Source organism: Micromonospora sp. CNZ285 (assembly GCF_004637285.1).
On record NZ_SPQD01000001.1, the window covers coordinates 621,731 to 679,173 of the forward strand.

The window sequence follows — 57,443 nt, forward strand, 5'->3', positions numbered from 1 at the left end:
CCAGCGCGCACGGCTTCAACCTGGGCATGAACCAGGGCGGCGTGGCCGGCGCGGGCATCGCCGCGCACCTGCACCAGCACGTGGTGCCGCGCTGGGGCGGCGACGCCAACTTCATGCCGGTGATCGGCCGGACCAAGGTGCTGCCGCAACTGCTCGCCGACACCCGGGAACTGCTCGCCAAGGCGTGGGCGGCGGCCTGACGGGGGCCCGCCCGACAGTACGATCTTGCGCATGGCTCTCCTGCACCGCGCGGAACTGCGCCCCTCGAAACTGGAGCTGCTCGCCGGCTGGCTGCCCGGCCGGCAGTGGTTCGCCGGCGAGGCCGGCGCGCCGGTCACCCGCGTCGCGGCGTACCGGTTCGACGACCCGGCCGGCGAGGTCGGCATCGAGACGCTGCTCGTGCGCGCCGGTGACGGCCCGGTGCTCCAGGTGCCGCTGACCTACCGGGGCGCGCCGCTGGCCGGGGCGGACGAGCACCTGGTGGGCGTCATCGAGCACTCGGTGCTCGGCCGCCGCTGGGCGTACGACGCCTGCGGCGACCCGGTGTACGCGCCGCTGCTGGCCGCCGCCGTGCTCGCCGACGCCGGGCAGGCCGAGGAGTACTTCGAGGTCGACGGGAAGCGGGAGGTGCGCCCGGCGAGCATGACGCTGACCGGCAGCCGTACCGGCCGCCCGGTGCCGGCCGGTCCGGCGTCGGCCGGTTCGGTGTCGACTGGTCCGGTGTCGGCTGGTTCGGTGGCGGCCGCTCCGGCTTCGGCCGGCGCCGGTGACGGCGGTGTGACGGTGGTCCGGGTCGGGGACGTCGAGCTGGCGGTGGTCCGGCGGCCCGTGCCGGCCGAGGTGCCTGATTCCGGCGGGCTCACCGGCACCTGGCCCGGCCAGGACGAGCCGGTACTGCTGGCCTACGCCCGCTGACGGGATCGCGACCCGGCGCGCTGCTGATCTGACGGCCCACGACGGCTTCGCGGTCGGCGCGGAGCGCGGCGACGGCCTTCATCGCGGGCGAGTCGTCCGGGCCGGTCGTTCTTCAGGCCCCGGGAACCTCCGTTCCATCCACGAATGGCTCCGGTCGCCGTCACGTGGCGTGATCATGACGGGACTCCCGGCTGACGAATCGGCCCGCGGGCGCGGGGAAGGTGACAGGATGCGGCGGTGGCAGTCGACACACGACAGTTGGGGCGCAGCGGCATCGAGGTGAGCGCCCTCGGCATGGGGTGCTGGGCGATCGGCGGCCCGTGGGCCGAGGGCGCCCGCCCGCTGGGCTGGGGCCGGGTGGACGACGACGAGTCGGTACGCGCGATCCGCCGCGCGCTCGACCTGGGCGTCACCCTGTTCGACACCGCCGACACGTACGGCGCCGGGCACGGCGAGCGGGTGCTGGGGCGGGCGCTGGCCGGCCGGCGCGACGAGGCGGTGATCGCCACGAAGTTCGGCTACACGTTCGACGAGCGCACCCGGCAGGCCACCGGCGAGAACTCATCGCCGCACTACCTGCGCCGGGCGGTGACCGAGTCGCTGCGCCGGCTGGGCACCGACCGCATCGACCTCTACCAACTGCACCTGGGCGACCTGCCGCTGCCCCGGGCCGAGGCGCTCATCGGCACGCTCGACGAGCTGGTCGACTCCGGCCTGATCCGGGCGTACGGGTGGAGCACCGACCGGGCCGACCGGGCCGCCGCGTTCGCGCAGGTCGCCCGCGGCGCCGCCGCCGTGCAGCACGCGCTGTCGGTGCTGCGGGACGCCCCGGCCATGCTCGACGCCTGCGACAAGCACGACCTCGCCAGCCTGGCCCGGGGGCCGCTCGGGATGGGTCTGCTCACCGGCAAGTACACGCCGGAGTCCACGCTGCCCCGCGACGACGTACGCGGACTCGGGCCGACCTGGCTGGAGTGGTTCCGCAGCGGCCGGCCCGCCCCGGAGTGGCTGCGCCGGGTCGCCGCCGTCCGCGACGCGCTGACCGCCGACGGGCGCACCCTGGCGCAGGGGGCGATCGGGTGGATCTGGGCGCGCAGCGACCGGGCCGTGCCGATCCCCGGTGCCCGTACCGTCGCCCAGGTCGAGGAGAACGCCGCCGCGCTGGCCCGGGGCCCGCTCGCGCCGGACCAGTTCGCCGAGGTGGAGCGGCAACTGGCGGCGGTACGCTCGGCCGCCCTGCGGGACGCCGACCGCCCTCACTGGCCGATGCCCCCGGTCCCCGCCGTCCGCCCCTGACGCACCACCTCGCGCCACCCACCCCCGCCGAGCGGACCGCACCCGCCGGACGATCGCTTCCACGCGGCGAGATCCGCCTCTCAGCCCTCGAGACCACAGCAGATCTTGGTACGAAAGCGCCTCTATAGGGGCCACTTCATACCAAGATCCGCGCAGTCCTGACCCAACCCCGCCCTCGTCGGCGTCGATCTTGCACTTACCGCCCTTCCGTTGCCGGGAATGCCCCATTTGCGAGGGCCGCAAGTGCAAGATCGCGGGGCCGAGGCGGGGCGGGGCGGGGGCAGGGGAGACGGGAGAGGGGAGAGGGGAGAGGGGACAGCGGTCAGTGGGTGGTGGACTCCTTGCGGGCCTGGTCGGCCAAGTGGGCGGGCATCGGCTCGTGGCGGGCGAACTCGCGCCGGAACGTCCCCGTGCCGGCCGTCATCGAGCGCAGCTCGACCGCGTACCGCAGCAGTTCGGTGGCGGGCACCTCGGCGCGGACCAGCGTCCGCCCCTCGGCATCCGGGTCCGGCTCGGTGCCGAGTACCCGGCCGCGCCGCCCGGACAGGTCGCCCATCACCGCGCCGACCGACGAGTCGGGCACCCGTACGGTGATCTCGTCGACCGGCTCCAGCAGCGCCGGCTGGCCCTTCTCGGCGGCGTCGCGCAGCGCCAGCGCGCCGGCGGTCTGGAACGCCGCGTCGGAGGAATCGACGCTGTGCGCCTTGCCGTCGACCAGCGTGACCCGCAGGTCCACCACCGGGTAGCCGGCGACCAGGCCGCGCTCCATCTGCGCCTTGACGCCCTTCTCCACCGACGGGATGTAGTTGTGCGGGACCGCGCCGCCGACCACCCGGTCGACGAACTCGAAGCCGGAGCCCCGGGGCAGCGGTTCCACCTCGATGTCGCAGACCGCGTACTGGCCGTGGCCGCCGGACTGCTTGACGTGCCGGCCGTGCCCGCGCGCGGCGGCGGTGAACGTCTCGCGCAGCGGCACCCGGACCGGCTCGGTGTCCAGCTCGACGCCGCCGCCGCGCAGCCGGTCGAGCACCACGTCGGCGTGCGCCTCGCCCATGCACCAGAGCACCAGCTGGTGGGTCTCCGCGTTGCGTTCCAGCCGCAGCGTCGGGTCGCCGGCGACCAGCCGGGACAGGTTGCGGGCCAGCGCGTCCTCGTCGGCCCGGCTGCGCGCCACGATCGCCACCGGCAGCAGCGGCTCGGGCATCTCCCACGGCGCGATCAGCAGCGGGTCGTCCTTGGCGGAGATGGTGTCGCCGGTCTCCGCGCTGCCCGACTTGGTGATCGCGCACAGGTCACCGGCGACGCAGGCGGCCACCTCGCGCAGCGTCGCGCCGAGCGGGCTGTAGACGTGACCGACCCGCTCGTCGGCGTCGTGGTCGGGGTGCCCGCGCTCGGCCATGCCGTGACCCGACACGTGGATCACCTGGTCGGGGCGGAGCGTGCCGGAGAAGACGCGTACCAGCGAGACCCGCCCGACGTGCCTGTCGACTGTCGTCTTGACCACCTCGGCGACGAGTGGGCCGTCCGGGTCGCAGGTCAGCGGCGGGCGGGGCGAGCCGTCCACGCCGGTGACCGCGGGCAGGTCGGGCTCCAGCGGCGACGGGAACGCCGCGACCAGGCCGTCGAGCAGCGCGTCCAGGCCGACGCCGGTCTCCGCGCACACCGGCACCACGGGGTAGAAGTGGCCGCGGGCGACGGCGGTCTCCAGGTCGGTGATGAGCACCTCGGGGTCGATCTCCTCGCCGCCGAGGTAGCGGTCCATCAGGGTCTCGTCCTCGCTCTCCGCGATGATCCCCTCGATCAGCTCGTCGCGGGACTCCTGGATGGCCGGCAGGTGCTGCGGGTCCGGCTCGCGTACCGCCGCGGGCAGCCCGTCGGAGTAGTCGAACACCCGGCGGGTGATCAGCCCCATCAGCCCGGCCACCGACTCGCCGTCGTCGCCGAGCATGGGCAGGTAGAGCGGCAGCACGTTGTCGCCGAAGACGCGCTGGCACAGCGCCACCGCCTCGTCGAAGTCGGCGCGCGGGTGGTCCAGCCGGGAGACGGCCACGGCCCGGGGCATGTCGACGGCGGCGCACTCCTCCCACAGGGCGGCGGTGGCGGCGTCCATGCCGTCGACGGCGGAGACCACGAACAGCGCCGCGTCGGCGGCGCGCAGCCCGGCGCGCAGCTCACCGACGAAGTCGCCGTACCCTGGGGTGTCCAGCAGGTTGACCTTGACGTCGCGGTGCGTCAGCGGGGCGCAGGCCAGGCTCACCGAGCGCTGCTGGCGCACGGCGGCGGGATCGTGGTCGCAGACGGTGGTGCCCTCGGTGACGGCGCCGGCCCGGCCGATCGTGCCGCTGGCGGCCAGCAGCGCCTCGACGAGCGTCGTCTTGCCGGCGCCGGAGTGCCCGACGAGCACCACGTTGCGAACCCTGCCGGGCTCGGTCACCACCGGCGCGCCGCCGGTGACACCCTTCTCGTTCTTCTGCGCCATCGCGGCGCACCTCCCTCAACCGGTGGTGGTGGCGACCGCCGCGGGCGACGGGGGAGCGGACCCGGGACGGGCGCCGCGGCGATATCTTCCGGTGATCTCCTGCTGGACGGGAACGCGGACCGGTGATCCGGTGAACTGGCTCACCTCCTGGCTCGATCTCACACCCGCGCGGGTGCCCGCACAAGGGCCGACGGGCGGGTCGTACGCCCGGCTGTGTCCCCGGCGGTTGCGGGCCGTTATCGTGGGACCGCCATGGCGAAGATCTTCCAAGTGACGGCCCGCGCGGGCATGACCCGCGTCGTGGAGCCGGTCGCCCGCGCGCTGCTGCGTGCGGGCGTGTCCCCCAATGCGGTCACCGTGACCGGCACCGTCGGCGTGCTCGTCGGCGCGCTCGGCTTCGGCGCGCGCGGCCATCTGGTCGCCGGCGCGCTGATCGTCACGGTCTTCGCCCTCACCGACCTGCTCGACGGCACGATGGCGCGGATGAGCGGCGGGTCCACCCGGTTCGGGGCGTTCCTCGACTCGAGCATGGACCGGGTCGCCGACAGCGCGGTGTTCGGCGCGGTCGCGTACTGGCTGGCCACCGAGCACGACTACTCGGGCGTGGCGGCGGCGCTGATCTGCCTGGCCGCCGGTGGTCTGGTCTCCTACGTCAAGGCCCGCGCCGAAGGGCTCGGGATGACCTGCAACGTGGGCATCGCCGAACGCACCGAGCGGCTGCTCATCGTCGGCGTCGGCGGCATCCTCACCGGCGTCGGCGTACCGCTCGCGCTGGAGATCGCGCTCTGGCTGCTCGCCGCCGTCTCGATCTTCACGGTGGGGCAGCGGATGGCCCACGTGTACCGCCAGGCCCAGCGGGTCGGCGTCGAGTGAACCTCACCGAGGCGGGCTTCGTCGCGGGCTGGCGCCTGATCCGCGCGCTGCCCCGGCCCGTCGCGGCCGCGGCCTTCCGGGCGGGCGCCGACCGCGCCCACCGCAAGGACGGCGGGGGTACGCGCCGGCTGCGCGCCAACCTGCGCCGGGTGGTCGGCCCTCGGATGCCGGACGCGGAACTGGACGCGCTGGTGCGCGACGGGCTGCGCTCGTACGCCCGGTACTGGATGGAGGCGTTCCGGCTGCCCGGCCTGAGCCGCACGGACATCCTCGCCGGGTTCCGCCTGGACGGGCAGGAACTGCTCGCCGCCGACGTGGCGGCCGGGCGGGGCGCCGTGGTGGCGCTGCCGCACGCCGGCAACTGGGACGCCGCGGGCGCCTGGGTGGCTGCCACCGGCTGGCCGATGACCACGGTGGCGGAGCGGCTCCCGGACGGCGTCTACGAGCGGTTCGTCGGGTTCCGGGAAGGGCTGGGGATGGAGATCCTGCCCAACCGGGGCGGCCCGCGCCCGGCGTTCGACGTGCTGGTGGACCGGCTGCGCGCCGGTTACGTGGTGCCCCTGCTCGCCGACCGGGACCTGTCGGCCCGGGGCGTGGAGGTGGACTTCTTCGGCGGCCGGACCCGGATGCCGGCCGGTCCCGCGCTGCTGGCGATCCGCACCGGCGCCCCGCTCTACGTGGCCTCGATGTGGTACGAACCGGACGCGGCGTGCGCCTCCATCGACGGCCCGTTGCCGCTGCCGGACCCGGACAGCGCCCCGCTCGACGAGCGGGTGCGCGCGGTGACGCAGCGGATTGCCGACGGTCTGGCGGCGGGCATCGCCCGGCATCCGCAAGACTGGCACATGTTGCAGCGGATGTGGCTGGACCAGGGCCGGGACGGTACGCCCACGTCGCCGCGGCCACCGGCCACCACCGGGACGGTCTAGGGGGGCGCAGTGCGTATCGGCATCGTGTGCCCGTACTCCTTCGACGTGCCGGGCGGCGTGCAGAACCACGTCATGGACCTGGCCGAGGCGCTGCTCGGGCTCGGCCACGAGGTGAGCGTCCTGGCGCCAGCGGACGAGGAATCGGCGCTGCCGCCGTACGTGGTGTCGGCCGGGCGGGCGGTGCCGCTGCCGTACAACGGGTCGGTGGCCCGGATCGCGTTCGGCCCGGTCTCCACCGCCCGGGTGCGCCGCTGGATCACCCGGGGCGACTTCGACGTGCTGCACGTGCACGAGCCGCTCACGCCGAGCCTGTCGATGCTGGCGGTGCTCTGCGCCCGCGGCCCGGTGGTGGCGACGTTCCACACCGCGATGACCCGCTCCCGGGTGATGTCGGCCGCGCAGGGCGTGCTCCAGATCGTGCTGGAGCGGATCACCGCCCGGATCGCGGTCAGCGCGCTGGCCCGCAAGGTGCAGGTCGAGCACATGGACGGCGGCGCGGTGGAGATCCCGAACGGGGTGGCGGTGGCGAAGTTCGCCGGGGTGCCGCCGCTGCCGGGCTGGCCGGGGGAGTGCGCCCCGGGCACCGGCGGCACGCTCGGGTTCCTGGGCCGCTTCACCGAGCCGCGCAAGGGCTTCCCGATCCTGCGGGACGCGTTCGTCGCGCTGGCTCCGCACCGCCCCGGCCTGCGCCTGCTGGTCGCCGGCCCGGGTGACGCCGACGAGCTGTACGGGCGGTTCCCGGCCGGGCTGCGCGACCGGGTCACTTTTCTCGGCCTGGTCTCCGAGGCGGACAAGGCACGCATGCTGCGCAGCGTGCACCTCTACGTCGCACCGAACACCGGAGGGGAGTCCTTCGGGATGATCCTCACCGAGGCGCTCGCCGCCGGCGCCACCGTGGTCGCCAGCGACCTGGACGCGTTCCGCCGGGTGCTCGACGGCGGACGGGCCGGGCGGCTGTTCCCGACCGGCGACGCGGTGGCACTGGGCGCCGCGCTGTCCGAGCTGCTCGACGACGACGGCCGCCGCGCCGGGCTCACCGCCTGCGGCGACCAGGTGGTGGCGAATTTCGACTGGCCCGTGGTTGCCCGCCGCGTTCTGGAGGTATACGCAGCCGCGATCGAGGCCACCGACGGCCGGGTCATGGACCAGGAGTGGGCGGGACTGGGCTGACCGCTGTGGCCGCTGCGGCCGCTGTGACTAGCGCGTCTGCCGGTGCGAGCGCCGGCCGGCCGGGATGAGGAGCAGCACTACGATGCCGGGCATGTGGTGGGTGGTGGGCGCGGTCGCGGTGCTCGGGCTGCTCTCGGCGTACCTGATCTGGACCTCCGGCCGCGTGCAGCGGCTGCAGGTCCGCGCGGACTCGGCGGCCCGCGCGCTGGACGCGCACCTGCTGCGCCGCGCGGCCGCCGCCGCGGTCCTGGCCGAGCAGCGGTACGGCGTGGAGCTGTACGCCGCCGCCCGGATCGCGCTGGACGCCGCTCCGGAGGAGCGCGAGGCGGCCGAGAACGACCTGACCCGGCAGTTGCGGGCGGTGCGGCTGGACCCGGACGACGCGGCCTGCGCGGCGGTGATCGCGGCGAGCCGGCGGCTGGCCCTGGCCCGGCAGGTGCACACCGACCTGGTCCGGGACGCCCGCTCGGCGCGGGGGCGTCCGGTGGTGCGGCTGTTCCGGATGGGGCGCGGGCGGGAGTGGCCGCGCTACTTCGACATCGACGACCCGACGCTGGCGTCGCACGCGGACGTGACCACCGGCTGATGCACCGGTCGTGACGGGGGCCACACGGCAGGCCACCGGGGGTTCGATTGGCGCTCGGACCGGCGTCGCGCCGGTCGTAGCATTCCTGCGCAGTCACCTCCCGAGCACGCCGAGGAGCGATGTCCCGTGTCTGAATCCGCAGCCCCGACCCCCGCCACCGCCGTCGGCACCGCCCGCGTCAAGCGCGGCATGGCCGAGATGCTCAAGGGCGGTGTGATCATGGACGTGGTCACCCCCGAGCAGGCGAAGATCGCCGAGGACGCCGGCGCGGTGGCCGTGATGGCCCTGGAGCGCGTACCGGCCGACATCCGCGCGCAGGGCGGCGTGTCCCGGATGAGCGACCCGGACATGATCGACGGCATCATCGCGGCCGTGTCGATCCCGGTGATGGCCAAGGCCCGCATCGGCCACTTCGTCGAGGCGCGGATCCTCCAGGCGCTCGGCGTCGACTACGTCGACGAGTCCGAGGTGCTGACCCCGGCCGACTACGCCAACCACATCGACAAGTGGGCGTTCACCGTCCCGTTCGTGTGCGGGGCGACGAACCTGGGCGAGGCGCTGCGGCGGATCACCGAGGGCGCTGCCATGATCCGCTCGAAGGGCGAGGCGGGCACCGGTGACGTCTCCAACGCCACCACCCACATGCGGAAGATCCGGCAGGAGATCCGCCGGCTCCAGTCGCTGCCCTCCGACGAGCTGTACGTCGCGGCCAAGGAGCTGCAGGCCCCGTACGAGCTGGTCAAGGAGGTCGCCGAGGCGGGCAAGCTGCCGGTCGTGCTGTTCACCGCCGGCGGCATCGCGACCCCCGCCGACGCGGCCATGATGATGCAGCTCGGCGCCGAGGGCGTCTTCGTCGGCTCCGGCATCTTCAAGTCCGGCAACCCGGCCCAGCGGGCCGCCGCGATCGTCAAGGCGACCACGTTCCACGACGACCCGGACGTGCTCGCCAAGGTCTCCCGCGGGCTGGGCGAGGCGATGGTCGGCATCAACGTCGACGAGATCCCGCAGCCGCACCGGCTCGCCGAGCGCGGCTGGTGAGCCGGGCGTGACCGTACCCGTGATCGGCGTGCTCGCGCTTCAGGGCGACGTACGCGAGCACGTCGCGGCGCTGGCCGGTGCGGGCGCGGACGCCCGGCCGGTGCGGCGGCCGGGTGAGCTGGACGCGGTAGACGGCCTGGTGGTGCCCGGCGGCGAGTCCACCACGATCAGCAAGCTGGTGGACATCTTCGAGATGCGCGAGCCGATCGACAAGCGGATCACCGCCGGCATGCCGGTCTACGGCTCCTGCGCCGGCATGATCATGCTGGCCGCCGAGGTGCTGGACGGCCGCCCCGACCAGCGCGGCTTCGCCGGCGTCGACATGACGGTGCGGCGCAACGCGTTCGGCCGTCAGGTCGACTCGTTCGAGGCGCCGGTGGCGCTCACCGGCGTCGGCGGCGGTCCGTTCCACGCGGTGTTCATCAGGGCGCCCTGGGTGGAGCGGGTCGGCCCGGACGTCGAGGTGCTCGGCCGGGTGACCGAGGGCCCGGCCGCGGGCCGGATCGTCGCGGTACGGCAGGGCAACCTGCTGGCCACCTCGTTCCACCCCGAGCTGACCGGCGACCTGCGGCTGCACCGGTCCTTCGTGGAGCTGGTCCGGGCCGCCTCCTGAGCGGACGGCGGCCCGCCCGCGCCGGTCAGCGGTGCCGGGGGTTGGGCGCGGCCCACCCCCGCAGCACCGGGTCGGTGAGATGGTTGAACCGCTGCATCCGGGTGGGCTGCTCGCTCTTGAAGGCGACCACCTGCTCGCCGGGGGACAACTGCAACAGCTCACCCACGTTGACGCCGAGGCGTCGGGACAGCTCGTGGGCGGCGCCGAAGTTGGCCGGGCTGAACACCTGGAGCACGCCGGAGTTGTTGATCATCGTTTCGCCGACGCCCTCGTAGATGCTCGTGAGCTGGGCCAGGTCCTGCCAGAAGGTCCAGGTGCGCAGCCCGTAGCCGCGCAGCAGCGTGATCGCGTCCTGGAGCAGGGAGAACCGGCCCAGCTGCGCCGCCTCGTCGATGAGGAACAGCAGGCGCGACTGGTTGATGGTCCGGCTGTTCATCACGTAGTAGAGCAGGCAGCCGACCCAGGCCCGCAGCAGCCGCTGGTGGGTGCGGAGCTTGTGCGGCGGAACGACCACGTAGATCGAGATCCGGCGTTCCGGGTCGACCAGGTGAGCGAGCGGGAAGCTGGTCCGGTCGGTGGCGTCGACGGTCCGCTGGGAACTGAACGGCGCGAGCTGCTGGGCCGCCGTGACCACGATGCTGGGGAACGTCTTCTGCTGGTCGACGCCGAGCAGCATCTGGAACTCCTGGCTGGTGCCAGCCGGCATCCGGCCGTCCCGGTCGTTGTCCAGCGCCTGGGCCATGTACATCACCAGGTCGCTCTGGAACAGCCGGCTGCGCAGCTTCTGCAGGGTGAGCGACGACGCACCCTCCGGGCCGGCCTCGGCCTCCGCGGTGATCAGGTGAGTGGTCAGCCCGGCGATCAGCAGCTGGGCCATCTCGTCCCAGAACGGTTCGACTGTCGACTTCTCGCCCCCCATGAGCAGGTCGGACAGGAGCCGCCCGAAGTCCTCCGGCTCCTCGGCGTCCTCGTTGCCCCGGCGGAGTTCGGCGAACACGTCGAAGGGGTTGAGCGCGCCGCGCTCGGACCGGCTGCCGCTGCTGGCGCCGAACGGATCGAGCAACACGATCTCATGGCCCAGCGCGTCGCGCCGGTGGGCGTGGGTGACGTCGTAGTTCTCGCCCTTCGGGTCGAGCACCACCACCGAACCCTCGTAGCTGAGCAGATTCGGGATGATCACGTCGCGGCCCTTGCCGGCGCCGGTGGGCGCGATGGTCATGAGATGGCTGTCGTCGTCCGAGGCGACCACCGGGCCCAGCGCGTCGTCCGAGATGATGTGCTCCTCGCGCAGCCCGAGCCGGATCCGGGCGTCGGTGACGCTGGGGCGGCGCAGCGCGAACTGGCTCCGGGACTTCGGCTCCGGGTCGAGGTGGCGGGCGAGGAACCGCCCGATGATCAGTTTGGACACGGCAACTCCCCTCACGCCCTGCGGCGGGTGATCCGGGCGGGCAGGAAACCGGTCATCGTGCCGCTGCCCGATCCGGCGGAGACGCGCAGGTTGAGCGGCTTGTCGTGGTCGTGGCCGAGCACGTCGTAGTAGCGGATGCGCAGCACCAGCGAGCCCACGTCGGGGATGCGCGGCGGTTCGGTGAAGCGCAGCCGCTGCTCGACGTCGGTCATCGGCTGCACCGCGTCCGCCTTCGGCTCGCCCAGCGGCACGAAGGCGAGCGCGGCCCGGTCCAGCGTGATCTCCTCGATGCGCAGGCCGAGCATGGGACCGGCGCCCACGTTGCGCAGCCGGACCGAGAGCACCACCAGTTCCTGTCCACGCCAGGTGAGCCGGGAGTCCTGGATCATGGCGACCGGCACGACCGACGCCTCCAGTTGCTCGCCGGCGATCCGCGCCTCCCGGGCCGTGGCGCGGTTGTTCTGCCAGGACAGGATGAGGGCGATGACGCTGAGGGTCAGGGTGACCGCCAGCCCAGCGACCTGGAGCGCGTTGAGCGTCTCCTGGCTCACGGCATCGTTCCGACGGCGCAGGAGAAGTTCCACTCCCGGAAGAAGTCGGCCATGAATCCGCTGACCACCCGGTCGCGGAAGAAGTCGCGATACGGGACCTCGTAGTTCTCCAGCAGGAAGTCCGGCCGGGGCGCGACGCGGGCGCCCAGCTCGGCGTCGTCCGAGCCGATCGTCTCGGCGATCGAGTGGAAGTCCAGCCAGATCCCCCGGTACCCCTGATTGGCCGGCGCCTGGATGTCGTAGACCTCCCGGAGATGGACTCCGGGGGCGGCCTCCCGGAAATTGGAGATCTTGAGGTCGAGCCGGCCGGTACGCAGCGAACTGGCCGCGTCCTGTCCGGTGGGCACCGGGCGGAACCGGCCGTCCTCGCCCGGCCGGCGGGACAGCAACGGCCCGATCAGCTCGTGACTGCTGACCGGCTTCTGCCGGTGCGCCGGAATGAAGTCGTAGACGATCAGCGAGAACCGATAGGCGGCGCGCAGGGGCTGCAGATCGAAGTCCGAGCGCAGCACCTCGGACAGGTCGATCGCGATTCGCGAGATGAGCCCTCTGATGTACGGCATCAGCAGGCGGTACCAGTTGTGGAACAGCCGCAGCGACGACCCCGAACGGCTGAGCGTGATCCGCAGGTCTCGCCGGATGTCGATGCGGAAACCGAATGAGGGGTCCTTGTAGACCACCCCGACGTCCCCGTCGCTCCAGTCCAGCCGCAGGGTGTCCACCTCGTGCAGCTCGCTGGCCTCCAGCACCTCCGCCACCGCCCGGTACAGACGCGCCCCGAGATCGTGCCGCAACGTGTCGAGCCCTTGCAGGTCGCGTGCGGCGGGCAGTTCGACGATGAGCGAGAAACCGTTCAGGGCGTCCACCCCGTGCGGTCCCAGCATGTCGATTCCGGCGGAGAATTCGTCGAATGTCTCGAGCACGCGTCCTCCGTTCACGACCTACGGGGAACTGGAGGCTAGCGGGATGTCTTTCGGTGTCGCAGGGGCGGACACGGCAGGAGCGGATGCCCCGTCGGCGGGGCCGGATGACTGTTCGGTTGATCGCGCGCCGTCCGCTGTCCCGGAAGCGCAGGTGGGACCGGAATACGCGAGCCGAAAGGCATCAGGCGTGGTTCGCAATTCCCGCGCCAGGGCGCCGCGAGGAATTGTCGGATCCCCGTCAGCCGGTCCGGGGGCAGCGGTCCGGTGACGGGCGGCCGGGCCGCCGGGTGTGACAGGCCGGGGTGCCCCCTCGGTAGGATTACTGGCGGTTCGGCAGGGCCATCACCCGCCGCAGCCCCTCCACGGGGAGCCGTCGGGCAGCGCCCACGGCTCGCGGCGCCCGTCCCCGGGGGTGGGGTGCCGGCGTGAGCAGTCGACGCAGGCGTGGGTCAACAGACGGAGGTAACAGATGTCCGGCCACTCAAAGTGGGCGACCACCAAGCACAAGAAGGCCGTGATCGACGCCAAGCGCGGCAAGATGTTCGCCAAGCTGATCAAGAACGTCGAGGTGGCGGCCCGTACCGGCGGCGGCGACCCGGCCGGCAACCCGACGCTCTACGACGCCATCCAGAAGGCGAAGAAGAACTCGGTCCCGAACGACAACATCGACCGCGCGGTCAAGCGCGGCTCCGGCCTGGAGGCCGGCGGCGCCGACTGGCAGACGATCATGTACGAGGGCTACGGCCCGAACGGCGTGGCGATGCTGATCGAGTGCCTCACCGACAACCGCAACCGCGCCGCCACCGAGGTGCGTACCGCGCTGACCCGTAACGGCGGCTCGCTGGCCGACGCGGGCTCGGTGTCGTACATGTTCTCCCGCAAGGGCGTGGTGATCGTCCCCAAGGCCGGCACCAGCGAGGACGACGTGATGATGGCCGTCCTCGACGCGGGCGCGGAGGAGGTCAACGACCTCGGTGAGGCGTACGAGGTCGTCTCCGAGCCGGGTGACCTGGTCGCGGTCCGCACCGCCCTGCAGGACGCCGGCATCGAGTACGAGTCGGCCGAGTCCTCCCTCATCCCCAGCGTGAACGTGCCGCTGGACGAGGAGGGCGCGCGCAAGATCTTCAAGCTGATCGACGTGCTGGAGGACTGCGACGACGTGCAGAACGTCTACGCCAACTTCGACGTCTCCGACGAGGTCATGGCCGCGGTCGGCTGACCCCGCCCGACGTGCCGAGCGCCGGCCCCCGGATCCCCGGGGTGGCCGGCGCTCGGCGTCTGGCACGGTCAGCCGATCGGCTCCCGCTGCCGCCACGCCGCCCGCACCGAGGTCCGCCCGTTGGTGCGCAGCAGCGAACCCTCGTAGATCCGCGCGCCGGCGAGCAGGAACCCGGCCGCGGCGAGCAGCAGCAGCGCCAGCGACACGATCGGCTCCCAGGGCGCGGCGTCGCCGGTGAACAGCCGTACCGGCATCGCGGTCGGCGCGGAGATCGGCAGGTACGACAGGATCCGCATCGCGGCGGCGTTGTCGTTGAGGAAGATCACCGCGAAGAACGGCGCCATCACCGCGAGCTGCACCGGGGTGGACGCCCCGGCGATGTCCTCCTGCCGGTTCACCAGCGCGCCGGCGGCCGCCCACATGGCCGCCAGCAGCAGGAAGCCGCACAGGAAGAACGGTACGAACCAGCCGATCGCGGGCGCGATCAGGCCCAGCAGGTCACCGCCGTCGGTCAGGCGCATGCCGATCAGCGCGACTGCCGCGATCAGGGTGATCTGCCCGAGCGCCAGCGCGCCCGCGGCGAGGATCTTGCCGGCCAGCAGCGCCCGGGCCGGTACGGCGGCGACCAGGATCTCCACGATCCGGGTCTGCTTCTCCTCGGTGACGCTCTGCGCGATCTGCAACCCGAACGTCTGGGACATGAAGAAGAAGACGAACGCGAAGGCGAACGGCACCAGGTACGCGACGAGCGGATCCACCGCGTCCGGGTCCAGCAGCTTCACCTGCGGGGCCGCGCTGAGCGCGGCGACCACGTCGTCCGGCGCCCGCTCGTCGGCGACCACGACCGGACCGGCCACCACCGCGGCGTCCGCGTCGCCGTCGCGTACCGCCTGCTCGGCGGCGCCGTCGTCGGCGACGAGCATGACGTCCAGCCCGGCCGCGCGCAGCGGTTCGGCGCCGGCCGCGGTCACCGCCACCGTGGACGGACCGCTGCTCATCAGCGCCGGCACGACGGTGGCGACGACGGCGAGCAGCAGGAAGATCAGCGTGCTGTAGAGGAACGTCTTGTCGCGGACCTTGACCTTGATCTCGCGGGCCGCGACCAGCCGGGTGGCCTGGAACGTGTTCACTGGTTGACCTCTCGGAAGATCTCGGCGAGGGACGGGGTGACCGGGCCGAACGCGCGCACCGGGCCGCGGTCCAGCGCCGCGCGCAGCACCGACTGGTCGTCGGCGGGCGGGTCCACCTCGAACACGGCGCGCGCGCCGTCGAGGTCGACCAGCCGCACGCCGGGCTGGTCGCGCAGCCAGCCGGCGTCGCCGTCCACCACGAGCGAGAACCGGGGCAACGTGTACGCGGCGCGCAGCTCCTCGCGGGCCCCGGCGGCCCGGATCGTGCCGCCCGCGATGAGCACCAGGTCGTCGCAGAGCCGCTCGACCACGTCGAGCTGGTGGCTGGAGAACAGCACCGGCGCTCCGGCGGCGGCGCGTTCCCGCAGCACGGCGACCACCATGTCGACGGCGAGCGGGTCGAGCCCGGAGAACGGCTCGTCCAGGATCAGCACCTCCGGGTCGTGCACCAGCGCGGCGGCGATCTGCGCGCGCTGCTGGTTACCCAGCGACAGCGTCTCCAGCAGGTCGTCGGCCCGCTCGCCGAGACCGACCCGCTCCAGCAGCGCGTCGGTACGCCGGCGCGCTCCGGCGGCGTCCAGGCCGTACAGGCGGCCGAGGTGGACCACCTGCTCGCGGGGCGTCATCTTCGGGTAGAGGCCGCGTTCCTCGGGCATGTAGCCGAACCGGGCGCGGGCCTCGCGGGTGAGCGGTCGCCCCCGCCATGTCACCTGCCCGGCGTCCGGGGCGAGCACACCGAGGACGATCCGCATGGTGGTGGTCTTGCCGGCGCCGTTGCCGCCGACGAATCCGGTCATGCGCCCGGCGGTCACGTCGAAGGAGACGTCTTTGAGCACCTGACGGCCGCCGAAGCTGCGGTCGACGCCGTCGAGGCGGAGCACGCTGGTCATGATCCCGACGCTACGGCCGGCCCTCGTTCCCGTCGTCCCACCACGGAGCGATCACCGGGTCCGTCGCGCGGCGGACGGCCTCATCCGCCGGGCCGGACCACCCCGTGCTCGTACGCGAACACCACCGCCTGCACCCGGTCGCGCAGCCCGAGCTTGGCCAGCACGCGGCTGACGTGGGTCTTCACCGTCGCCTCGCCGACGTGCAGCACGTCCGCGATCTCGGCGTTGCTGGCCCCGCGCGCCACCAGTTCCAGCACCTCCCGCTCGCGCGGCGTCAGGTCCGCGGTCGCCGCGTCGTGCCGCGGGTCCGGCGGCACCGCGCCGGGCCGGGCGAAGGTGGAGATCACCCGCCGGGTGAGCGCCGGCGCGATCAGTCCCTCGCCGCGCGCCACCACCCGCACCGCCTCGATCAGGTCCTCCGGGGTGCCGTTCTTGAGCAGGAAGCCGCTCGCCCCGGCCCGCAGCGCGGCGAACAGGTAGTCGTCCCTGTCGAACGTGGTGAGGATCAGCACCGCCGGGCCGCCCGGCGTCGCGTCGGCGGTGATCCTCCGGGTGGCCTCCAGCCCGTCGAGCACCGGCATCTCCACGTCCATCAGCACCACGTCCGGCCGCAGCGCGGTCGCCATCGACACGGCGCGCTGCCCGTCGGCGGCCTCGCCGACCACCTCGATGTCGTCCTCGACCTCCAGGATGACCCGGAACCCGGTCCGGACCAGGTGCTGGTCGTCGACGAGCAGCACCCGTACCGGGGCGGTCACGCCGCCCGCCCGGTGGCCTCGACCGGCAGCGGCATGCGCGCCCGGACCCGGAACCCGCCGCCGGGGCGCGGCCCGGCCTCCACCTCGCCGCCGTGCGCGGCGACCCGCTCCCGCATGCCGATCAGGCCGAGCCCGGCCTCGGCAGCCGGTACGCCGCCGTGTCCGTCGTCGCTCACGTCGATCTCCAGTTCCCTCGCCAGATAGCGGATCCGCACGTCCAGCGTGGTGGCGTGGGCGTGCTTGACCACGTTCGTCACCGCCTCCTGCACGATCCGGTACGCCGCCTGCGACACCGAGCGCGGCAGCGGCACGGGTTCCCCGTACACCCCGAGGTCGGCCCGCAGGCCGGTCTCCCCGGCCCGGTCGACGAGCGCGCGGACCTCGTCGATGCCGGCGGTGTCCTCCGGCGCGGCGGCGCCGGCCCCGGCGTCCGGGTCGCGCAGCACGCCGAGCATCCGGCGCAGCTCGTCGACCGAGGTGCGGGCCGTCTCCTCGATCGCGGCCAGTGCGGTACGCGCCTTGTCCCGGTCACGGTCCAACACGCGCCGGCACGCGGCGGCCTGCACGCCCATCACCGACACGTGGTGGGCGACCACGTCGTGCAGTTCGCGGGCGATACGGACCCGCTCGCCCATCACCGCGCGCTCGCGCGCCTCGACCTGCGAGCGGCGCAGCTGCTCGGCCTGCTCGTGCAGTTCGTGCCGGCGGCGCGCGGCCACCCAGGCGGTCTGCCCGGAGTAGTAGGCGAACCCGAAGAACAGCACGTTGTAGAGCACGCCGTTGACCACGGCGGCGAGCACCGGCGGCACCGGGCCGGCGGCGTCGGCGAAGGAGGCGGCGGTGATCTGGTCGGCCCGCAGCGCGAGGGACAGCGCGAGCCAGCCGAACATCGCCACGATGATGCCGGCCCGCAGCCGCCCGGCCAGCCGCCGGTCGGCGCCCCACGCGCCGAGCGTGAAGAGGGCGGCGAACAGCGCGCCCGACGGGAGCTGGGCGAGCGGGACCGCCCGTGCCTGCCCCGCGATGAAGGCGATCGAGACGATCACCGCGACGGTGGCGGGCCACCGCCGCCGCACGGCCAGCGGCGCGGTCACCGCCACGGTCCACCAGATCTGCTCGGCGACGCTCGGCGGCGGTCCGAGCAGGAAGGCCCCGGTGCTGTGCGCCAGCGTCAGCTCGAACAGGGCCAGCACGGTGACCGCGAGCCCGACCCAGAGGTCGGCGCGCAACTGCGCGGCCGTGGGAGCCGGCCGGCGCCAGGCGGTGGTGGGTGCGGTGCTCACCGTACGACCATGCCACCGCTGCCGCCGATGCGGTGCCCGGGGCGTAAACGGGTGGGCCGGACGACAGTGGCGGCATAGCCTGCCGGGGTGTTCGTGCCCGATCTGCCGTTACGCACCGAGCGCCTGCTGCTGCGCGCCTTCACTGCCGGCGACCTCGCCGTGGTCCGGGACTACCGGGGCCGTCCGGAGGTGACCCGCTACCTCTACCACCAGCCGTACGACGACGCCGCCGCCCGGGCCGCGATCGACCGGATGGTCCGGCGGACCGCCCTGCGCGCCCCCGGCGACGTGCTCAACCTGGCGGTGACGCTGGCGGGCACCGGGGAGTTCCTCGGCGACGTGCTGCTGAGCTGGACCAGCGGAGAGCACCGGCAGGGCGAGATCGGGTACGTGGCGCACCCCGCGCACACCGGCCGCGGGTACGTCACCGAGGCGGCCCGGGAGCTGCTGCGGATCGGCTTCGACGGGCTCGGGCTGCACCGGATCGTGGGCCGGCTGGACGCACGCAACACCGCGTCGGCCCGGGTGCTGGAACGGCTGGGCATGCGCCGGGAGGCGCACCTGCGGGAGAACGAGTTCGTCAAGGGGGAGTGGACCGACGAGGTGGTCTACGCGCTGCTGGCCCGGGAGTGGCGCGCGGCGGCCTGACTGCCCGCGTACCCGAAAGGCCCGGCACGCCCTCGACGGGGCGTGCCGGGCCGTGCGGGGCTCAGGCGGCGCGGCGGGCCTTGACCGCGCTGTCGACCACGTCCCAGATCGCGACCAGCACGACCACCGCGCCAGCCACCCGGGCGAACTCGACGGTCCCGCCGTCCCGCAGCCAGGTGAACCGCTCGACCAGCTCCGGGTTGAGCAGCCGGTCGGCGGCCAGCAGCCAGAGCACCGGGGCGGCGAACGCCACGTTGAGCACCGCGTTGACCGCCACCAGCGGCCAGGTCCACCGGCCGGAGCGGTACTTGGCGATCTCCAGGCCGACGGTGGCCAGCAGCACCACGATCAGGGCCGGCAGCCAGAAGCTCCAGAGCGCCGGGTCGAGCGCCGGCAGCCGGGTGCCGTCGTCGGTGGTCCAGCGCTGGAAGTGCTGGCCGACCAGGAGGCCGATGGTGGCGAGCAGGAACACGACGGAGGCGATGCTGTCGGAGTGGCTGATCTGCCGTTCCCGGGTCTCCTCGGGGAGCTGGTCGACGGTCCACTCGGGCAGCCCGAGCGGCGTGCGGGTGCGTTCCAGCACGGCGAACACCAGCGTCACCCAGAACGCGATCTGCACCGCGGTCTGCATCGCGGCCACGACCGCCGTGCCGATCGCCGCGCCCGGCTCGCCGTCGACGAGCGCCTTCGTGAGGCCGGAGAGCACGCCGACGATCGCCGGGATCCAGGTGAGCAACAGCCGCAGCAGCCGCCACCAGGTCAGGTAGTAGCGCGGGCCGATGAGTTGCAGGGTGCGGTCGCTGTAGCGGGCCGCGAGCTTCTCCGGGTGGCCCAGCTCGGTGAGCACCTCCCGCTCGGCGGAGGCGTGGTCCTGCCCGCCCGAGGTCCGGTCGTCGATCATGTCGGCGATGGAGCCGCGCAGTTCCTCGGCGAGTTCCAGGCGGCGCTGCGCGGGTACGGCCCGCATGGTGGCGGCGACGTAACGGTCGGTCAGGGAACTCATCGTTCCGCTCCTTCGATCAGGTCGGTGACGGACGCCCGCACCGCGGTCATGTCGTCGAGCAGGCGGTTCAGGACGGACTCGCCGTCGTCGCTGGTCCGGTAGAACTTGCGCGGCCGGCTCTCCTCGGTGTTCCACTCGCTGGTCAGCAGGCCCTGGTCCTCCAGCCGGCGCAGCAGCGGGTAGAGCGTGTTGGCGTCGACCGCGAAGCCGTGCGCGGCCAGCCGTTGCAGCAGGGCGTATCCGTAGTCGGGGCGGCGCAGGGCGACCAGGCTGGCCACCACGACCGTGCCGCGCCGTAGCTCCTGGAGGTGGGTCCGGAGGACCTCTTCGCTGACCATGTCCAACACGATAGTGTGTGCCACACACCATTGCAATAGAGAAGAACATCGCGTGCCGCACACCGGCCGGTCGGAGAGACCCGGGCCACCCTCGGTGTGGACGGTGGAGCCCGCACGATCACCTCGGTAGGGTGGGTCGGTCGACTCCGACGCAGCTTGATCCACAACCCGGGGGGCGCCACGCATGGGCGATTCGTTCGCGCATCTGCACGTACACACCGAGTACTCGATGCTCGACGGGGCGGCCCGGCTCAAGGACCTCTTCGCCGAGGCGGCGCGGCTCGGCATGCCGGCGGTGGCGATCACCGACCACGGCAACATGCACGGCGCGAACGACTTCTACAAGCAGGCCATGGACGCCGGGGTCAAGCCCATCCTCGGCGTCGAGGCGTACGTCGCGCCGGAGTCGCGCTTCCACAAGGCCCGGGTCAAGTGGGGGCGCCCCGAGCAGAAGAGCGACGACGTCTCCGGTAACGGCGCGATCACCCACATGACCATGTGGGCGGCCAACCGCGACGGCCTGCACAACCTGTTCAAGCTCAACTCCCGCGCCTCCATGGAGGGCCACTACGTGAAGTGGCCCCGAATGGACATGGAGCTGATCGCCGAGCACGCCCAGGGCATCATGGCCACCACCGGCTGCCCGTCGGGCGCGGTGCAGACCCGGCTGCGGCTGGGCCAGTTCGACGAGGCGCTCAAGGTCGCCGCCGCGTACCAGGACATCTTCGGCAAGGACAACTACTTCCTGGAGATCATGGACCACGGCCTCGACATCGAGCGCCGGGTCCGCGACGGGCTCACCGAGATCGCCCGCAAGCTCGACATCCCGCCGGTGGTCACGAACGACTCGCACTACACGCACGAGGCGCAGGCCGAGGCGCACGACGTGCTGCTCTGCGTCCAGACCGGCAGCAACGTGGCCGACCCGAACCGGTTCCGGTTCGAGGGCGGCGGCTACTTCGTCAAGTCCGCCGACCAGATGCGCGCCGTCGACTCCTCCGAGCTGTGGCAGCAGGGCTGCCGCAACACGCTGCTGGTGGCCGAGAAGGTCGACCCGGCCGGCATGTTCACGTTCCACAACCTGATGCCGCGCTTCCCGATCCCCGAGGGCGAGACCGAGGAGTCCTGGTTCCGCAAGGAGACCTTCGCCGGGCTCAAGCGTCGCTTCCCGAACGGCATCCCCGAGGGCCACGTCGTCCAGGCCGAGTACGAGCTGGGCGTCATCATCCAGATGGGCTTCCCGTCGTACTTCCTCGTGGTCGCCGACTTCATCCAGTGGGCCAAGAGCCAGGGCATCGCGGTCGGCCCGGGGCGTGGCTCGGCGGCCGGCTCGCTCGTGGCGTACGCGCTGGGCATCACCGACCTCGACCCGATCCCGCACGGCCTGATCTTCGAGCGGTTCCTCAACCCCGAGCGCGTCTCCATGCCGGATGTCGACATCGACTTCGACGAGCGCCGGCGCGGTGAGGTCATCAAGTACGTGACCGACAAGTGGGGCGAGGACAAGGTCGCGCAGATCGCCACGTTCGGCACGATCAAGGCGAAGGCCGCGATCAAGGACTCGGCCCGGGTGCTCGGCTTCCCGTACGCGGTCGGCGACCGGATCACCAAGGCCATGCCCCCGGCGGTGATGGGCAAGGACATCCCGCTGTCCGGCATCTTCGACCCGAAGCACCCCCGCTACGCCGAGGCGGGCGAGATCCGCGGTCTCTACGAGTCCGACCCGGACGTCAAGAAGGTCATCGAGACCGCCAAGGGCATCGAGGGCCTGATCCGGCAGACCGGTGTGCACGCCGCCGGCGTCATCATGTCCGCCGAGCCGATCATCGAGCACATCCCGTTGATGCGGCGCGACTCCGACGGCGTCATCATCACGCAGTTCGACTACCCGACCTGCGAGTCGCTCGGGCTGCTGAAGATGGACTTCCTCGGCCTGCGCAACCTGACGATCATCGACGACGCGGTGAAGAACATCCAGCTCAACCACGGCCGGGAGCTGGACCTGCTCGGCCTGCCGCTGGACGACAAGCCGGCGTACGAACTGCTGGCCCGCGGTGACACGCTCGGCGTGTTCCAGCTCGACGGCGGGCCGATGCGCTCGCTGCTGCGGCTGATGAAGCCGGACAACTTCGAGGACATCTCCGCCGTCCTGGCGCTCTACCGGCCCGGCCCGATGGGCGTGGACTCGCACACCAACTACGCGCTGCGCAAGAACGGCCTCCAGGAGATCACCCCGATCCACCCGGAGCTGGAGGAGCCGCTGCGCGAGATCCTCGCGCCCACCTACGGCCTGATCGTCTACCAGGAGCAGGTGCAGCGCGCCGCGCAGATCCTCGCCGGCTACACGCTCGGCCAGGCCGACCTGCTGCGCCGGGCGATGGGCAAGAAGAAGAAGGAGATCCTCGACAAGGAGTTCATCCCGTTCCGGGACGGCTGCCGCGAGCGCGGCTACTCCGACGAGGCCATCCAGGCCGTGTGGGACGTGCTGGTGCCGTTCGCCGGCTACGCGTTCAACAAGGCCCACTCCGCCGCGTACGGCCTGGTCTCCTACTGGACCGCGTACCTCAAGGCGCACTACCCGGCCGAGTACATGGCTGCCTTGCTCACCTCCGTCGGTGACGACAAGGACAAGATGGCCATGTACCTGTCCGAGTGCCGCCGGATGCGCATCCAGGTGCTCCCGCCGGACGTCAACACCTCCGCCGGGCCGTTCACGCCGGTCGGCAAGGAGATCCGCTTCGGCCTCGGCGCGGTGCGCAACGTCGGCGCGAACGTGGTCGCCTCGATCATGCGGTGTCGCGAGGAGAAGGGCGACTACGCCGACTTCTACGACTTCCTGTCCAAGGTCGACGCCGTGGTCTGCAACAAGAAGACCATCGAATCGCTGATCAAGGCCGGGGCGTTCGACGCGCTCGGCCACCCGCGCAAGGGCCTGCTGGCCGTGCACGCCGACGCCATCGACGCGTACGCCGACGTCAAGCGCAAGGAGGCGGTCGGCCAGTACGACCTGTTCGGCGCCGGCTTCGGCGAGGCGGAGACCGGCGGCACCACCACAGTCATGCCGGTCATCGGCGAGGGGGAGTGGGACAAGCGCGACAAGCTCGCGTTCGAGCGCGAGATGCTCGGCCTGTACGTCTCCGACCACCCGCTGTTCGGCCTGGAACACGTGCTCGGCGCCGCGGCGGACACCACGATCGCCGCGCTGTCCGAGGAGGGCACGGTGCCCGACGGCGCCGTGGTCACCCTGGCCGGCATCCTCTCCGGCGTGCAGCGCCGGGTCACCAAGCAGGGCCGGGCCTGGGCGTCGGCCACCCTCGAAGACCTCGCCGGCGGCGTGGAGACGCTGTTCTTCCCGAACACGTACGAGGTGATCGGGCAGTACATCGCCGAGGACGCCATCGTGGTGGTCAAGGGCCGGGTCGACCGGCGCGACGACACCCCGCGCATCATGGCGATGGACATGTCCATGCCGGACGTCACCAGCAACCCGGCGAACAAGCCGGTCACGCTGACCATCCCGGTGCACCGCTGCACGCCGCCGCTCGTGGAACGGCTCAAGGAGACGCTCGTGCTGCACCCCGGCGACACCGAGGTGCACGTCAAGCTGCTCAACGGCGGCAAGGTCACCACGCTGCGCCTCGGCCCGTTCCGGGTCGCGCCGACCACAGCGCTGATGGGTGACCTGAAGAGCGTCCTCGGCCCGGCCAACGTGAGCTGACCGGGCCGAGCGACTCCGGCGCGGCGCCGGGACGTACCGCTAGACGCGGGTGACGCGGATGGCGTCGGCGATCACGTACCCGGTGCTGCCGGACCACCTGCTGACACCCACCTTGTTGGCGTCCCCGGCGGCCAGGGTGAAGGTGCCCAGCGAACGCCACGTGCCGCCGTTGGCGCTCTGGTTCACCGAGACCGTCTGGTTGCCGCTGGTGGTCGCGACGATGTACGGCGTGCTGGTGTTGTAACCGGCGACGGCCGGATACCAGACCTCCACCCGGTAGGTGGCGGTCGCCGGGATGTTCACCTTGTACCAGGCGGTGTCGCTGGCCGCGACGGGGTTGGCGTACCGGTAGTCGGCGCCGTAGCGCTGCGCCGAGTACGTCGAGGTGCTCCAGTTGGCGCTCGCGGTGAACCGGCCGGCGGTGGTGTTGTCCACGACCGTCGACCAGGTGGTCGGCGGAGGCGTGGTGCCGCCGGTCACGAGCTGCATGTAGTAGGTCCAGTTCCAGTTCGGACCCGGGTCGGTGTGCGTGGCGCCCGGCACCTGGTTGTGCCCGATGATGTTGGTGCGGGTCTTCGGGATGCCGTACTTGTCGCACAGGTACCGGGTCAGCGCCGCCGACGACCGGTACATCGCGTCGGTGTACCAGGAGGCGTTGTCGACGTACCCCTCGTGCTCGATGCCGATCGACTGGGTGTTGTAGGTCCAGTTGCCGGCGTGCCAGGCGATGTCCTTGTCCCGCACCATCTGGGTCACCGCGCCGTCGGAGGAGCGGAGCAGGTAGTGCGCGCTGGTGCCGGCGGCGGCGTTCTGGAACCAGCTGATCGAGCCGGCGTAGCTGCCCTGCATGGTGTGGATGACGATGTAGTTGATCGGGTACGCCGACTCGCGGCTGGAGACCGTGTAGTTGGACGAGTTGGCCGGCACCCAGGCGGCCGGGCCGTAGTCGGTGCTCAGGGTGCCGAAGTCGCCGGTGCCCAGCGGCGCCACGGCGGCGTACCGCCCCCGCTGGGGTGCGACCGGACGGCCGTCCACGCTGACCTCGCCGCCGGCGGTGGTCGCGATGAAGCCCCGGGCGAGCAGGTCGTACACGGAGTCCGCGTACAGCCGGGCGGTGGCCGCGTCCGTCGAGCCGCCGTAGCGGGCGATCGGGCCGTACCACTGGTTGACGTCGTCGCGCTGCGCCGCGGTGAGCCCGGCCTCGTCGGCGTAGGAGCGCAGCACCGCCGCCGCGCCGGCCACGTTCGCCGCGTCCCGGGTACGCAGGTCGGCGCGGTCCAGCCGGGTCCGGCGCGCGGCCTCGTCGAGGGTCCGTACCTTCGGGTTGCTGGTCAGGTGCATCACGCCGTATCCGCCGGAGACGCTGGGCTCGCCGCCGTGGCCGTCCAGGCGGGTCTCGGCGTAGCCGAGCGCGGCGAGCACGTCACGCGGCACGTCGGAGCTGGCGGCGGCCCGGTCGAAGGCCGCGGCGAGCGGCTGCGCGCCGTGCGCGGGCGCGGCCTGGGCCGGCTGGCCGGTCAGGCCGATCATGAGGATCATGGCGCCGCCGAGCAGGTGGCTCACCCGACGCGGGGGTCTCCGAATCGTCACAGGCACTCCTCGTCCACTACAGGAGGCGACGGGGCTCACGTCGCCGGTTCGCCGCACCCTATAGCGTGACGTTCGTCTATGTCGATACCTTGCATCGACGGGCTCTTTGCTGAAGACTTCCTTCAGCGTTGCGGCATGTCCGGCAGTCGCGCCGCCGGCCCTCCGCTGCGCCTCGGCCCGTTCCAGAGTCAGGGGCGACTCCCCGGTCCGGCGGGCGCGAGCTGCCCCCGTACCGTCGCGGTGTTGCCCGAAGGGCCACGGCCGGGCAGCATCGGGCGGATGCCGCCCGCCGACCTGCTGCGCGTCCGTGACCTTGTGCCCGACTTCCTGGCCTGCGCCGAGCGGCCCGCGCCGCCGTGGACCTCCCGGTACCTGGCCGGGCATCCGGACGTGGTCCGGGCGCTGCGCCGCGACGGCGACTGGTCCGACGCCGCGGGCGTGGCCGCCACCCTGGACGGGCTCCGCGACCGGGCCGCCGACCTGGCGGCACGAGCCGAGACGGTACGCGCGCTGCTGCCCGGTGGCGTCGCGGCGGTGGCGGACGCGCTGGGCTGGTCCGGCGACGGCGGGCCGGTCGAGTGCGTGGTGCTGGTCGGGCTGAACCAGGCCAACGGCTGGGCCGGCGAGCTGAACGGCAGGTACGCGCTCTTCCTCGCCGCGGAACAGCTCGGGCCGCCGGAGGACCTCGACCTGCTGGTGCGGCACGAGGCCGCGCACGTGGTGCACGACCGCGGCGCCGCGATCCGCGACTGGCCCGAGTACGGGGTGGCGAACGCGCTGTTCACCGAAGGTCTCGTCACCCAGGTCACCGCGGAACTGGACCCCGGCCGGCCGGACGAGGAGTACCTCTGGTTCGGTCGCCCCGGCCACCGGCAGTGGCTCGACGAGTGCCGCCGCCGGTGGCCGGAGATCCTGCGCCGGGTCCGCGCCGACCTGGACGCCACCGACGCCGAGCACCACGCCCCGTACTTCCTGATGCGGGACTCGCCGCTGGCAGGCGGCCTGCCCAAGCGTTGCGGCTACCTGGTCGGCCTGGCCGTCGTACGACACCTGCGCCGCCACCACACCTTGCCGGACCTGGCCACCTGGCCCCTGCCCCGCGTCCGCGCAGAGCTAGCCGCCGCACTGGCCGACCTCCCCCCACCGACCTGACCCCCCACCCCTGCCCCTCCCACCGCGACGATCATGAACTTGGCAGCGACAATTCGGACAGCCGGCACCGCCAACTTCATGATCGTCCGGGCGGGTGCTCGGGTGCTCGGGTGCTCGGGTGCTTGGGGGCGTCGCGTCCCCGCCCCCATCCGCGATCTTGCACTTTCCGCCCCGCGCCCTCCTCCTGCCGCGCGATCTTGCAGTTTCGGCCCTGCGGATCGCTGGTATGCCCCGATTTGCTGGGGCCGAAAGTGCAAGATCGCGGGCTCGGGGCGGGCTCGGGGCGGGGTGGGGGCGGGGTGGGCCACGGGGGTGGGATTGGCGGTGTCGGGGTGGGGGCGGGGGTGGTTAGCGTCGGTGGCATGGAGCTGGAGCAGGCGCAGAAGTTGTGGCAGCCGGAGCCGGGCTGGTTGAACACCGCCACCTACGGGCTGCCGCCGGAGCCCGCGTGGGACGCCGTGCAGCGGGTGCTCGCCGACTGGCGGGCCGGGCGGGTGTCGTTCGAGGTGTGGGAGGAGTCGGTCGGACGGTCCCGGGCCGCGTTCGCCCGGCTGACCGGTGTGGACGTCGCCGACGTGAGCGTCGGCGCCAGCGCGTCACAGCTGGTCGCGCCGATCGCGGCGAGCCTGCCGGAGGGCGCGACGGTGGTGGTGCCCGAGGGCGAGTTCACCTCGATCCTGTTCCCGTGGCTGGTCCAGCAGGAGCGGGGCGTGCGGGTCCGCACGGTGCCGCTGGCCGGGCTGGTCGACGCGATCGATGCGAGCACCGACCTGGTGGCGTTCAGCGTGGTGCAGTCCGCCGACGGCACCGTGACCCCGTACGACGAGATCGTCGCGGCGGCCCGGGTGCACGGCGCGTTCGTGGTGGCCGACGCCACGCAGGCGTGCGGGTGGCTGCCGTTCGCGGCGGACCGGGCCGACGCGGTGGTGGTGGCGGCGTACAAGTGGTTGATGTCGCCGCGCGGTGTGGCCTTCGCCTACCTGGCGCCCGCGCTGCGCGAGCGGATGCGCCCGGACGCGGCCGGGTGGTACGCCGGCCGCGACCCGCACGCCTCCTACTACGGGACGCCGCTGCGCCTGGCCGACGACGCCCGGCGCTTCGACATCTCCCCGGCCTGGCTGAGCTACGCCGGGGCGGCCCCGGCGCTGGAGTTGCTCGCCGACCTCGACCCGGAGGCGGTGCGCGCGTACGACGTGGGGCTGGCCAACCGGTTCCTGACCGGGCTGGGCCGGCCGCCGGGCGACAGTGCGATCGTCAGCGTGGACGTGCCGGACGCGCAGGAGCGGCTGGCCCGCGCCGGGGTGCGCGCGGCGGTCCGGGCGGGCCGGGTCCGCGCCTCGTTCCACCTCTACACGACCGAGGAGGACGTGGACCGGGCGGTCGAGGCGCTTACCGGCTGACCGCTCAGGCCAGGTGGCCGCCGATCTTCGTGTAGCCGCGCAGCAGATCCCGGGAGATGATCAGCCGCTGCATCTCGTCGGTGCCCTCGAAGATCCGGTACAGCCGGACCTGCCGGTACCAGCGTTCGATCGGCAGTTCCCGGGTGTAGCCCATGCCGCCGTGGATCTGGAGCACCCGGTCCACCACCCGGTTGACCATCCCGGCGCCGTAGAGCTTGCCCATCGAGGAGGCGTGCCGGGGGTCGAGGCCCTGGTCGACGGTCCAGGCCGAGCGCAGGATCAGCCAGCGGGCCGCCTCCAGCTCGGTCTCCGAGTCGGCGATCATCCACTGGATGGCCTGGTTGGTGGCGATCGGCGCGCCGAACGTCTCGCGCGTGTTGGCGTGGTCGATCGCCATCTGCAGGGCGCGCTCGGCGATGCCGATGGCGTGCGACGGGATGGTGTAGCGGCCCTTGCCGATCCACTCCATGCCGAGCGTGAAGCCCTGCCCGATCTCGCCGAGGATGTTGCGGTGCGGCACCCGTACGCCGTCGAAGATCAGTGAGGCGGGGCCGCCCTCGCCCATGGTCTGGATGAACTCCGAGCGCCAGCCCATCGCGCGGTCCACCAGGAACGCCGTGGCGCCGCCGCGGCGGGCGCCCTTCTCCGGGTCGGTCACCGCGACCACGATGGCGAAGTCGGCGTCGTTGCCGTTGGTGATGAACGTCTTCTCGCCGTCGAGGATCCAGTCGTCGCCGTCGCGGCGGGCGCGCAGCTTGATGTTCGCCGCGTCGGAGCCCGCGCCCGGTTCGGTGATGGCGAAGCAGGAGATCCGTTCGCCTTCGATGGTGGGGATCAGGAACTCCCGCTTCTGCTCCTCGGTGGCGTGGAACAGGATGTTGTCGGCCTCGCCGCCGAAGCGGAACGGCACGAAGCTGCGGCCCAGCTCGGTCCAGATCAGCGACTGCATGACCGCCGGCAGGTCCATCCCGCCGTACTCCTCCGGCGTGGCCAGCCCCCAGAAGCCGAACTTCTTCGCCTTGAGCTGGAGTTCGCGCAGCTCGGAGCGGTCCAGGCCGGGCTGGTGGGCGCGCTCGCGGCGCAGCACCTCCGCCTCCAGCGGCATCACCTCGCGGGTGACGAACGTGCGAACGGTGTCCCGGATCGCGCGTTCCTCGTCGGACAGTGCGAAGTCCACGGTGCCCCCTCAGGTCGACTGGCTCTAAACTAGCGCTGTAAGTTTTACCGCGTCCAGACCCGATGTCGAAGGGAGGATGATGACCAGGTGCCACGACCGCGACAGGCCCTGCTCACCCGCGACCGGATCGTCGAGACCGCGCTGGCGCTGATCGACGCCGACGGGCTGGACGCGCTCTCGACCCGGCGGCTCGCCGCCGCGCTCGGTGTCCGCGGCCCCTCGCTCTACAACCACTTCGCCACCAAGGAGGAGATCCTCGACGCGGTGGCCGACGGCGTCGCGGCGACAGTCGACATCAGCGTCTTCGACGAGTACGAGTGGCGGGACGCGCTCGGCCGCTGGGCGCGCTCGTACCGGGCCGCGCTGGCGGCGCACCCGAACATCGTGCCGTACCTGGCGCAGGGGCCGGGCCGCCGTCCGGCCGCGCTCGCCATGGCCGACGCGGTCTACGGCGCGCTGGTCCGGGCCGGCTGGCCGCCCGCGCGGGCCACCCACATCGGCGCCGCGATGCGCTACTTCGTGGCCGGGTCCGCGCTCGGCTCGTTCGCCCGCGGCTTCGTCGAGGACCCCTCGCTCTACGCCGGGCACCCGCACCTCAACCAGGCACACCGGCTCGCCGGGCACCAGCGCAGCGTGGACGAGGGCGCGTTCACGCTCGGCCTGGACGCGCTGCTGCACGGGCTCGCCGTCGAGTACGCCGCCACCGTCGCCCCGCTGGAACGGGTCGGCGGTCCGGAGTAGCGTCAAAACTCCCACCGCTAGTTTCCGCCGCCCCCGAAGGACGCCATGGATCTCGCCGCCGCCCCTCCCGCCCTGCTGACGCGCCGCCACCTGCACGTCGCCGGTGACTGGGCCGACCCGACCTCGGGCGACACCATCCCGGTGGAGAACCCGGCCACCGAGAGCATCGTCGGCGAGGTGCCCGCCGGCACACCGGCCGACGTGGACCGCGCGGTCGCCGCCGCCCGCGCCGCGTTCCCCGGCTGGGCCGCCACGCCCCCCGAGCAGCGGGCCGCGCACCTGGACCGGCTGCACACCGCGCTCGGCGCCCGCGCCGACGAGATCGCCCGCACCGTGGCGACCGAACTGGGCACCCCGCTCAAGCTCGCCACCCGCGTCCAGGCCGGTCTGCCGCTGACGGTGCTGCGGAGCATCGTCGACCTGGCCGCCCGCCCGGCCGCCGAGCACACGGTCGGCAACTCCCTCGTCGTCCGGGAGCCGGTCGGCGTGGTCGGCGCGATCACGCCGTGGAACTACCCGCTGCACCAGGTGGTCGCCAAGGTCGCGCCCGCGCTCGCCGCCGGGTGCACCGTGGTGCTCAAGCCCAGCGAGCTGACGCCGCTGACCGCGTACCTGCTGTTCGACGCGATCACCGACGCCGGCCTGCCACCCGGCGTGGTGAACCTGGTGCCCGGCACCGGCCCGGTGGTCGGCGAGGCGCTCGCCGCGCACCCGGACGTCGACCTGGTCTCGTTCACCGGCTCCACCGCCACCGGCCGCCGCATCGCCCACCTGGCCGCCGAGCGGATCGCCCGGGTGTCGCTGGAACTCGGCGGCAAGTCGGCGAACGTCATCCTGGCCGACGCCGACCTGCCCACCGCGGTCAAGGTCGGCGTCGGCAACGCGCTGCTCAACTCCGGGCAGACCTGCACCGCCTGGACCCGGATGCTCGTGCACCGCGACCGCTACGCCGAGGCGCTGGACCTGGTCGCGGCGGCGGTGGCCGGCTACCGGCTCGGCGACCCCTTCGACCCGGCCACCCGGCTCGGCCCGCTGGCCTCCGCCGCGCAGGCCCAGCGGGTACGCGACCACGTGGACCGGGCGCTCGCCGACGGCGCCCGGCTCGTCGCCGGTGGCCCGGACGCGCCACTGCCGCAGCGGGGGCACTTCGTCGCGCCCACCGTCTTCGCCGACGTGCACCCGGACAGCGCGCTCGCCCAGGAGGAGGTGTTCGGCCCGGTGCTCGCGGTCATCCCGTTCGCCGACACCGACGAGGCGGTCGCCATCGCCAACAACTCCCGGTACGGGCTGGCCGGCGCGGTCTGGTCCGCCGACGAGGACGCGGCGCTGGCAGTGGCCCGGCGGATGCGTACCGGCCAGGTGGACGTCAACGGCGGCGCGTTCAACCCGCTCGCCCCGTTCGGCGGCTACAAGCAGTCCGGCCTCGGCCGTGAACTCGGCGCGTACGGCGTGGAGGAGTTCACCGAGCTGAAGGCGATCCAGCGGTGAAGGCGCTCGTGGTACGCGGCCGGGGCGCCACCCCGGCGGTCGAGGACGTACGCCTGCCCGCGCCCGGCCCGGGTGAGCTGCGGGTACGCATCCGTGCCGCCGGCATCTGCCACTCCGACCTGGCCATGGTGGACGGCACGCTGGCGCCCGCGTACCCGCTGGTGCTCGGACACGAGGCGACCGGCGTGGTGGCCGAGGCCGGGCCCGGCACCACGATCGCGGTCGGCACACCTGTGGTGCTGAACTGGGCGCCCGCCTGCCGGGACTGCTGGCACTGCCGGCACGGCGAGCCGTGGCTCTGCACGGCCAACCCCAACCCGTCCACGCCACGGGGCGAGACGGCCGCTGGTGAGCCGCTGGAGGTCACGCTCGGGCTCGGCGCGCTCGCCGAGGAGGTGGTGGTGCCGCAGCGCGCCGCCGTACCGGTGCCCGCCGGACTGCCGCCGGAGCAGGCAGCGGTGCTGGGCTGCGCGGTGCTCACCGGCGTCGGCGCGGTCCGCAACACCGCGCGGGTCGCGCCCGGCGAGTCGGTCGCGGTGATCGGGCTCGGCGGGGTGGGCCTGGCAGTGCTCACCGCCGCGCGGCGGGCCGGCGCGTCGCCGATCCTCGCCGTGGACGTGGTGGAGGCCAAGCGGGACCTGGCACTCGCCGCCGGGGCCACCGACTTCCTGCGCTCCGACGACCGGCTGGGCAAGGAGATCCGGGCCCGCACCGACGGGCGCGGCGTGGACCACGCGTTCGAGTGCGTCGGCCGGTCCGCCACCATCCGCGCCGCCTGGCGGGCGACGCGGCGCGGGGGAGCGGTCACCGTGGTCGGCATGGGCGCCCGCGACGACATGCTCAGCCTCTCCGCGCTGGACATTTTTCACTCCGCGCGCACGCTGCGCTCCTCGGTGTACGGCTCGACCGACCCGGACCGCGAGGTGCCGGAGCTGGCCGCCGCGCTCGCCACCGGTGACCTGGACCTGGGTCCGCTGGTGAGCGGCACGGTGCCGCTGACCGAAGCGCCCGCGGCGCTGGAACGGCTGGCCCGCGGCGAGGGTGCCCGCTGGGTGGTCACGTTCCCCGAATGACCCCTCCGGCACGGCGGTGGCCGTGGTGCGGGCGGGCGGCGGCGCCCCCCACGTGACGCGGAGCGACGCTACGCTTCCCGCTTCATGGCCGTCTCGCGTCTGCGTGCGCTCGTCACCACGGTCCCCGCCGACCGGCCGGCGCCACCGCCGGTCACCCTGCCGTCCTGGCTGCTCCTGCCCGGTCTGCTGGCGTTGGCCGGGTCCCTCGCCGCGTACGCCGTCTTCCTGGACCACGACCCGCTGCGCGGCACCGACCTGTCGATGTACGTCGGTGGTGCGCGGTCCTTCCTGCACGGCGAGCCGGTCTACCGGATCGGTTACACCACGCTGAACCTGCCCTACACCTATCCGCCGATCACGCTGCCGTTCCTGACGCCGCTGACGCTGCTCGACGACCGGGCCGCCCTGTACGTGTGGACCGTGGCGGGCCTGCTGGCGATGCTCGCGGCGCTGTGGTTCACCACCCGGATGCTCGGCTACCGGGGCGCGCCGGGCCGGCTCGGCCTCGCCGCGGCGGTACTCGCCGTGCTCGTGTGGACCGAGCCGCTGCACCGCACCTTCTACCTCGGCCAGATCAACGTCTTCGTCCTGCTGCTGGTGGTGGCGGACCTGGCGCGGCCGGACCGGAGCCGGTTCAAGGGTGTCGGCATCGGCGTCGCCACCTCGGTCAAGCTGCTTCCCGGCCTGTTCGTGGTCTACCTGCTGCTGACCCGCCGGATCCGGGCGGCTCTGGTGGCCGGGGCGACGTTCGCCGGGCTCACCGTGCTGGGCGCGGTCATCCAGCCGGGCGGCTCGTACGACTACTGGATCGCCGGCCGCGCGTTCGACTCGTCCCGGCCGCTCGCGACCTCCGGCCCGCGGTACGCCGCCAACCAGTCCCTCCAGGGCTTGGTGGCACGCCTGCTCGGCAGCGACGACCTGAACAGCCGGCCGTGGATGCTGGCCGTGGTGCTCGCCGGGGTGGCCGGCCTGGCGCTCGCCGTCGCGCTGCACCGGCAGGGCGAGGAGGCGGCCGCGATGGTGATGGCCGGGTTCACCACACTCGCCGTCTCCCCGGTGAGCTGGTCGCACTACTGGCTCTGGATCGGCCCGGCGGCGCTGGTCCTGATCGATCTGACGCGGCGTGCCCGCGGCCCGGCCCGGGTGCCCGCAGCCGTCCTCGCGGTGGCCGCCGTACTGCCGTTCCTGCTGTGGCCCGGCCGGGACCGCACCGGCGCGACGGTCCCGCGCGGGCTGATCTGGACGGCGGCCCACATGGAGGGGACGGCGAAGACGCTGGCAGTCGACGCGTACCTGCTGACGGTGCTCGTCCTGTGCCTGCTCGCCGTCGCGTGGCTGCTGCTGCTGCGCCGCCGTCGCCCCGTCGCCGCCCCGGAACCAGCCCCGCCGGAGCACGAGCCACCGGACCGCGAGCTGCCAGATCGCGGACCGGCGGATCGCGAACCGGTGTGATCCGGCCCACCGGGCCGGTGCCGGGATCGCATCCCGTCCGGACCGGTCCGGCTTGAGCGCATCCAAACCGTGCCGTCGCGTCGAACCCCGGGTAGTGACCGTCTACCCGGGAGGTGCTTCTGGTGGTGACCGAGGCGATGCCCGGCGACGCCGTCGAGGACATCCGCAAGCACCTGACGCTCGCCGCGGAGGACCTGGACGGTAACCGGGTCGCCGCGCTCGTCGTCGAGGCCGCGGGACGGTGGGGCGTGGCGGCGGCGTGGGAGCGGGTCTGCGCGCCGATGCTGGCCGCGCTGCCCGGGCACAGCGCCGTCGAGGTGGCGGTGGAGCACGCCTTCTCCGAGGGGATCCGGTCCGGCCTGGACACACTGGTGCGCGAGCCGGGGCGGACGTCGCCGGGCGGCGGCATCCTGCTCGCGGCGGCGGAACAGGAACTGCACTGTCTCGGCCTGCACGCGCTCGCCGCCGCGCTGCGGGAGGCGGACCTGGGCAGCCTGCTCCTGGGCGCCGCCCTGCCCTGGCCCGCGCTGGCCAGCGCCGTGCGCCGCAGCCGGCCGCACACGGTGGTGGTGTGGTCGCAGACACCGGTGACCGGCCGGGCGTACCGGATGGCCCGGTTCGCGCGGGAGTTCCCGTCGGTGTGGGTGCACAGCGCCGGACCGGGCTGGATCGTGCCACCGGACGGGCACCTGACGACCCTGTCCGACGCGCTGCGCACCTGCCGTGCCGCGGCCGGGCGCCGCGCCGCCCAGAGCTAGGCGCGGAAGCCGCGCAGCAGTGGGGCGACGGAGGCCTCCGGGTCGACGTCGTCGTCCGGGGCGGCGAGCTGGTTGCTGAGCAGCCCGTCGACGAGCGCCAGCAGCATCCGGAAGTGGGCCTGCGGATCGGTCGAGCCGAGCGTGGCGAGCAGCGGTTCCCCCCAGCCGGCCAGTTGTGCCCGGGCGGCCGCTGCGCTGCCTCTTCGGTGACTGGCATCCGCCGGTGCCTCGGGTGCTCGACGCGCTCACCCCGGACGGCATCCTGCGGCACGAGATCCACGACCTGACGCCGCTGCCGTCGTACGTGGCCGGCCGGACCGCGCTGCTCGGCGACGCCGCGCACGCGATGACCCCGGATCTCGGGCAGGGCGCCTGCCAGGCACTGATCGACGCGCTCGCGCTCGCCGGCTGCGTACGCGAAGCAGGCGATCTGCCGGCCGCGCTGCGCGCGTACGACGGGAGGCGCCGGCGGCCGACGCAGCGGATCGCGGCCGGCGCGCGGTGGGCGGGGCGGTTGTCCGGCGTGCGCCGGCTGCTGCCGGTGCGGGACGCGGTGCTGCGGCTGGCGCTGGCCGCGGGACCGCCCGCGTGACCTGAGACACATTCGATACGAACCGGTTCCGTATCGAAACCCGCTCACCTACGCTCGGCTCCGTTACGAGTCTGACCCGTATCGTATTCCGACGCGGGGAAACCGGGGGGAGCACGGACGTGGAACCACACGAGAACACCGGACACCCGAGGAGGTGGGCGATCCTCGGGGTACTGGTGATCAGCCTCCTCGTGGTCGTCCTCGACAACACCATCCTCAACGTCGCGCTGCGCACGCTGGCCGACCCGGTGCACGGCCTCGGCGCCACCCAGGGCGAGCTGGAATGGGCGATCAACTCCTACACACTCGTCTTCGCCGGGCTGCTGTTCACCTTCGGCGTGCTCGGTGACCGGCTCGGCCGCCGCCGTTTCCTGATCCTCGGGCTGGCGCTGTTCGGCCTGTCCTCGCTGCTGTCCGCGTACGCGCAGGACCCGGGCCAGCTGATCGCGGCCCGCGCGCTGATGGGCGTCGGCGGCGCGGCCATCATGCCGGTGACACTCTCGATCATCTCCAACGTCTTCGACCCGCGCGAGCGCGCCAAGGCGATCGGCGTCTGGGCCGGCGCGGTCGGCCTCGCGGTGGCGATCGGCCCGGTGCTCGGCGGCGCGCTGCTGGAGCACTTCTGGTGGGGCTCGGTCTTCCTGATCAACGTGCCGGTGGTGGTGCTCGGCGTGGTGCTCGTCGCGGCCCTGGTCCCCGAGTCCCGCGACCCCAAGCCCGGCCGGGTGGATCTGCTCGGCGTGCTGCTCTCGGTGGTCGGCCTGGTCGCGCTCACCTACGGCATCATCGACGGCGGCGAGCACGGCTTCGGCCGCCCGCAGGTGTGGGTCGCGGTGCTCGGCGGCCTCGCGGTGCTCGGCTGGTTCGTCGCCCACGAGCTGCGCAGCGACCACCCGTCGCTGGACGTCCGGCTGTTCCGGGTGCCCCGGTTCGCCGCGCCGGTGGCGCTGGTCGGGCTGGTCTTCTTCGCCGCGATGGGCGTGATGTTCTTCGGCGCGTTCTATCTGCAGCTCGTGCGCGGCTACAGCCCGCTGGAGAGCGGCCTGCTGTTCCTGCCGTTCGCCGCGGCCCAGCTGATCTTCGCGCCGCGCAGCGCGGCGATGGTCCGTCGCTACGGCGGCCGGGCGGTCGCGGCGGTCGGGCTGCTGCTCACCACTGTGGCGCTCGCCGCGTTCGTGCTCATCGACGCGGACACCCCGATCTGGATCTTCTCGGCGCTGGGCTTCCTCCAGGGCGCCGGGATGGCGAACATCATGCCGCCGGCCACCGAATCGATCATGTCGTCGCTGCCCCGGGAGAAGGCCGGCGTCGGTTCCGCCGTGAGCAACACCGTGCGGCAGGTGGCCGGCGCGCTCGGCGTGGCGGTGCTCGGCTCGGTGCTCTCCGCCGTCTACCGCGACCAGGTCGGCCCGGCGGTGGCCGCACTGCCTGCCCCGGTACGCGACGCGGCCCGCGAGTCGGTGTCCGGGGCGTACGCGGTCGCCGGCCGGCTCGGCCCCGACGGGCCGCGACTGATCGACGCGGCGAACGACTCGTTCGTCTCGGCCATGCACTGGGCGGCGGGCGCCTCCGCGGTGGTGGCCGCGCTCGGCATCGTGATCGTGCTGCGGTGGATGCCGGGCCGGCCGGTCGTCGCCCCCGACGCGGCGCCGGTCACCGACAGGGAGTTGGCCGGTACCGCATAGGTTCGTGGACAATGTCTGACATGACTTCCACGGCGGATGCTCCGCGGTCGCCCGGGCGACCGCGGAGCACCCGCGCGGACGAGGCGATCGTCGACGCCACCCTCGACCTGCTGGCCGAGGGCAGCACCGTCGAGTCGCTGTCGATCGAGGCGATCGCGAACCGCGCCGGAGTCGGCAAGGCCACCATCTACCGCCGCTGGCCGGGCAAGGACGCGCTGCTGCTGGACGCGTTGCGCACGCTCAAGGGGCCCGCGCCCCGCACCGACGGGCGCTCCGTCCGCGACGACCTGGTGGTGCTCGTCGGCGCGGTGGGCCAGCACGCCGACTCCCGCGTCCGCAAGATCATGCCTTGCCTGGTGCCGGAGGTGAACCGCAGCTCGGCGCACCGGCAGGCGTACGAGGCGATCATCGAGCCCCGGCGGGCGGCGATGCGCGAGGTGCTGCTCCGCGCGATCGACCGGGGCGAGCTGCGTGCCGACCTCGACATCGAGGTGGCGATGGCGCTGCTCACCGCGCCGATGCTCACCCAGCGGATGCTGCGCTGGCACCCCGAGCGCGACGAGCGGCTGCTGCCCGAGCGGATCGTGGACGCGGTCCTGGACGGCCTGCGCGTCCGCTGACCCCGGGCCGCCGTGCCCGGCCACTCAGCGGGCGGGTGTGCGCAGCCGGTGCAGGCGCAGCGCGAGCTGCACCTCCAGCGCCCGCTCCGGCCGCTGCCAGTCCGCGCCGAGCAGGTGACCGACCCGCTCCAGCCGCTGGGTGACCGTGTTGACGTGCACGTGCAGCTGTTCGGCGGCCCGGGCCAGGCTGCCGCCCACCCCGAAGTACGCCTCCAGCGTCTTCACCAGCGCGGTGCCCCGCCGGGCGTCGTAGTCCAGCACCGGTCCCACAGTGGTGGCGAGGAACCGCGCCACGTCCCGGTCCCCGGCGTCGCCGACCGCGCCCAGCAGCAACCCGACGAAACCCAGCTCGGTGGTGCTCGCCCCCTGCCCGGCCCGCCCCAGCGCACCGAGCGCGGACAGGCAGCGCTCCGCCTCGGCGAACGTGACAGCGAGCGACGCCGGGCCGGTGGACGGCCCGCTCGCCCCGGCGGTCACCGGGCGGCCGGTCACCCGGGACAGGTCCCGGGCCACCGCGCGGGCCGCGCCGCCCGCGTCCTGGCCTGGCAGCATCAGCACCACCCGCCCGTCGCGCGCCGCGGCCAGGCCACCCCGGGTCGAGGCGTACGTGGTGGCCCAGGACAGCACCCGCTGCCGGGCCGAGCCGGTCTCGGCGAACGCGTCGTCACCGACCGCCACCAGCACGTGCGGCGCGTCCAGGTCCACCCCGATCCGGCGGGCCCGCGCGCGCAGCGCGTCCGCGTCGCGCAGCGGCCGGGCGATCAGGTCGTCCAGCAGCTCACCGCGGACCCGTCCCTCCGCCTCGGCCACGGTCCGGCGGAACAGCAGCAGCAACGCGGTCACCAGCGCGGCCCGCTCCAGGATGCGCTGGTCGGCGTCGACCAGCTCGTCGTCCGGGCGCAGCACCAGCGCGCCCAGGTTCTCCGCGCCGGCCACCACCGCGGCGTACCAGAGCGGACCCCGGCGCACGCTGCGCCCCTCGGTACGGGACGCGGCCACCGCCTCCACGATGTCCGCCCGGTCCGGCTCGTCGATCTCACCGACCCGGGCCAGCCGCCGGCCCTCGGCGTCCAGCGCCAGCAGCGCGCCGCCGAGCACCTCGGTGACCGCCGCCGCCACGTCCTCCATCCCGCCGCCGCGTACCACCAGCGCGGTCATCCGGTCGTGCGCCGCGGCGGCGCGCTCCACCGAACTGCTGTGCGCCCGGATCGTGCTGTTCGCCGCGGACAACTCGGCCAGCGCCGCGCGGGTCTCGGCGAGCAGCCGCGCGGTGTCGATCGCCACCGCCGCGTGCGCCGCCAGCGACACCAGCAGCGACACCTCCTCGCGGGCGAACGGCCGGGCCGAGCGGTTGGCCGCGTACAGCACGCCGATCACGCTGGAGCCGAGCCGCAGCGGCACGCCGAGGATGGCCACCAGGCCCTCCTCGCCCACGCCGCCGTCGATCTCCCCGGTGTGCCGGAACCGCTCGTCCTCCTGGTAGTTCGAGGTGACGTACGGCGTGCCGGTCTGCGCGACCAGCCCGCCCAGCCCGTCGCCCAGTTCCAGCCGCAGCCGCTGGAACCGGGCCGAGATCGAGCCGTCGGTGACCCGCATGTACGTGTCGCCGCGCTCGTCGTCGTTGAGCGTCATGTACGCGACGTCGGTGCCGAGCAGGATCCGCGCCCGGTGCACGATCGCGCGCAGCACGTCGTCCAGGTCGCGCAGCCCGGCCAGGTCGCTCGCGGTGTCGTACAGGCCGGACAGCTCCGTCTCCCGGCGCCGACGGCGGGCCAGCAGCGCCCGTACCCGCAGCGCCACCACCTTCGCCTGCTCCAGCTCGGCGAGCCGTTCGGCGGGCAGGCCGGCGGCGCGCGCGGCGACCAGCGGGCCCTCGAACTCGACCGCGGCGGCCTCGCGCGCCAGCAGCTCCAGGAACTCCACCGGCGACGACATGACCGACATTGTGCGCGGGCCCACTAGTTCGCCGTCCAGCCCCCGTCGAGGGCGATCGAGGTGCCGGTGAGGAACGCGGCGGGCGGGGAGCACAGATACGCCACCAGTTCGGCCACCTCGGCCGGCTCGATCAGCCGCTTGATCGCCGCCCGGGCCAGCATGATCTTCTCGACCACCTCGTCCTCGCCGATGCCGTGGGTGGCCGCCTGGTCGGCGATCTGGCTCTCCACCAGCGCGGTGCGCACGTACGCCGGGTTGATGCAGTTGGCCGTGACGCCGTGCGCGGCGCCCTCCAGCGCGACCACCTTGGACAGGCCCTCCAGCGCGTGCTTGGCCGAGACGTACGCGGCCTTGAACGGCGAGGCGCGCAGCCCGTGCACCGAGGAGATGTTCACGATCCGGCCCCAGCCGTTCGCGTACATCCGGGGCAGCGCGCGGCGGATCAGCAGGAACGGCGCCTCCACCATCACCCGCTGGATGTACTCGAAGCGCTCGACCGGGAAGTCCTGCACCGGCGCGACGTGCTGCAGCCCGGCGTTGTTGACCACGATGTCGGCGTCGACGTCGAGGCGGTCCACCGCCGCCGGGTCGGCCAGGTCGATCCCGACCGCCCGGCCGCCGGCCTCGGCGGCCACCGCCTCGGCCGCCGCCACGTCGCGGTCCAGCACCACCACCGTCGCGCCGGCCGCCGCCAGGCGCAGGGCACAGGCCCGTCCGATGCCGCCGCCACCGCCTGTGACCAGCGCGGTGCGACCGGTCAGGTCGACGTGTACGACGTGGGGGACCGCCACGGGTTCTGCCGTCATGGCGCATGAACGTACGAGCCGGTTGCCCCCTGGCACATGGGGCGGCGACACATACTCCACCGCCCGCCTGTGTGGTGCGCCGCGTCACCGCCCGCACCCGGCGTGTCCGGCGGTCCCGGGGCCGGCGGCCACCAGTAGGGTGTGTCGAACACACGTACTGCTGGCGGCTCGGGGAGGAGGCGGCGTGCGCGTGCTGGGCGTCGACCCGGGGCTGACCCGGTGCGGGGTCGGCGTGGTCGAGGGCGTGCCGGGCCGTCCCTGCACGCTCGTGGCCTACTACGTGGTGTACACCGACCCGGAGGACGACCTCGCGCTGCGCCTGCTGCACCTGGACCGCTCGCTCACCGACCTGGTCGCCGAGCACCGGCCGGACGCGGTCGCGGTGGAGCGCGTGTTCAGCCAGCACAACGTGCGCACCGTGATGGGCACCGCGCAGGCCAGCGGCGTCGCGGTGCTCGCCGGGGCCCGGGCCGGGCTGCCGGTGACGACGTACACGCCGAGCGAGGTCAAGGCCGCGGTGACCGGCTCGGGGCAGGCGGACAAGAAGCAGATGACCACCATGGTCACCCGGTTGCTGCGGCTGCCCGAGCCGCCGAAGCCGGCCGACGCCGCCGACGCGCTGGCGCTGGCCATCTGTCACGTGTGGCGCGGTGGCACCCGGTCCAAGCTGGCCGAGGCCGCGCAACGGGCCCGACGAGGAGGGACGCGATGATCGCGAGCGTACGCGGCACGGTGACCGCCACCGGCCCGGATCACGCGGTGGTGGAGGTGGGCGGCATCGGCCTGGCCGTGCAGTGCGCCCCCGGCACGATCGCCGACCTGCGCGTGGGCCAGACCGCCCGGCTCGCCACCAGTCTTGTCGTCCGGGAGGACTCGCTCACCCTCTACGGCTTCGCCGACGACGACGCCAAGCAGCTGTTCGAGCTGCTCCAGACCGCCAGCGGGGTCGGTCCCCGGCTAGCCCAGGCGGTGCTCGCCGTGCACACGCCGGACGCGGTCCGCAAGGCCATCGCCAACGCCGACACCGCGGCGCTGACCCGGGTGCCGGGCATCGGCAAGAAGGGCGCCGAGCGGCTGGTGCTGGAACTGCGCGACCGGGTCGGCCCGGTGCCGGTGGGCGCCGACGGCGCGGCCGGGGTGACCGCGGGCGCCTGGCCGGAGCAGGTCCGCCAGGCCCTCGTCGGCCTCGGCTGGACGGCCGGTCAGGCCGAGCAGGCGGTGGCCGCGGTGGCGGAGACCGTCGACGGTGACACCCCGCCGGTGCCGGTGCTGCTCAAGCAGGCGATCCGCCTCCTGGGCCGGACCCGATGACCGGGGAGAACCTGGTCTCGGCGTACGTGAACGACGCCGAGCGGGACGCGGAGGCCAGCGTCCGCCCGAAGCGGCTGGACGAGTTCATCGCCCAGCACCGGGTCCGCGACCAGCTCGACCTGCTGTTGCAGGGCGCGATGCGGCGCGGCTCACCGCCCGACCACATCCTCCTGTCCGGGCCGCCTGGCCTCGGCAAGACGACCCTGGCCAACATCGTCGCCGCCGAGCTGGGCACCGGGATCCGGGTGACCAGCGGCCCGGCCATCGAGCGCTCCGGCGATTTGGCCGCGATCCTGACCGGCCTCGCCGAGGGCGACGTGCTGTTCATCGACGAGATCCACCGGATCGCCAAGCCGGCCGAGGAACTGCTCTACAGCGCCATGGAGGACTTCCGCGTCGACGTGGTGGTCGGCAAGGGCCCGGGTGCCACGGCCATCCCGCTCGACGTGGAGCCGTTCACGCTCGTCGGCGCCACCACCCGTTCCGGCCTGCTGACCGGCCCGATGCGCGACCGGTTCGGCTTCGTCGCGCACCTCGACTTCTACGCGCCGGCCGAACTGGAGACGCTGCTGCACCGGTCGGCGCGGATCCTCGGCGTGCCGATCACCGCCGACGGCGCGGCGGAGGTCGCCGGCCGGTCCCGGGGCACCCCGCGTATCGCCAACCGGCTGCTGCGCCGGGTCCGCGACTACGCCGAGGTCCGCGCCGACGGCGTGGTCACGCTGGAGACCGCACGGGCCGCGCTGACCGTCTACGACGTGGACGCGCTCGGCCTGGACCGGCTCGACCGGGCGGTGCTGACCGCGCTCGTCGACTCGTTCCGGGGCGGTCCGGTGGGCCTGTCCACGCTCGCCGTGGCGGTGGGCGAGCAGCCGGACACGGTCGAGGAGGTCTGCGAGCCGTTCCTGGTCCGGGCCGGGCTGCTGGCCCGGACGCCCCGCGGGCGGGTGGCGACCGAGGCTGCCTGGCGCCATCTGGGCCGTACGCCCCCGAATGGTACATTTGGTGCGGATGCTCCTCCTGGGCCCGATCTGTTCTCGGTGCAGACCGATCAGCCGTGATCCGTTCGTGATCTGTGCCGCATTCGGTCTTCTCAGGAGCAGGGACTAGACTTCGCCGCGGTTTGTACAGGACGTGAGAATCCGCTTCCGCTGCGGCGCCCTCCGGCGCCGGGGCGGACGCCAACCGGAAGGTCTACACCGTGCTTTACGCAGCAGCGAGTGGCGGGGGAGCCGGCAGCCTGACGCCGATCCTCATGATCGCTCTGCTCTTCGTCGTCATGTACTTCATGATGATCCGTCCGCAGCAGAAGCGCCGCCGCGAGGCCGAGCAGATGCAGGCCGCCCTCTCCCCGGGCGACGAGGTGGTCACCATCGGCGGCCTGCACGGCACGGTCACCGCGGTCGAGGACGAGACGGTCCTGCTCGAGGTCGCGCCCGGCGTACAGACCCGGTACGCCCGCCCCGCCGTCGCGCGGGTGATCAAGCGCGCCGAGGCGCCGGCGGCCGAGACGATCACCGAGGAAGCCGAGCCGGTCAAGGAGTGACCCCCCGTCCCGGACGGGGCAGCGGATTCATCCGTACAAGTGGATAGTTGGGGTCGGCGCGCGGCGCCGGCATCCGGCCGGGCCGTGCGGCGCCCCCGCGCCGCGCACCAGCCGGCGTGCCGTCCTCCGGTGCCGACCCGCCGGAGCAGTCGGGCGGACACCCCCGGCCCGACAGTTGTCGCCGCCGTGGAAGCGGCGCGACCGTACAGGGAGACAGGACAGCCGTGGCACCACCTCAGGGACAGATGCGGCCCGGACGGCAGCTCGCCGTGCTCGGGCTCATCTTCGTCGTCCTCTATCTATTGGTGTTCTTCTCGGGCGGCGCCAGCGGTGGCTGGAAGGACCGGCTGGAGCCACGGCTCGGCCTGGACCTCGTCGGCGGCACCCGGCTGACGCTCGAGGCCACCAACACGGTGGACGGCAAGCCCCCGACCGCCGACAACCTCGAGGAGGCCCGCCAGATCATCGAGAGCCGGGTCAACGCCTACGGCGTGGCCGAGGCCGAGGTGGTCACCGAGGGCAACCGCAACATCGTCATCTCCCTGCCCGGCCAGAACCGCGACCTGACCGACGTCGGTGAGGCCGCCGAGCTGCGCTTCCGCAAGGTGCTCAAGGCCACCGACGGCAGCGGTGCCGCCGCCGCGCCCGCGCCGGTCCCGAGTGCGACCCCGTCCGGTGCCGCCAGCCCGACCCCGTCGGGCAGCGCGTCGCCGAAGGCGAGCACGAGCCCCAAGGTGAGCGGATCCCCGAGCGCCGGCGGGCAGGGCGGCATGGCCCCGACGCCGAGCGCCAGTGCCTCGGCGACGCCGTCGGCCTCGCCGAGCGCCGCCGCGCCGAGCCCGAGCGCCAGCGCCGAGCCGGTGCCGCAGAGCATCGAGCAGCAGCGCAAGGCCGTCGAGCAGAAGGTCGGCGCGGCCGCCTGGGCCGCCGCCTCGGGCCTGCAGGCACCGGCGGACCTGACCACCGACCCGTCGCTGGCCGACAAGCTCAAGCCGTTCGGCACGCTCACGCCGCAGGAGATCGCCGTCCTGCCGGTGGAGATGCAGTTCAACGTCCCGACCATCACCTGCGCCCAGCTCGACGCGCGGCCCGCCGCCTCGATCAAGGACGAGAAGCAGAAGGCGGTCGCCTGCGAGTCCGGCGCGAAGTACCTGCTGGACGTGGCGAAGGTGCTCGGCACCGACGTCAAGAACGCCTCCGCCCAGCTCGACCAGACCAGCTCCTGGGTGGTCAGCCTGAACTTCACCGGCAGCGGCCAGGAGAAGTGGACCGCGCTGACCCGCGAGGCGTTCACCAACGAGGGCCAGGCCTGCGACCAGACCGCGCTCGGCCAGGACGGCAAGTGCCGGGTCGCCGTGGTGCTGGACAACGAGATCGTCTCGTCCCCGGAGATCCAGGGCGTGCTGACCGGTGACTCGCAGATCACCGGCAGCTTCGACAACAAGGCCGCCAACGCGCTCGCCAGCCAGCTGCGCTACGGCGCGCTGCCGGTGACGTTCGAGCCGCAGGAGCAGCAGAACGTCACCGCGACGCTCGGCGACAGCCACCTCAAGGCGGGTCTGCTGGCGGCCGGCATCGGCATGCTGCTGGTCATCATCTACTCGTTCTTCTACTACCGGCTGCTCGGCTCGGTCATCTTCCTGAGCCTGGTGCTCTCCGCGCTGCTGGTGTTCGGCGCGCTGGTGGTGCTCGGCCGGTCGATCGGCTTCACGCTCACGCTCGCCGGCATCGCCGGCATGATCGTCTCGCTGGGCGTCGCGGCGGACTCGTTCGTCATCTACTTCGAACGATTGAAGGACGAGATCCGGGAGGGCCGCAGTCCACGCAGCGCGGTGCCACGCGCCTGGATCCGGGCCCGCCGGACGATCATCTCGGCGAACGCCATCACGCTGATGTCCGCGGTGGTGCTCTACATCGTGTCCGTCGGCGCGGTGAAGGGCTTCGCCTTCGCGCTCGGCCTGGCGACCGTGCTCGACCTGGTCGTCGTGTTCCTCTTCCGCCACCCGATCATGACGATGTTCGCCCGGACCCGGGCGTTCCTGTCGCCGCGGGTCAGCGGTCTGGGCCGGGCGCTGCCGGCCCGGTCGGCCGAGCCGGGCACCGCCCGCAACCCGCGTGTGAAGGAGGCCTGAGATGGCTAAGAGCGGTCTGGCCGCCCGGCTCTACCGGGGCGAGGCGGATCTCAACATCGTCGGGCGGCGCAAGCTGTGGTTCGGCGTAGCCGGCGTGCTCATGCTGATCGCCGTGCTGAGCTTCGCGATCAGCGGCTTCAAGCTGGGCATCGAGTTCGCGGGCGGCAACTCGTTCCAGGTGCCGGCCAGCGTCGGCACCCTGGACCGCGCCGAGCAGGTCGTCGACGAGGTGCTGGCCGACGAGGCGCCCGGCGTCGAGGTGGTCAGCGCGCAGAAGGTCGGCGGCACCAGCGGCGAGTTCTACGAGATGCGGACCGGCCAGCTCTCCGCGGAGCAGGCCAACGCGGCCAAGACCGCGATGGCGCAGGAGTTCGGCATCCAGGCCGACCAGATCAGCGGCAGCCAGGTCTCCGAGGCCTGGGGCAGCCAGGTCACCTCGCGCGCCTTCCTCGGTCTGGTGATCTTCATCGCGGTGGTGTCGATCTACCTGGTGCTGCGCTTCGAGTGGCGGATGGCTGTCGCCGCGATCGTCTCGCTGCTGACCAACCTGGTCCTCACCGCGGGCATCTACTCGCTCGTCGGCTTCGAGGTCACCCCGTCGACGATCATCGGCTTCCTCACGATCCTGGGCTTCGCGCTCTACGACGTGGTGGTGGTCTTCGACAAGGTGCAGGAGAACACACGCGGCATCACCGCGAACAACAACGTCACCTACGGCGAGGCGTCCAACCTGGCTCTCAACCAGAGCCTCATGCGGTCGCTGAACACCTCGGTCGTGGCGCTGCTGCCGGTCGGCGGTCTGCTCTTCATCGGCGCCGGCCTGCTCGGCGCGGGCACGCTGAAGGACCTCGGCCTGGTGCTGTTCGTCGGTATGGCGGTGGCGTTCCTGACCTCGATCCTGCTGGCCACGCCGCTGCTGGTGCTGCTGAAGAACATGGACCCGCGGATCAGCGCGCACAACAAGCGCGTGCTGTCCCGCCGGGCCGCGATCGCCAAGGGCGAGATCACGCCGAAGGGCCGGCCGGCCACCGCGCCGGCCGCCGACGCGCCGATCGACCCGGAGGCGGCCGCGCTGGCCGGCGCCGCACCCAAGGTGGGCGCCCGGCCCGCGGGCAAGCGCCCCAGCGGCGCCCGCGGCGGCCGTCCCGCCGGGGGCGGCGGCAACCGGCCCGGCGGCAAGCGCCGCTGACCCGAGGGCCGGACGGAATCGGTCCGACGGCGTCCGTCATGCTGTTGTCACGGCATGACGGACGCCGTCGTCGTTTCGAGAGGACATGGGACGCACCGTGACGGAGACCCACACCACAGGGGTACGGGGAGACAGCGGCCCGGAGGTCGCCCAGCTCGTCGCCAGCCGGCTGCTGGACGTGCCGGACTTCCCCAAGCCGGGTGTCGTGTTCAAGGACCTGATGCCCCTGTTCGCCGACGGTGAGGCGTTCCGGGCGGTGATCGACGGCATCATCGCGTACCACGGGCCGGACTCGTTCGACACCGTCGCCGGCATCGAGGCGCGCGGGTTCGTGCTGGCGGCAGCCGTCGCGTACGCCACCGGCGTGGGCGTGGTGCCGGTGCGCAAGGCCGGCAAGCTGCCCCGGGCCACGCACTCGGCCTCCTACGCCCTGGAGTACGGCGAGGCGACGCTGGAGGTGCACCAGGACGCCTTCACCGCCGGCCACCGGGTGCTGGTGCTCGACGACGTGCTCGCCACCGGCGGCACCGCCGAGGCCACGCTCGACCTGGTGGAACGTGCCGGCGGGACGGTGGCCGGGTTCACCGTGCTGCTGGAGCTGGGCTTCCTGGAGGGCCGTAAGCGGCTGGCCCAGCGTCCGGTCCATGCCCTGTTGACCGTTTGACCAGGCTGGCCCGTCGGGCCGGTCGGCGCCGACCGTCCGGGGGAGCGGTGGCGTACCCTGCGTACGGGTAGCATTGCCCTTTGCCCGCCCCGGCCGAGCTGTCCGAGGCGGCGAAGGCGCCGGGGCCCGGCCCCGGTGACCGCGTGGAACAAGACCGGCCTCCGGGCCGGTTGAACCAGACGTCGGCCGGACGGCCGGCGCATCCCGGCGAGCGGTGAGGAGGCCGGTGTCCCACGATGTCGTCCCTCCGGTGGAGGGCACGGTGCACCCGACAGGCGACGCGGACGGCTCGGTGACCGAGCGCAGCGGCAATCCGCCGGCCCGGGCGACCGGCGCCACCGGCGGCGCGTCCGACGCGACGGCCGACGGCGGGGCGGTCGTGGTGCCGTTCCCCACCGAGGGTTCCACCGAATCCACGCCCGGCAGCGGCTTCGCCCTCTCCAACGCGCCCACCGGCCGGCGGGTACGCGCCCGGCTGGCCCGGTTCAACGCGCCCTGGCAGACCTCGCAGGTCAGCGAGGTGCTGGAGCCGCTGATCGCGACGCACCGGGAGAACCACCCCAAGGCCGACGCACGGCTGCTCCAGCGTGCCTTCGACACGGCCGCGCGGTGGCACTCGGGGCAGTACCGCAAGTCCGGCGACCCCTACATCACGCACCCGCTCGCCGTGGCGACCATCCTGGCGAACCTGGGCATGGACACCACCACGCTGGTCGCGGCGCTGCTGCACGACACCATCGAGGACACCGAATACACGCTCGACCAGATGCGCGCCGACTTCGGCGGTGAGGTCGCGCTGCTCGTCGACGGCGTCACCAAGCTCGACAAGGTCAAGCTCGGCGACGCGGCCAAGGCCGAGACCATCCGCAAGATGGTCGTCGCGATGGCGAAGGACCCGCGGGTCCTGGTGATCAAGCTGGCCGACCGGCTGCACAACATGCGGACCCTCACCTTCCTGCCCCGCCCCAAGCAGGAGCAGAAGGCCAAGGAGACGCTGGAGATCCTGGCCCCGCTGGCGCACCGCCTCGGTATGAACACGATCAAGTGGGAGCTGGAGGATCTGGCCTTCGGCACGCTGTTCCCGAAGCGGTTCGAGGAGATCAACCGGCTGATCGGGGAGCACCAGCCGCAGCGCGAGGCGCTGCTGCGTCAGGTGACGCAGAAGGTGTCCACCGACCTGAAGGCCGCCAAGATCAAGGCGGAGACGACCGGCCGGCCGAAGCACCTCTACTCGATCTACCAGAAGATGATCGTGCGGGGGCGCGACTTCAACGACATCTACGACCTGGTGGGTGTGCGGATCCTGGTCGACACGGTGCGGGACTGCTACGCGGCGCTGGGGGTCATCCACGCCAACTGGCAGCCGGTGCCGGGCCGGTTCAAGGACTACATCGCGATGCCCAAGTTCAACATGTACCAGTCGTTGCACACGACTGTCATCGGGCCCACCGGCAAGCCGGTGGAGATGCAGATCCGCACGTACGCGATGCACCGCACCGCCGAGTTCGGCATCGCCGCGCACTGGAAGTACAAGGAGCACAAGGGCACCCCGGTGGTGGGCCCGCCGGCGCACATCGACGAGATGACGTGGCTGCGGCAGCTGCTGGACTGGCAGCGTGAGGCGGCCGACCCGAGCGAGTTCCTGGACGCGCTGCGGTTCGACCTGTCCAGCCAGGAGGTGTACGTCTTCACCCCGAAGGGCGACGTCATCCCGCTGCCGACCGGGTCGACGCCGGTGGACTTCGCGTACGCGGTGCACACCGAGGTCGGGCACAAGTGCATCGGCGCGCGGGTAAACGGCAAGCTGGTGCCGCTGGAATCGACGCTGTCGAACGGCGACGTGATCGAGATCTTCACGTCGAAGTCCGACACGGCCGGCCCGACGCAGGACTGGCTCGGCTTCGTCAAGAGCCCGCGGGCGCGTACGAAGATCCGCCAGTACTTCAACAAGGAGCGGCGCGAGGAGGCGATCGAGGCCGGCAAGGACTCGATCGTCAAGGCGATGCGCAAGCAGGGCATGCCGCTGCAGCGGATGCTCACCTCGGACGCGCTGATGGCGATCGCCCGGGACCTGCACCTCGCCGACGTGGCCTCGCTGTACGCGGCGGTCGGCGACAGCCAGGTCTCCGCGCAGTCGGTCGTGCAGAAGCTGATGGCCTCCTACGGCGGCGAGGAGGGCGCGGCGGAGGACATCGCCGAGACCGCCGTCGCCACCCGGCCGCCGCGCAGCCGGCAGAGCAGCGCCGACCCGGGCGTGGTGGTCCGCGGCGTCAGCGACGTCTGGATCAAGCTGGCCCGCTGCTGCACGCCCGTACCGCCGGACTCGGTGTTCGGGTTCGTCACCCGCTCCGGCGGGGTCAGCGTGCACCGGGACGACTGCGCCAACGCCGAGGACCTGCGCGCCCAGCCCGAGCGGGTGGTCGAGGTGAGCTGGAAGCTCACGTCCGCCTCCACGTTCCTGGTCGCCATCCAGGTCGAGGCGCTGGACCGGCACAAGCTGCTCGCCGACGTGACGAGGGTGCTGTCCGAGGAGCGGGTCAACATCCTCTCCGCGACCGTCACCACCACCCGCGACCGGGTGGCGGTCAGCCGGTTCAGCTTCGAGATGGCCGACCCGAAGCACCTCGGGCACCTGCTGGCCGCGGTTCGCAAGGTCGACGGCGTGTTCGACGCGTACCGGGTCACCTCGGGGGCCTGAGCTACCCCACGCACGCGAAAGCGCCCGCCGGCTGCGATCAGCCGGCGGGCGCTTCGTCGTCGTACGGGTGCGGTCAGCCGCCCTCGACCGGGCTCATCGTCACCTTGGTCATGGTGATCTCCTTCTTCGGGTGACCACCGCCGGCCTGCTTCGCGAACGCGCCGTCGTCACCGGCCGCGGCGACCTGCTTCACCACGTCCATGCCACCGGTGATGGTGCCCAGCACCGTGTAGTTCGGGTCGAGCGGCGAGTCGCCGTACACGATGAAGAACTGGCTGCCCGTGCTGCCCGGCTGGCCGGAGTTGGCCATCGCGATGACACCCTCCGGGTACGGCGGGCGCTTGTCGGTGGGGAGGTTCTCCTCGGCCAGGTTGTACGACGGGCCGCCGGTGCCGTCGGTGTCCCGCCAGCCCTTGCCGGTGGCGCTCGGGTCGCCGCACTGGAGCACCTTGATGCCCTCGGTGACCAGCCGGTGGCACTTGGTGTTGTCGAAGAAGCCCTTGCCGGCCAGGTGCGTGAAGCTTCCGGCGGTGCAGGGCACCTTGGCGCGGTCGATCTTGGCGGTGATCGGGCCCAGGTTGGTGTCGATGGTCATCGTCTGGGTGCCCTTGCCCGACTGCTGGGCCGGCGGCAGGCCGACGTCCTTGATCTGCGCCGGACGGCCCTCCTTGGGCACCTCCGTGTACGCGCACTGGACGGCCCCGGCGGCGGCGGTGGTGCCCTGCTTGTCGTCGTCGTCGCCGAGCGCGGCGACGAGCCAGACCGTGCCTGCTACGACGAGCACCAGCACCGCCGCGGCCCCGACGATCGCCTGGGTCTGCCGGCGCTTACGGGCCCGGCCGGCCCGTTCCGCCATCTCGCGCTCGAGCTTGGCCCGCGCCGCCGCGCGCTGGCGGTCTCTGGTGGACGTCACGGTCACTCCTCACCTGCTGCGTATGGGTTCGGCGCGCGCGCCGCCGGGTCAGCCGACGGCCCGCGGCCTGCTCGCCTGTGTTCTCAGCCCGCGCTGGCGCTGGGCGACGGCGCGGGACTGCCGGCCGGCGCCGCACCGGGCTCGCCGACGGTGACGCTCTGGACCAGCACCTGCGTCTTCGGCTTGACCTTGGCGCCGTTGCCATTGTCCACCGTCGGCATGGCGCCGATCTTCTCCACCACGTCGAGCCCGCCGGTGACCTTGCCGACCACCGAGTAGGCCGGCTTGGCCGGGCTGGCGTCCTTGAAGAAGATCAGGAACTGGCTGCCGTTGCTGCCGGGCGGGTTGCCGATCATGGCGACCGTGCCCTTCGGGTACGTCGCCGGCTGCCCGGGCGCCGGGGAGGCCGACGGGCTCGGCTCCGCCGCGGCCGGGACGTTCTCGTCGAAGAACGAGTAGGTCGGGCCGCCGAGGCCGGTGCCGGTCGGGTCACCGCAGCGCAGCGCGCCCTCGGCGGTGATCTCGTGGCAGGTGGTGTTGTCGAAGAACGACCGGCCGGCCAGGTAGCTCAGGCTCGCCGCGCCGCACGGCGCGTCGGTCTGGTCCAGCTCGACGGTGATCGGCCCACCCTGGTTGGTGGTGATCGTCATCGGGCGGGTGCCGGAGGTGGGCAGGCCGGTGGTGGGCGGCTCGCCGACGTCCTTGAGGTTGGTGTTGACGGCGCCGTCCTGCGCGGTCCAGAGGCAGACGTCGTCGGCGGCCTTCTTCTCCGGCTCGGAGTCGAACGCGCCGAGCGCCCAGGCGGAGCCGGCCACGATCAGCACGAGCACCACCGCGGCGCCCACGCCGGCCCGGATCTGCCGGCGCCGCTTCGCGGTCGCCGCCCGCCGGGCGAGCTGCCGGTCGAGCTTGGCGCGCGCCAGTTTGCGCTGCCGGTCCCTGCTGGAAGCCACGCGCGCTCCCCTTCCTCTGCCTGATCGCCGCCGGCGCCGGGCGCCGTCCGCCGTTCCGATCGGGGTGCGCCACGCCACACGCCCGCCAGAGTGTACGGGTAGCGACTGTGAATGTGGTGTACGAGGTACCGCCGTCTCAGACCGGGCGGGGCGGACGGGCCGGTGGCGGACGGAACCCGCTGGCCGCTGCGACTAGGCTGCAGGGTGACGACGACCGGACGGAAAGGGGAGCGACGTGCTCGTGGCCGGCTTTCCCGCGGACGCCTTCGGCACCAACTGCTACGTGGTGGCGACCGGGCCGGGGGAGCAGTGCGTGGTGGTCGACCCCGGCATCGGGGTGCTCGACCGGCTCGACGCCGTGCTCGCCGAGCACCGCCTGCACCCGGCCGCCGTGCTGCTCACCCACGGCCACCTCGACCACACGTTCTCCGTCGCCCCGGTCTGCGGCGCGCGGGGCATCCCCGCCTACGTCCACCCGGACGACCGGGAGCTGCTGGCCGACCCGAGCAAGGCGCTGTCGATGGACCTGACCCAGCTGTTCGGCGGCCGGCTGCCGTACGCCGAGCCGGACGACGTGGCCGAGCTGACCGACGGCGCGACGCTGTCGCTGGCCGGGTTGGAGGTCACCGTCGACCACGCCCCCGGCCATACCGGCGGGTCGGTGCTGTTCCGGTTGCCCGGCGCCGGCTCGCCCTGGGAGGCGGAGCAGATCTGCCTCTCCGGTGACGTGCTGTTCGCCGGCTCGATCGGCCGTACCGACCTGCCGGGCGGCAGCATGCCCCGGATGCTGACCAGCCTGCGGGACAAGGTGCTCCCGCTGGCCGACGACACAGTCGTCCTGCCCGGCCACGGCCCCGCCACGACGATCGGCCGCGAGCGCGCGACGAACCCGTACCTCGTCGAGGTGGCGGGCACCGGCGGCGCGCGCCCGGCCGCGCCCACCCGCGGCCTCTGACCGCCGCGACCCACGACGTTCGCCCGCGCCCCGCGCGGGATCGAGGAGTACGCCATGAGCAAGCCCACGCCCATCTCCGGCTTCCCCGAGTGGACGCCGGCGCAGCGGATGATCGAGCAGTTCGTGCTCGACCGGATCCGCGCCACGTTCGAGCTGTACGGTTTCGCGCCGCTGGAGACCCGCTCGGTCGAGCCGCTGGACCAGCTCCTGCGCAAGGGGGAGACCTCCAAGGAGGTCTACCTGCTGCGCCGGTTGCAGGCCGACGCCGACGGGCCGGCCGGTGACGACGCGCTCGGCCTGCACTTCGACCTGACCGTGCCGTTCGCCCGCTACGTGCTGGAGAACGCTGGCAAGCTGCAGTTCCCGTTCCGCCGCTACCAGATCCAGAAGGTGTGGCGGGGTGAGCGCCCGCAGGAGGGCCGCTACCGCGAGTTCCTCCAGGCCGACATCGACATCGTCGACCGGGACACGCTGCCGGCCCACTACGAGGCGGAGATGCCGCTGGTCATCGGCGACGCGCTGCGGTCGCTGCCGATCCCGCCGGTGCGCATCCAGGTCAACAACCGCAAGATCTGCGAGGGCTTCTACCGGGGCATCGGGCTGACCGACGCGGAGGCGGCGCTGCGCGCCGTCGACAAGCTCGACAAGATCGGCCCGGCCGGGGTGACGGAGCTGCTGGCGAGCACCGCCGGGGCGAGCGAGGCGCAGGCCAAGGCCGTGCTGTCGCTGGCCGAGATCTCCGCGCCGGACGCGTCCTTCGCCGACGCGGTGCGCGGCCTCGGGGTGAGCGACCCGCTGCTGGACGAGGGCGTCGCGGAGCTGACCGCCGTGGTGGAGACCGCCGCCGCGCACGCGCCCGGCCTCTGCGTGGCGGACCTGCGCATCGCGCGGGGCCTGGACTACTACACGGGTACGGTCTACGAGACGCAGATGATCGGCTACGAGCGGTTCGGCTCGATCTGCTCCGGCGGCCGGTACGACAACCTGGCCAGCTCGGGCAACGTCCGGTTCCCCGGCGTGGGCATCTCGATCGGGGTGACCCGGCTGCTCGGCCTGCTGTTCGGCGCCGAGGCGCTGTCGGTGTCCCGTTCGGTGCCGACCTGCGTGCTCGTGGCGGTCACCGCCGAGGAGGACCGGGCGGCCAGCGACGCGGTCGCGGCGGCGCTGCGCTCGCGCGGTGTGCCGACCGAGGTGTCCCCGTCGGCGGCCAAGTTCGGCAAGCAGATCCGGTACGCCGAGCGGCGCGGCATCCCGTACGTCTGGTTCCCCGGCGCGGACGGCGACGAGGTCAAGGACATCCGTTCCGGCGAGCAGGTGCCGGCCGCGGCGGGCGAGTGGACGCCGCCCCGGGCGGACCTGAAGCCGCTGGTCGGCCCGGCCGGCACTGGCGTCTGACGGCGTTTCGACCTACGGTGGCGTAAGTTACGCCACCGTAGGGAGAACGTCGTGACCGTGCTCAGCCAGACCGCTCTGCTCACCGAACTCGAGCCGGTGGTCGAGAAGAACCTCGACCGCCACCTGTCGCTGGCCAAGGAGTGGTTCCCGCACGAGTACGTGCCGTGGAGCGAGGGCCGCACCTTCGACGGCCCGCTGGGCGGCGAGGCCTGGTCGCCGGAGGACTCGACGCTGCCCGAGGTGGCGCGGACCGCGCTGATCGTCAACCTGCTCACCGAGGACAACCTGCCCTCGTACCACCACGAGATCGCCACCCTGTTCGGGCGCGACGGCGCGTGGGGCACCTGGGTGCACCGGTGGACCGCCGAGGAGGGGCGGCACGGCACGGCGATCCGCGACTACCTCACGGTGACCCGGGCGGTGGACCCGGTGGCGCTGGAGCGGGCCCGCATGGTGCACATGTCGGCCGGCTACCAGAACGTCCACGACCAGGAGATGCTGCACTCGCTGGCGTACGTGTCGTTCCAGGAGCTGGCGACCCGCATCTCGCACCGCAACACCGGCCGGGCCACCGACGACCCGACGTGCGAGGCGCTGCTGGCGCGGGTGGCCGCGGACGAGAACCTGCACATGGTCTTCTACCGCAACCTGCTCGGCGCGGCGTTCGAGCTGGCGCCGTCGCAGGCGATGCGTGCCGTCGCGGACGTGCTCGCCAACTTCCAGATGCCGGGTGTCGGCATCGACGGCTTCGCCCGCAAGTCGGTGGCGATCGCGCTGGCCGGGATCTACGACCTGCGCCAGCACCGTGACGAGGTGGTGATGCCGGTGCTGCGCCAGTGGAACCTGTTCGACGTGACCGGCCTGAACGCCGACGGCGAGGCCGCCCGCGACCAGATCGCCGCCCACCTGGACACCCTGGAGACCCAGGCGTCCCGCTTCGAGGATCGCCGAGCCGCCCGAGCCGCCCGCGTCGCCGCCACCCAGGCCTGACCCCCGCCCCGTCTCCCGCGCGATCTTGCACTTACGGCCCCCGCGAATGCCGCGAAACCGGCGCTGCGGGGGCCGCAACCGCAAGATCGCCGCGAACAAGCGGGCGGTCAGGGGAGGGGGAAGATCAGGCAGGTTGAGGTGGCGTGGGCTACCAGGCGGTTGGCCGGGTCTGTCAGGCGGGCCTCGGCCAGGGCGGTACGGCGGCCTCGCTGGAGCACCGTGCCCTCACACCGCAGTGTGCCGGTGTCGACGGTTACCGGGCGCAGGAACTTCACGTTGAGGTCCAGCGACGTGTAGCCGACGCCGGCCGGCAGCGTGGTGTGCACGGCGCACGCCGCGGCGGTGTCCAGCAGCGTGGAGATGACGCCGCCGTGCACGGTGCCGAGCGGGTTGTAGTGGAACTCCTGCGGCAGCAGCTCGACCGCGACGCGACCCTCCTCGGCCTCCATCCGGGACATGTCGACGAGGTGCATGATCGGCGGCGCGTCCAGCTCGCCGGCGATCATCGCCCGCATCAGCTCAAGGCCGCTGCGCCGGCCCAGGTGCGCGGCGCCGGCCGCCGGGTCGGACCAGGTGAACGTGCGGGTGCGCTCCTGCGTCTGCGTCATGGACTCAGCCTCGCAGCGCGTTGCTGAGTCTGTCAATCAGACCTAGCCTGGTCGGCATGAGACCCGCGGCACTGGACTGGTCGGTGGAGAACTGCACCATCGCGCGCGCCATGGAGGTCCTCGGCGAGCGGTGGACCCTCGTCGTGCTGCGCGAGGTCTTCAACGGCGTACGCCGGTTCGACGACATGCGGGTGCGGACCGGCATTCCGCGTCAGGTGCTGACCAACCGGCTCGCCATGCTCGTCGAGCGCGGTGTGCTGCGCCGGGAGCCGTACCGCGAGCCGGGCAGCCGGCCGCGCCACGAGTACCGGCTCACCGAGATGGGCCTGGACCTCTGGCCGGTGCTCGTCGCGGTGCTCGGCTGGGGCGACCGCTACCTGGCCGACCCGGAGGGCTCGCCGCTGAGCGTCGCGCACCGCGACTGCGGCGCCGGGGTCCGGGTCGCGTTGCGCTGCGCCGAGGGGCACGAGATCACCGAGGCGCGCGACGTGCTGCCACGCCCGGGCCCGGGGGCCCGTCGCCGCAACCCCTGAACCGGCTCTGACAGATGATGTCGATGTTGTTGCTCCGGCGTTACATCGGTCGCTGGTGCGAATCCGGGCAAAGCCATGTCTTGCTTACGATCTTAAATGTGTGAATACTTTGGGCACCCGGGCGGTTTCCCCAGGTCGCCCGGGTTGTCCTCGGGCGCGCCCCCATGACAGCGCCCGTTCACCCCCATTCGGAGGTTGTTACATGCGACCCACGAGGTCCACGCTCCGCCGCGCCGCCGCAGTAGCCGTCGCCGGCACCCTGGTCACCGGCTCGCTGCTCGGCGCACCCGCGCAGGCCGCCCCCACGGCCCTCTCGCCGGACGCCGCCGCCACCCTCGTCGAGAAGCTCGGCGCCCGCGCGGCCGGCACGTACGCCGACGCCAGCGGCAAGATGGTCGTCACGGTGACCGACACCGCGACCGCCCGCCAGGTGCGCGACGCCGGCGCCATCCCGAAGATCGTGGCGCGCGGCGCGGACAAGCTCAACGCCGCCACCAGCGAGCTGGAGCGCTCCGCGAAGATCCCCGGCACCGCCTGGTGGACCGACCCGGCCACGAACCAGGTCGTCGTCTCCGTCGACAGCACCGTCACCGGCGCCAAGCTGGAGCGGGTCAAGGCCGCCGCCGCCCGGCACAACGGCGCGATCCGCATCGAGGCCGAGGCCGGCGTGCTGAGCACCCGGATCTCCGGCGGTCAGGCGATCTACGCCGGCGGCGGTGGCCGTTGCTCGCTCGGGTTCAACGTCCGCAGCGGCTCGACCTACTACTTCCTCACCGCGGGCCACTGCACCAACATCTCGTCGAGCTGGTACAGCAACTCCGCGCAGACCAGCCTGCTCGGCACCCGGACCGGCACCAGCTTCCCGGGTAACGACTACGGCATCGTCCGGCACAACAACTCGGCCAACGCGGCCGGCAACGTGTCGCTCTACAACGGCAGCTTCCAGGACATCACCTCGGCCGGCAACGCGTACGTCGGCCAGTCCGTCCGTCGTTCCGGCAGCACCACCGGCCTGCGCAGCGGCAGCGTCAGCGCGCTCAACGCGACCGTGAACTACGCCGAGGGCAGCGTCTCCGGCCTCATCCGCACCAACGTCTGCGCCGAGCCGGGCGACAGCGGCGGCTCGCTGTTCGCCGGCACCGTCGCGCTCGGCCTCACCTCCGGTGGTAGCGGCAACTGCCGCACCGGTGGCACCACCTACTTCCAGCCGGTCACCGAGGCCCTCAGCCGCTACGGCGTGAGCGTCTTCTGATCCGCGTACTCCACGAACGGGCCGCCGGGCGACCGGCGGCCCGTTCCGCGTACCCGTCTCAGGCGCC

54 protein-coding genes (2 of these 54 running past the window's edge) are annotated in these 57,443 nt (G+C 72.9%); 35 read left to right on the top strand and 19 right to left on the bottom strand.

The annotated features are described in order from the left end of the window. The 3 genes from CLT75_RS02900 to CLT75_RS02910 form a co-directional block, all read left to right on the top strand. Positions 1 to 200 carry the 3' portion of an HIT family protein gene (locus CLT75_RS02900; RefSeq protein WP_135239362.1) on the top strand. The gene continues 361 nt to the left of window position 1, outside the view, so the window shows 200 of its 561 coding nt (coding positions 362–561); its start codon lies beyond the left edge, outside the window; it ends in the stop codon at positions 198 to 200. Positions 201 to 231: 31 nt separating this feature from the next. After that, complete coding sequence (locus tag CLT75_RS02905; RefSeq protein WP_135239363.1) at positions 232 to 915, top strand: CG0192-related protein; 684 nt, start codon at positions 232 to 234, stop codon at positions 913 to 915. Positions 916 to 1,152: 237 nt separating this feature from the next. Then, a complete protein-coding gene (locus CLT75_RS02910) occupies positions 1,153 to 2,211 on the top strand; it encodes an aldo/keto reductase (protein ID WP_135239364.1) in 1,059 nt (352 codons plus the stop codon). A 322-nt stretch (positions 2,212 to 2,533) separates the two neighbouring features. Here the strand turns inward: CLT75_RS02910 and CLT75_RS02915 are convergent, their stop codons facing one another. After that, complete coding sequence (locus CLT75_RS02915) at positions 2,534 to 4,690, bottom strand: elongation factor G-like protein EF-G2 (RefSeq protein WP_135239365.1); 2,157 nt, start codon at positions 4,688 to 4,690, stop codon at positions 2,534 to 2,536. 252 nt (positions 4,691 to 4,942) lie between these two features. Between CLT75_RS02915 and pgsA the strand changes: the two genes are divergently transcribed. From pgsA to pdxT, 6 genes are all read left to right on the top strand, one after another. Next, positions 4,943 to 5,563 carry a phosphatidylinositol phosphate synthase gene (gene pgsA / locus CLT75_RS02920; RefSeq protein WP_135239366.1) on the top strand — a complete coding sequence of 207 codons (621 nt, stop codon included), beginning with the start codon at positions 4,943 to 4,945 and terminating at the stop codon, positions 5,561 to 5,563. After that, positions 5,560 to 6,492, top strand: a complete 933-nt coding sequence (locus tag CLT75_RS02925) for a phosphatidylinositol mannoside acyltransferase (RefSeq protein ID WP_135239367.1) — start codon at positions 5,560 to 5,562, stop codon at positions 6,490 to 6,492. Before pgsA ends, CLT75_RS02925 begins: the two co-directional genes overlap by 4 nt. Positions 6,493 to 6,501: 9 nt before the next feature. Then, the gene (locus tag CLT75_RS02930) at positions 6,502 to 7,662 is read left to right on the top strand and encodes a glycosyltransferase family 4 protein (protein WP_135239368.1); all 1,161 of its coding nucleotides are present in this window, start codon (positions 6,502 to 6,504) and stop codon (positions 7,660 to 7,662) included. An 82-nt stretch (positions 7,663 to 7,744) separates the two neighbouring features. Further along, complete coding sequence (locus CLT75_RS02935; protein ID WP_135239369.1) at positions 7,745 to 8,248, top strand: hypothetical protein; 504 nt, start codon at positions 7,745 to 7,747, stop codon at positions 8,246 to 8,248. Between the two features lie 126 nt (positions 8,249 to 8,374). Further along, positions 8,375 to 9,286, top strand: coding sequence for a pyridoxal 5'-phosphate synthase lyase subunit PdxS (pdxS, locus tag CLT75_RS02940; RefSeq protein ID WP_135239370.1), 912 nt, complete (start codon positions 8,375 to 8,377; stop codon positions 9,284 to 9,286). 7 nt (positions 9,287 to 9,293) lie between these two features. After that, a complete protein-coding gene (pdxT, locus tag CLT75_RS02945) occupies positions 9,294 to 9,899 on the top strand; it encodes a pyridoxal 5'-phosphate synthase glutaminase subunit PdxT (RefSeq protein WP_135239371.1) in 606 nt (201 codons plus the stop codon). Between the two features lie 25 nt (positions 9,900 to 9,924). Here pdxT and CLT75_RS02950 read toward each other — a convergent pair whose 3' ends face one another. From CLT75_RS02950 to CLT75_RS02960, 3 genes are read right to left on the bottom strand one after another with little or no spacing between them, the layout of a single operon-like run. Continuing rightward, entirely contained in the window at positions 9,925 to 11,307 is a 1,383-nt protein-coding gene (locus CLT75_RS02950) for a type IV secretory system conjugative DNA transfer family protein (protein WP_135239372.1), read from the bottom strand. Positions 11,308 to 11,318: 11 nt separating this feature from the next. Continuing rightward, a complete protein-coding gene (locus CLT75_RS02955) occupies positions 11,319 to 11,858 on the bottom strand; it encodes a hypothetical protein (protein ID WP_135239373.1) in 540 nt (179 codons plus the stop codon). Then, entirely contained in the window at positions 11,855 to 12,781 is a 927-nt protein-coding gene (locus CLT75_RS02960) for a hypothetical protein (protein ID WP_135239374.1), read from the bottom strand. Before CLT75_RS02960 ends, CLT75_RS02955 begins: the two co-directional genes overlap by 4 nt. Before the next feature lie 469 nt (positions 12,782 to 13,250). On the opposite strand from CLT75_RS02960, the gene CLT75_RS02965 reads away from it, so the two are divergent. Further along, positions 13,251 to 14,000 (top strand): YebC/PmpR family DNA-binding transcriptional regulator, encoded by a 750-nt coding sequence (locus CLT75_RS02965; protein ID WP_013285436.1) that lies wholly within the window; start codon positions 13,251 to 13,253, stop codon positions 13,998 to 14,000. 68 nt (positions 14,001 to 14,068) lie between these two features. Here the strand turns inward: CLT75_RS02965 and CLT75_RS02970 are convergent, their stop codons facing one another. From CLT75_RS02970 to CLT75_RS02985, 4 genes are all read right to left on the bottom strand, one after another. Then, entirely contained in the window at positions 14,069 to 15,130 is a 1,062-nt protein-coding gene (locus tag CLT75_RS02970; RefSeq protein ID WP_135239375.1) for an ABC transporter permease, read from the bottom strand. Continuing rightward, entirely contained in the window at positions 15,127 to 16,020 is an 894-nt protein-coding gene (locus CLT75_RS02975; RefSeq protein ID WP_135239376.1) for an ABC transporter ATP-binding protein, read from the bottom strand. The genes CLT75_RS02970 and CLT75_RS02975 overlap by 4 nt, the downstream gene beginning before the upstream one ends. Before the next feature lie 80 nt (positions 16,021 to 16,100). Continuing rightward, positions 16,101 to 16,778: a response regulator transcription factor gene (locus CLT75_RS02980; RefSeq protein WP_135239377.1), complete on the bottom strand. Its 678-nt coding sequence runs from the start codon at positions 16,776 to 16,778 to the stop codon at positions 16,101 to 16,103. Next, on the bottom strand, positions 16,775 to 18,061 hold the full coding sequence (locus tag CLT75_RS02985; protein ID WP_135239378.1) for a sensor histidine kinase: 1,287 nt from the start codon (positions 18,059 to 18,061) through the stop codon (positions 16,775 to 16,777). Before CLT75_RS02985 ends, CLT75_RS02980 begins: the two co-directional genes overlap by 4 nt. Positions 18,062 to 18,148: 87 nt before the next feature. On the opposite strand from CLT75_RS02985, the gene CLT75_RS02990 reads away from it, so the two are divergent. Beyond that, complete coding sequence (locus tag CLT75_RS02990; RefSeq protein ID WP_135239379.1) at positions 18,149 to 18,709, top strand: GNAT family N-acetyltransferase; 561 nt, start codon at positions 18,149 to 18,151, stop codon at positions 18,707 to 18,709. Positions 18,710 to 18,770: 61 nt separating this feature from the next. Here CLT75_RS02990 and CLT75_RS02995 read toward each other — a convergent pair whose 3' ends face one another. Then, entirely contained in the window at positions 18,771 to 19,712 is a 942-nt protein-coding gene (locus CLT75_RS02995) for a permease prefix domain 1-containing protein (protein ID WP_135239380.1), read from the bottom strand. Next, the gene (locus CLT75_RS03000; protein ID WP_135239381.1) at positions 19,709 to 20,050 is read right to left on the bottom strand and encodes a PadR family transcriptional regulator; all 342 of its coding nucleotides are present in this window, start codon (positions 20,048 to 20,050) and stop codon (positions 19,709 to 19,711) included. The genes CLT75_RS02995 and CLT75_RS03000 overlap by 4 nt, the downstream gene beginning before the upstream one ends. 184 nt (positions 20,051 to 20,234) lie before the next feature. On the opposite strand from CLT75_RS03000, the gene dnaE reads away from it, so the two are divergent. Beyond that, positions 20,235 to 23,768 (top strand): DNA polymerase III subunit alpha, encoded by a 3,534-nt coding sequence (gene dnaE / locus CLT75_RS03005; protein WP_135239382.1) that lies wholly within the window; start codon positions 20,235 to 20,237, stop codon positions 23,766 to 23,768. A 39-nt stretch (positions 23,769 to 23,807) separates the two neighbouring features. On the opposite strand, the gene CLT75_RS33000 is transcribed toward dnaE, so the two are convergent. Next, on the bottom strand, positions 23,808 to 24,758 hold the full coding sequence (locus CLT75_RS33000) for a golvesin C-terminal-like domain-containing protein (protein ID WP_486485327.1): 951 nt from the start codon (positions 24,756 to 24,758) through the stop codon (positions 23,808 to 23,810). Positions 24,759 to 25,493: 735 nt separating this feature from the next. Between CLT75_RS33000 and CLT75_RS03015 the strand changes: the two genes are divergently transcribed. After that, positions 25,494 to 26,510, top strand: coding sequence for a DUF2268 domain-containing putative Zn-dependent protease (locus tag CLT75_RS03015; protein WP_486485044.1), 1,017 nt, complete (start codon positions 25,494 to 25,496; stop codon positions 26,508 to 26,510). Between the two features lie 362 nt (positions 26,511 to 26,872). After that, on the top strand, positions 26,873 to 27,910 hold the full coding sequence (locus tag CLT75_RS03025; RefSeq protein ID WP_135239384.1) for an aminotransferase class V-fold PLP-dependent enzyme: 1,038 nt from the start codon (positions 26,873 to 26,875) through the stop codon (positions 27,908 to 27,910). 4 nt (positions 27,911 to 27,914) lie between these two features. On the opposite strand, the gene CLT75_RS03030 is transcribed toward CLT75_RS03025, so the two are convergent. Further along, on the bottom strand, positions 27,915 to 29,087 hold the full coding sequence (locus CLT75_RS03030; protein ID WP_071095773.1) for an acyl-CoA dehydrogenase family protein: 1,173 nt from the start codon (positions 29,085 to 29,087) through the stop codon (positions 27,915 to 27,917). An 87-nt stretch (positions 29,088 to 29,174) separates the two neighbouring features. Between CLT75_RS03030 and CLT75_RS03035 the strand changes: the two genes are divergently transcribed. The 5 genes from CLT75_RS03035 to CLT75_RS03055 all read left to right on the top strand — a co-directional run bounded on the left by CLT75_RS03035 (position 29,175) and on the right by CLT75_RS03055 (position 34,599). Next, complete coding sequence (locus CLT75_RS03035) at positions 29,175 to 29,828, top strand: TetR family transcriptional regulator (protein WP_135239385.1); 654 nt, start codon at positions 29,175 to 29,177, stop codon at positions 29,826 to 29,828. 45 nt (positions 29,829 to 29,873) lie between these two features. Further along, positions 29,874 to 31,316: an aldehyde dehydrogenase family protein gene (locus tag CLT75_RS03040; RefSeq protein WP_135239386.1), complete on the top strand. Its 1,443-nt coding sequence runs from the start codon at positions 29,874 to 29,876 to the stop codon at positions 31,314 to 31,316. After that, positions 31,313 to 32,389 (top strand): MDR/zinc-dependent alcohol dehydrogenase-like family protein, encoded by a 1,077-nt coding sequence (locus CLT75_RS03045; protein ID WP_486485045.1) that lies wholly within the window; start codon positions 31,313 to 31,315, stop codon positions 32,387 to 32,389. The genes CLT75_RS03040 and CLT75_RS03045 overlap by 4 nt, the downstream gene beginning before the upstream one ends. Positions 32,390 to 32,473: 84 nt before the next feature. Further along, complete coding sequence (locus tag CLT75_RS03050) at positions 32,474 to 33,841, top strand: glycosyltransferase 87 family protein (protein WP_135239387.1); 1,368 nt, start codon at positions 32,474 to 32,476, stop codon at positions 33,839 to 33,841. 122 nt (positions 33,842 to 33,963) lie between these two features. After that, positions 33,964 to 34,599, top strand: coding sequence for a transcriptional regulator (locus CLT75_RS03055; RefSeq protein ID WP_486485046.1), 636 nt, complete (start codon positions 33,964 to 33,966; stop codon positions 34,597 to 34,599). Here the strand turns inward: CLT75_RS03055 and CLT75_RS33005 are convergent. Beyond that, positions 34,596 to 34,772, bottom strand: coding sequence for a hypothetical protein (locus CLT75_RS33005; protein WP_486485328.1), 177 nt, complete (start codon positions 34,770 to 34,772; stop codon positions 34,596 to 34,598). The two genes, CLT75_RS03055 and CLT75_RS33005, sit on opposite strands and share 4 nt — an antisense overlap. A gap of 50 nt (positions 34,773 to 34,822) precedes the next feature. Between CLT75_RS33005 and CLT75_RS33010 the strand changes: the two genes are divergently transcribed. The 3 genes from CLT75_RS33010 to CLT75_RS03070 all read left to right on the top strand — a co-directional run bounded on the left by CLT75_RS33010 (position 34,823) and on the right by CLT75_RS03070 (position 37,496). Next, a complete protein-coding gene (locus CLT75_RS33010) occupies positions 34,823 to 35,191 on the top strand; it encodes an FAD-dependent monooxygenase (protein ID WP_486485047.1) in 369 nt (122 codons plus the stop codon). 119 nt (positions 35,192 to 35,310) lie between these two features. Further along, positions 35,311 to 36,876: an MFS transporter gene (locus tag CLT75_RS03065; RefSeq protein ID WP_135239389.1), complete on the top strand. Its 1,566-nt coding sequence runs from the start codon at positions 35,311 to 35,313 to the stop codon at positions 36,874 to 36,876. 11 nt (positions 36,877 to 36,887) lie between these two features. Further along, a complete protein-coding gene (locus CLT75_RS03070; protein ID WP_135239390.1) occupies positions 36,888 to 37,496 on the top strand; it encodes a TetR/AcrR family transcriptional regulator in 609 nt (202 codons plus the stop codon). A 24-nt stretch (positions 37,497 to 37,520) separates the two neighbouring features. Here the strand turns inward: CLT75_RS03070 and CLT75_RS03075 are convergent, their stop codons facing one another. Together CLT75_RS03075 and CLT75_RS03080 are read right to left on the bottom strand one after the other, a co-directional pair. Beyond that, a complete protein-coding gene (locus CLT75_RS03075) occupies positions 37,521 to 39,440 on the bottom strand; it encodes a helix-turn-helix domain-containing protein (protein WP_135239391.1) in 1,920 nt (639 codons plus the stop codon). A gap of 14 nt (positions 39,441 to 39,454) precedes the next feature. After that, positions 39,455 to 40,237 (bottom strand): 3-hydroxybutyrate dehydrogenase, encoded by a 783-nt coding sequence (locus CLT75_RS03080; protein ID WP_135239392.1) that lies wholly within the window; start codon positions 40,235 to 40,237, stop codon positions 39,455 to 39,457. 184 nt (positions 40,238 to 40,421) lie between these two features. Here CLT75_RS03080 and ruvC point away from each other — a divergent pair, with 184 nt between their 5' ends. The 8 genes from ruvC to CLT75_RS03120 all read left to right on the top strand — a co-directional run bounded on the left by ruvC (position 40,422) and on the right by CLT75_RS03120 (position 49,777). Then, positions 40,422 to 40,949, top strand: coding sequence for a crossover junction endodeoxyribonuclease RuvC (gene ruvC, locus CLT75_RS03085; RefSeq protein WP_047892837.1), 528 nt, complete (start codon positions 40,422 to 40,424; stop codon positions 40,947 to 40,949). Continuing rightward, the gene (gene ruvA, locus CLT75_RS03090) at positions 40,946 to 41,548 is read left to right on the top strand and encodes a Holliday junction branch migration protein RuvA (protein WP_135239393.1); all 603 of its coding nucleotides are present in this window, start codon (positions 40,946 to 40,948) and stop codon (positions 41,546 to 41,548) included. The genes ruvC and ruvA overlap by 4 nt, the downstream gene beginning before the upstream one ends. Next, entirely contained in the window at positions 41,545 to 42,609 is a 1,065-nt protein-coding gene (ruvB, locus tag CLT75_RS03095; RefSeq protein WP_135239394.1) for a Holliday junction branch migration DNA helicase RuvB, read from the top strand. Before ruvA ends, ruvB begins: the two co-directional genes overlap by 4 nt. 140 nt (positions 42,610 to 42,749) lie before the next feature. Beyond that, on the top strand, positions 42,750 to 43,094 hold the full coding sequence (gene yajC / locus CLT75_RS03100; protein ID WP_135239395.1) for a preprotein translocase subunit YajC: 345 nt from the start codon (positions 42,750 to 42,752) through the stop codon (positions 43,092 to 43,094). Between the two features lie 224 nt (positions 43,095 to 43,318). After that, positions 43,319 to 45,226, top strand: a complete 1,908-nt coding sequence (secD, locus tag CLT75_RS03105; RefSeq protein WP_209310258.1) for a protein translocase subunit SecD — start codon at positions 43,319 to 43,321, stop codon at positions 45,224 to 45,226. A 1-nt stretch (position 45,227) separates the two neighbouring features. Further along, positions 45,228 to 46,415, top strand: a complete 1,188-nt coding sequence (gene secF, locus CLT75_RS03110) for a protein translocase subunit SecF (RefSeq protein ID WP_135239396.1) — start codon at positions 45,228 to 45,230, stop codon at positions 46,413 to 46,415. 97 nt (positions 46,416 to 46,512) lie between these two features. Next, positions 46,513 to 47,079 carry an adenine phosphoribosyltransferase gene (locus tag CLT75_RS03115; protein ID WP_135239397.1) on the top strand — a complete coding sequence of 189 codons (567 nt, stop codon included), beginning with the start codon at positions 46,513 to 46,515 and terminating at the stop codon, positions 47,077 to 47,079. Between the two features lie 226 nt (positions 47,080 to 47,305). Then, on the top strand, positions 47,306 to 49,777 hold the full coding sequence (locus CLT75_RS03120) for a RelA/SpoT family protein (protein WP_135239398.1): 2,472 nt from the start codon (positions 47,306 to 47,308) through the stop codon (positions 49,775 to 49,777). Between the two features lie 73 nt (positions 49,778 to 49,850). Here the strand turns inward: CLT75_RS03120 and CLT75_RS03125 are convergent, their stop codons facing one another. After that, positions 49,851 to 50,690, bottom strand: coding sequence for a peptidylprolyl isomerase (locus CLT75_RS03125; RefSeq protein ID WP_135239399.1), 840 nt, complete (start codon positions 50,688 to 50,690; stop codon positions 49,851 to 49,853). 83 nt (positions 50,691 to 50,773) lie between these two features. Then, positions 50,774 to 51,643 (bottom strand): peptidylprolyl isomerase, encoded by an 870-nt coding sequence (locus tag CLT75_RS03130; RefSeq protein ID WP_135239400.1) that lies wholly within the window; start codon positions 51,641 to 51,643, stop codon positions 50,774 to 50,776. A 235-nt stretch (positions 51,644 to 51,878) separates the two neighbouring features. Between CLT75_RS03130 and CLT75_RS03135 the strand changes: the two genes are divergently transcribed. Genes CLT75_RS03135 through CLT75_RS03145 form a run of 3 tightly spaced genes read left to right on the top strand, consistent with a single transcriptional unit; the run spans position 51,879 to position 54,983 of the window. Continuing rightward, entirely contained in the window at positions 51,879 to 52,598 is a 720-nt protein-coding gene (locus CLT75_RS03135) for an MBL fold metallo-hydrolase (RefSeq protein ID WP_135239401.1), read from the top strand. A 54-nt stretch (positions 52,599 to 52,652) separates the two neighbouring features. Next, entirely contained in the window at positions 52,653 to 53,993 is a 1,341-nt protein-coding gene (hisS, locus tag CLT75_RS03140) for a histidine--tRNA ligase (protein WP_135239402.1), read from the top strand. Between the two features lie 51 nt (positions 53,994 to 54,044). Beyond that, entirely contained in the window at positions 54,045 to 54,983 is a 939-nt protein-coding gene (locus tag CLT75_RS03145) for an acyl-ACP desaturase (RefSeq protein WP_135239403.1), read from the top strand. 107 nt (positions 54,984 to 55,090) lie between these two features. On the opposite strand, the gene CLT75_RS03150 is transcribed toward CLT75_RS03145, so the two are convergent. Further along, positions 55,091 to 55,591, bottom strand: coding sequence for a PaaI family thioesterase (locus tag CLT75_RS03150; protein ID WP_135239404.1), 501 nt, complete (start codon positions 55,589 to 55,591; stop codon positions 55,091 to 55,093). Between the two features lie 56 nt (positions 55,592 to 55,647). Here CLT75_RS03150 and CLT75_RS03155 point away from each other — a divergent pair, with 56 nt between their 5' ends. Both CLT75_RS03155 and CLT75_RS03160 read left to right on the top strand, forming a co-directional pair. After that, entirely contained in the window at positions 55,648 to 56,124 is a 477-nt protein-coding gene (locus CLT75_RS03155; protein WP_135239405.1) for a winged helix-turn-helix transcriptional regulator, read from the top strand. 202 nt (positions 56,125 to 56,326) lie between these two features. Then, positions 56,327 to 57,376: a S1 family peptidase gene (locus tag CLT75_RS03160; RefSeq protein ID WP_120570529.1), complete on the top strand. Its 1,050-nt coding sequence runs from the start codon at positions 56,327 to 56,329 to the stop codon at positions 57,374 to 57,376. A gap of 58 nt (positions 57,377 to 57,434) precedes the next feature. On the opposite strand, the gene CLT75_RS03165 is transcribed toward CLT75_RS03160, so the two are convergent. Next, positions 57,435 to 57,443, bottom strand: partial view of a DUF998 domain-containing protein gene (locus CLT75_RS03165; RefSeq protein WP_486485048.1) — the 3' end only. It continues 690 nt past the right edge of the window; the window shows 9 of its 699 coding nt (coding positions 691–699); its start codon lies off the right edge, out of view — the gene reads right to left on this strand; it ends in the stop codon at positions 57,435 to 57,437.

What these genes read in the sequence shown, in the direction of transcription:
- CLT75_RS02905 (WP_135239363.1), top strand. Translation starts at nt 232, where the DNA reads ATGGCTCTCCTGCACCGCGCGGAACTGCGCCCCTCGAAACTGGAGCTG.
- CLT75_RS02915 (WP_135239365.1), bottom strand. Translation starts at nt 4,690, where the DNA reads ATGGCGCAGAAGAACGAGAAGGGTGTCACCGGCGGCGCGCCGGTGGTG.
- pgsA (WP_135239366.1), top strand. Translation starts at nt 4,943, where the DNA reads ATGGCGAAGATCTTCCAAGTGACGGCCCGCGCGGGCATGACCCGCGTC.
- CLT75_RS02935 (WP_135239369.1), top strand. Translation starts at nt 7,745, where the DNA reads ATGCCGGGCATGTGGTGGGTGGTGGGCGCGGTCGCGGTGCTCGGGCTG.
- CLT75_RS02965 (WP_013285436.1), top strand. Translation starts at nt 13,251, where the DNA reads ATGTCCGGCCACTCAAAGTGGGCGACCACCAAGCACAAGAAGGCCGTG.
- CLT75_RS02975 (WP_135239376.1), bottom strand. Translation starts at nt 16,020, where the DNA reads ATGACCAGCGTGCTCCGCCTCGACGGCGTCGACCGCAGCTTCGGCGGC.
- CLT75_RS02995 (WP_135239380.1), bottom strand. Translation starts at nt 19,712, where the DNA reads ATGAGTTCCCTGACCGACCGTTACGTCGCCGCCACCATGCGGGCCGTA.
- CLT75_RS03000 (WP_135239381.1), bottom strand. Translation starts at nt 20,050, where the DNA reads ATGGTCAGCGAAGAGGTCCTCCGGACCCACCTCCAGGAGCTACGGCGC.
- dnaE (WP_135239382.1), top strand. Translation starts at nt 20,235, where the DNA reads ATGGGCGATTCGTTCGCGCATCTGCACGTACACACCGAGTACTCGATG.
- CLT75_RS03015 (WP_486485044.1), top strand. Translation starts at nt 25,494, where the DNA reads ATGTCCGGCAGTCGCGCCGCCGGCCCTCCGCTGCGCCTCGGCCCGTTC.
- CLT75_RS03025 (WP_135239384.1), top strand. Translation starts at nt 26,873, where the DNA reads ATGGAGCTGGAGCAGGCGCAGAAGTTGTGGCAGCCGGAGCCGGGCTGG.
- CLT75_RS03040 (WP_135239386.1), top strand. Translation starts at nt 29,874, where the DNA reads ATGGATCTCGCCGCCGCCCCTCCCGCCCTGCTGACGCGCCGCCACCTG.
- CLT75_RS03050 (WP_135239387.1), top strand. Translation starts at nt 32,474, where the DNA reads ATGGCCGTCTCGCGTCTGCGTGCGCTCGTCACCACGGTCCCCGCCGAC.
- CLT75_RS03070 (WP_135239390.1), top strand. Translation starts at nt 36,888, where the DNA reads ATGTCTGACATGACTTCCACGGCGGATGCTCCGCGGTCGCCCGGGCGA.
- CLT75_RS03075 (WP_135239391.1), bottom strand. Translation starts at nt 39,440, where the DNA reads ATGTCGGTCATGTCGTCGCCGGTGGAGTTCCTGGAGCTGCTGGCGCGC.
- CLT75_RS03080 (WP_135239392.1), bottom strand. Translation starts at nt 40,237, where the DNA reads ATGACGGCAGAACCCGTGGCGGTCCCCCACGTCGTACACGTCGACCTG.
- ruvA (WP_135239393.1), top strand. Translation starts at nt 40,946, where the DNA reads ATGATCGCGAGCGTACGCGGCACGGTGACCGCCACCGGCCCGGATCAC.
- ruvB (WP_135239394.1), top strand. Translation starts at nt 41,545, where the DNA reads ATGACCGGGGAGAACCTGGTCTCGGCGTACGTGAACGACGCCGAGCGG.
- secF (WP_135239396.1), top strand. Translation starts at nt 45,228, where the DNA reads ATGGCTAAGAGCGGTCTGGCCGCCCGGCTCTACCGGGGCGAGGCGGAT.
- hisS (WP_135239402.1), top strand. Translation starts at nt 52,653, where the DNA reads ATGAGCAAGCCCACGCCCATCTCCGGCTTCCCCGAGTGGACGCCGGCG.
- CLT75_RS03150 (WP_135239404.1), bottom strand. Translation starts at nt 55,591, where the DNA reads ATGACGCAGACGCAGGAGCGCACCCGCACGTTCACCTGGTCCGACCCG.
- CLT75_RS03155 (WP_135239405.1), top strand. Translation starts at nt 55,648, where the DNA reads ATGAGACCCGCGGCACTGGACTGGTCGGTGGAGAACTGCACCATCGCG.
- CLT75_RS03160 (WP_120570529.1), top strand. Translation starts at nt 56,327, where the DNA reads ATGCGACCCACGAGGTCCACGCTCCGCCGCGCCGCCGCAGTAGCCGTC.